Source organism: Cytophagales bacterium (assembly GCA_019456305.1).
Taxonomy (GTDB): domain Bacteria; phylum Bacteroidota; class Bacteroidia; order Cytophagales; family VRUD01; genus VRUD01.
This window is the reverse complement of sequence record VRUD01000019.1, coordinates 1-57,524: the sequence shown is the minus strand read 5'-3', so window position 1 is coordinate 57,524 and position 57,524 is coordinate 1. Positions and strand designations below refer to the sequence as shown.

Here is a 57,524-nt window from a genome sequence, read left to right as displayed (position 1 = left end):
CTGTCTCAGTACATAGATTACTATCTGTAACGGTAACAGTATAATTTCCACTGAACTGGCTGAAAGCAGTATCTGTTATTTGTATGGGCGAGGTGCTCCAGGAATAAGCATAAGTGCCTGGGCCTGTGCCTCCGGTTACGATGACAGAAGCTTGCCCGTCATCTTGCCCGCAATTGGCGTCAATCGTTGAGGTTGTCAATACCAATGAATCCGGTTCGCTGATTGAGATGCTATCAATCGTAGTACAGCCATTAGCGTCAGTAACGATCACAATATGTGTATCTGCACACAAATTAGCTGGATCCTCGATTGTGGAACCATTTGACCATGAGTAAAAATAAGGCGATGTGCCTCCGGTAACGGTCAGGTCTGCAATGCCATCACAAGCACCGTTGCATTTGACATCAGTACCTGCTATTGTCGTTGCAAGGACAGCCGGCTCAAAAATGGAATCACAATCGTTAGCCGTACAGCCATTGGAATCAGTTACAACAACGCAATATGTTCCGCCTGCCAATCCTGTTGCTGTTGAAGAGTCCTGTGCCAGGATATCATCCCACAGATAAGTATAAGGAGCGGTGCCGCCTGAAACCGAAACTATAATCGTACCATTACTGTCTCCGTTACAAGTTACAGCGCTGCTTGCTGTAATGGAAGCAAAAAGTATCGCAGGTTCGCTGATGGTAACCAAAGCAGAATCTATGCAGCCATTGCTATCAGTAACTGTAACTGTATAGGTTCCTGTAGTTAAGCCTGTTGCAGTATCATTGGTTTGTACAGGAGTTGTGTTCCACTGGAAAGTAACAGGAGGCGTACCGCCTGATACCGAAGCAATAGCAATACCAAGACTATCTCCATTGCATATATTATTTGTACTGTTAGTAATGGTAACGGTTGGAGCTCCTGCATCACCTACCACTATGGAAGCTGAATCAACACAGCCCACCGAATCAGTCACAATAACAATAAAAGTATCAGGACTTAAGCCGGTAATTGTATCGGTATTTCCGCTGCCGGGCAGCCATAAATAGCTATACGGAGTTGTACCACCGGAAACGCTTACATAAGCTACACCATTTGCAAACCCACAGGTAGCAACCTGGCTGCCCGTGTCAAGTGATAATGCAGCAGGTTCAATGATGGTAACACTATCTGGTATGGTACAGTCGTTGGAATCCGTTACAACAACACTGTATGTTCCTGCACACAAGCTGTCTATATCCTGGATAGAATCCCCGGTTGACCATGAATAGGAATAAGGTGTGGTGCCTCCGATAACATTCAGATCAGCCAGCCCGTCACAAGAGAGATTGCAGGCGATATTCGTTCCGATTATGAGTGTTGAAAGCGCAACAGGTTCGGTAATGGTTACTGTAGCTGATACTGTACAGCCGTTAGAGTCGGTCACAGTTACATCATAAATGCCGGCACAAAGGGCTGTTGCGTCTTCGGTTGTTTGCACAGGGGTTGTATTCCACGAATAGGTATAAGGTAGTGTACCTCCTGAAACGGTCAGGTCGGCTGCTCCATCACATGCTCCGTTACAGTTGACGTTTGTGCCAACGATGTCTGCTGTGAACGTCAAAGGTTCCGTGATAATTACACTGTCTGATATGGTACAGTCATTGGCATCGGTAACGGTTACATTAAAGGTATCTGCACATAAGTTTACAGGATCTTCAACGGTCGCTCCGTTTGACCAGCTATAAGTATATACCGGGGTGCCACCGGTAACGGTCAGACCGACTGCACCGTCACAGATGCCATTACAACTGACATTGGCTGCTGTAATGGTTGTAGATAATGCAGGAGGTTCACTTATTATTACACTATCAGTTATTGAAATTCCATTGGAATCAGTAATTGTTACAACAAAAGTATCAGCACATAAACCGGATATATCTTCCGTAGTTTCACTGTTTGACCAGGAGAAAGTATAGGGCAAAACACCACCTGAAACGGTTAGGTCTGCTGCTCCAATGCAGATACCGTTACAGACCAGGTCTGTACCAACAATAGTAGAAACAAGCGCATTAGGTTCACCGACAAGCACACAAGGAATTATTGTACAACCATTGAGATCAGTAATGGTATCGCAATAAGTACCTGCGCATAATCCTGAAATATCTTCAGTAATATCTAAATTTGACCAGGAATGTGAATAAGGGAGGGTACCTCCTGATACCGTTACATCTACAGAACCATCACAGCATCCGTTACAGGTAGCATCTGTATCTGAAATCGTTGCTGTAAGTACCAAAGGTTCGGTAATGATAACTGTATCTGAAGCTGTACAATTATTGGCATCAGTAACTATAACAGAGAACGTATCAGCACACAACCCTGTAATATCTTCTATTCCAGGGCCATTTGACCAGTTAAAAGTATAAGAAGGAGTACCGCCAGAAACTGTCAGATCAGCCGATCCGTCACAGGCTCCGTTACAGCTTACATTAATTCCAACTATACTTGCAGTAAGTGCAACAGGTTCAGTGATAATCGCTGTATCTAATATGGTGCACAAATTGGAATCGGTAACGGTTACAACAAAGGTATCAGGACACAACCCGATAATATCCTGTGATACAGGCCCATTTGACCAGACATAAGTATAAGGTGTGGTTCCGCCTGCTACAGTGAGATCTGCAGCGCCATCACAGGCTAAATTACAACTGATATTGGTATTGGTTATGGCGGTGGCAAGGGCTGCCGGCTCAGTGATTGCAATGGTGGCAAGTACGGTACAGCCATTTGTATCGGTGATCGTATCAGTATAAGTGCCGGGACATAAAACGGAAATATCTTCAGTAGTGGCTGTGTTTGACCAGGAATGGGTGTAGGGCGTTGTACCACCTGTAACGGTTACATCAACAGCGCCATCACATACTCCATTACAGCTTACGTTGGTTCCAATTATTGTTGCAGTAAGTCCGGAAGGTTCACTAATAATTACAGTGTCAGAGATCACACAGTTGTTGACATCTGTAATATCAACTGTGTAAGTTCCTGCACATAAGCTGGACAAGTCTTCTGAAGTAGCGCTGTTTGACCAGGAGAATGTATAGGGCAATACTCCTCCTGATACGGTTAAGTCTGCTGTACCTACGCATGCTCCGCTACAGCTATCATCTGTACCAATTATTGCAGAAGTAAGCAATGACGGTTCACCGATAATGATAGTATCCGTAATAGTACAACCATTGGTATCAGTAACATCAACGATATAGGTTCCTGCACACATACTATCCAAATCTTCAGTGGTTTCACTGCCTGACCAGGAGTATGAATATGGAATTGTGCCACCGGAAACTGTCAGATCTGCTGCTCCTTCACAAATACCATTACAATTTAGATCCGTTCCGGCTATGGTAGTTGCAAGCGGGAATGGCTGTGTTATTATTATGGTATCAGAAATAGTACATCCATTGGTATCGGTAACATCAACAATGTAGGTTCCGGCACATATATTTGCCAGATCCTCTGTAGTTTCCCCACTGGACCAATCGTATGAATATGGAAGTGTGCCGCCTGCAACAGTCAGGTCTGCCGCACCATCACAGGCGCCATTACAAGTTAAATTTGTGCCGGTAATGGCTGCCGTGAGCGCAACCGGTTCGGTGATGATCACTGTATCTGATGCTGTACATCCATTGCCATCGGTCACAGTAACACCAAACGTATCAGGACACAATCCTGTAATATCTTCTGTCCCGAATCCGTTTGACCATAAAAATGTATAGGGAGAGGTACCACCCGCAACTGTCAGGTCGGCTGCACCGTCACAGGCTCCGTTACAACTAACATTCGTTCCAATAATCGATGCTGTTAGCGCTGCAGGTTCTGTAATGATCGCTGTATCTAATATGGTACACAAATTGGAATCGGTAACAGTTACAACAAAAGTATCAGGACATAAGCCGGTAATATCCTGTGATGTAGACCCGTTTGACCAATTGTATGTATAAGGTGTGGTTCCGCCAACAACAGTGAGATCGGCAGCGCCATCACAGGCTAAATAACAAGAGACGTTGGCTGCGGTTATGCCGGTGGCAAGCAGTGCAGGTTCACTGATCATAACACTTGAGAATATAGAACATCCATTGGAATCAGTTACTGTAACATCATAATTACCTGCACATAAACCTGACAGGTCTTCATTAATGGTATCTCCATTAGACCACGAATAAGTATAAGGCAGCGTGCCCCCGGTAACCGTTAGATCGGCTGCCCCATCGCAATCTCCAAAGCAGCTTACGTCCGTTCCTGCTATAGCTGCAGTAAGTCCGGAAGGTTCACTGATAATTACAGTGTCATAGCTCACGCAGTTGTTGACATCTGTAATATCAACTGTGTAAGCTCCTGCACATAAGCCCGATACGTCTTCAGAAGTAGGCCCATTTGACCATAAAAATGTATAGGGCGCCACGCCTCCTGATATGGTTAAGTCAGCAGAACCTACACATGCTCCGCTGCAACTGTCATCTGTGCTTGTTATTGAAGGAGCAAGTACAGGGGGTTCACTGATGATTATGCTGTCTGAAATGGTGCATCCATTACTATCGGTAACATCAACAATGTAGGTTCCGGCACATATATTTGCCAGATCCTCTGTAGTTTCCCCATTGGACCAATCGTATAAATATGGAAGTGTACCTCCTGAAACCGTCAGGTCGGTTGCTCCGTCACAAGCAAGGTAACAGCTTAGATCCGTTCCGGCTATGGTAGTTGCAAGCGGGAAGGGCTGTGTTATTATTATGGTATCAGAAATAGTACATCCATTGGTATCGGTAACGTCAACAATGTAGGTTCCGGCACATATATTTGCCAGATCCTCTGTAGTTTCCCCACTGGACCAATCGTATGAATATGGAAGTGTGCCGCCTGCAACAGTCAGGTCTGCCGCACCATCACAGGCGCCATTACAAGTTAAATTTGTGCCGGTAATGGCTGCCGTGAGCGCAACCGGTTCGGTGATGATCACTGTATCTGATGCTGTACATCCATTGCCATCGGTCACGGTAACACCAAACGTATCAGGACACAATCCTGTAATATCTTCTGTCCCGAATCCGTTTGACCATGTAAATGTATAGGGAGAGGTACCACCCGCAACGGTCAGGTCAGTTGCACCATCACAGCCACCGTTACAATTATCCTTTATCTGACCTTTGACTTTGACAACATACATTTGATATGGAATTAATAATTCAATTGCCAAACTACCCCAAAATATATTGTTCTTAATTGATAATAATCAAAAGTGTGTTTTGAATAATCTTTGCTGAATAAAACTTCACTCTGGTTTTTAGTACTCAATATGTTATTTATAGATGCAAAGCCGATTAATGCTGTTTTTTTAAATTGGTAATACTGGCTTATGCTAATGCTTATGTTGTTGTAACTATTGTATTGATTACCATTTATTACATCACTAAATACAGGTTCATAAAAATTTGTTCCATTATCAAAAGTTGAAGTGAGAACCGTGGTATAAAACTTTCCCGGACGGACAATGTAAGTTAGGGCAAGATTGAAAATTTTCGGATTGTTGTAACTTATTGTTGTTTTGATAAAATAATTCAAATCTATTGCCCCATTGTATTTCTTGTTATTGATTTTAATGGTTTGGTCTAAGAATGTGTTTGCAATTGAAAATTTAAAATATTTCTTAAAAAATTGTTCATAGTTTAATTCTATTCCGAAGGTTTCTGTATTATCAATAGTTATAAATTCGCTATTTATTTTCTCACCACTTTCATTTTTGTAAAAAGCCGCAACATTTACCAATGTGTTCTTATGAGTGTACGAATAATCTAATGCTGCCTGATAACTTTTTAACAAATTATAATTTTTTGAAAAAACTGCCGGAGATGAGTAATTATGATATTTACCTCCACTAAGCAAAAAAGAATGTTTTTGATTGATTTTATACTTGATACCTAATTGTGAGCTTAAATAAAATTTTTGTTTTTCTATTGGGATATTCGCCCTCATTCCTGACGAAAAAATAAGTTTATCATTTACATCCCAAGTCAGGTAATAATAGCTCTCTAAGTTTTGGTTTGAAATGGTAGTATCCGAATAGAAATTGGGTGATTCAGGTGATAAAGCATAGTAATAAAATGGGATACTGTCTTTAAACTTGTTGTTGCTATAATCATGACTTATTCCCATTTGTAGAGTTGTGTTATCTAATATAAACCATTTATAATCAAATGATGAATAAACTTGTTTGGTATTATTTTCTGAATTTATATTTCCAAATATAAAATTCGTTTTACTGAAATTTGTTCCATTATTGAGGTTGGCAATACCATTTTTTGTAATGTATTTGAAGTTTATAATGTTGAAATTTCGTCTCTTTTCGGCTATCGTTCGTCCTTTGTAAGTAAAAAATTCTGTATTTACGTTAACAGCTTCATTTATAAGGTAACTAAATATGTTTATTGAAGTCTTTTTGTTAATATTTGAATGGAAATTTAATCCAATATCTTTAGTGTTAAAATCATTTAATCTCGGGAAATTCTTTTTGTTTAAAGATATGAAGCCGTCAGAAAATTGATAATTTCCATACACTTGGACAAAAGTTTTTTTCTTTATTTTTTGGGAAAGAAAAACACCTGCATTTGCCAAACCTGCTGAAAGTTGTAATTGATTATGATATAACTCTTTAATAGTTTCAATCTCTACTAAACCTGCGCTGGTATTTCCATAAGTTAATGGTGGATTGCTTGCGTAAACATATTGCTTATGTATAATTTCTGTATTGAATAAGCTAAAATTTCCTATTCCATTTATTTGGCTGTTTCGCACAGGACGATACACAGGTACACCGTTTAAAATCACCCTTGTTCTGTCGGACGAACTTCCTCTAAGCGAAGGATTTGCAGATTCTTCTGTATTTGTAGATGCAGGCAAAGAAGTAATTGCTTTTAAAGGGTCTCCATTGGATACAGGATTAAGATAGACATCTAATTTTTCGAGTTTAGTAACAGAGAATTGCTCGGAAATCGGGTCTTGTGCTGTAATTATAACTTCCATTAGAGTTTGTTTGTTTTCTGATAAAACAATTTTTACGACCTCATTATGTGATATGAAGGATATAGGGATTTTTTTTGTTTCGTATCCGATAAATGATACGATTAATGTGTCTTTATTGCTTTTAGATGGAATAATCAACTCAAATCTTCCGTCAAAATTAGTTACTACACCTTTTTCGGGAAGGTTTTTAAGATAAACATTGGCTGCAAAAACAGAATTGTTTTGCTTGTCAATAACTATTCCTTTGATAATATTTTGAGAAAATATGTGAGAAGCTGTAATTAACAGGAGAAAAATGAATATAATATATTTCAACGTATCGGAATTTCAATGTTTTATTCTATTAATTTGGTGGCTAATTGATTAATTGTATAATTATCAGGATACAATTTGTTAGCTTTTTTAAAATATTTTTTAGCCAAATCCAATTTTTTATTTCGGATATAGAGTTTAATGAGCATTTCATAGGCCTCTTCTTTTCCCCATGAGGGTAAATATATATTTTTTATTTTTTGATCTGGCAAAGAAATAGCTTTCAATAAGTATTTTTCTGCCTCTTTTCCGCCACCGTATTTTTTTGGTGTATAAAAATCGTTGCTAGCGTACACATAGTAAGCCCTGAGATTTAAAGAATCTATTGCAATAGCAGTTTTAGCATTTTGTTTCACATCTTTTGAAATGAAGGCGGCTTTCATTCCTGATTTAAACTGAATGGAAAAACTTTTAAGCATCGTCAATAGTGCATAATCTTCTGAATTTTTTTTCTTCATTTCTTCCATCCAATCAACTCCTCTTTCAATTTCTTTTTTGGCATTCTCTTTTTCACTGCTTTTCAGATAGTAAATTGATTTGTAAAACTGTAAATAAGATCGCCAGTACAAAATAAGGTTTTTATTTTTCTGCTTGAATAACTTTTCTAATTCGTTGCTTAATTTTTCCATTTCTTCAATTTTTTTTGACATCAAGCTTTGTACAAAAGATTGAAGGATTTTATCTTGAATACCAACGAGCAGTGAATCTGATTGAATTGAGGCGGATTCTTTTTGATAATTAATAATTTGCGATTTGTCAATTTGTGTTGAATTTCCATTACAAGAAATAACTATCAGCGAAATAATAAATAAGCGTATCATATTATTTGTTTTTTGAGGTTAAAAAGTAATGTTATTAATAAAGTCCATAATACAAAATGAATATACCATTTAAAGCTGAATTGATATTTTAAAAATTGGTTTTTATAAAAGTCAGCATTTATATTTCTATTGTTTTTAAGGCGCTCAATGTTGTTTGATACAACGGCAATAGTAAAATCTGAGTAAAACGGATTGGTTTCTATGATAAATTGAATTGCAAAAGCATAATATAAAAATTTATGTTCAAAGAAATCATTAACAAAAGAAATAAAGAATAATGACAGTGTAATAAATGAACCTGAAAAGAGATAGATTAATTTTTCCGTTTTTTTATACGGCCATTTTATTGAAACAAAAACATGCGGATACGGTCGCAGGGAAAACCCTACTTTTTGTATATCCAGTCCTAAAATTTTTGCAAAAATAATATGCCCAAGTTCATGGAATGCCGTCAGTATAATAACAAAACATAATATTTCAGCAATTGTTATTATCATCTTTTAACTTGTACTTTATTAAAAAGGTAATAAAAAATAAATACAGGAATAATCAACCAAAAAACGATAGTTATATCAAAACCTTCACCTCTTAGTAAATTTAATATAGGATTAAGCGGTAATGTATTGCCTATTATTCCAACTGTTTCGTTAAATGCATAAGCAGGGTAAAAGGCATTACTTGTAAATAAGACAATAAAATAAAAAAAATTAATTATTCCTTTTCCTCCACCATATTTTATTCCTGAAAAAGAAATCGCTAATCCCATAAAAGCGAACATAAACAAGCCAATAAAAATCCCGACAATGAAATTGGCTATATTAAATATTGATACAGAATAATCAAAAACAATTTTTGAAGCGATGCAAAGTACTAGTACTATAAAAATAAGAGTAATTATTTTACTTATGATTAAGCCAATAAAATGATGCAATATATTAAATGGTAATTTCCGCAAATATTTAATTAAACCATTTGCATAGTATTCTTTCACTACTGGGCCAATTGCAAATAATCCATCACTTGCAATTGTCATTCCGATAACTCCAGACAACAGAAAAAAAACATATTCCGGATTATCAATTCCCCAAATACTGCCAAATATAATAAAGAGAAAAGCAGGGAAAACGAGAGTGAAAAATACTGCTTGTTTTACTCTTAAAAATATTAACAGTTGGTAGTATATGGAGTGGAATATTATTTTAAGCATTGTTATTGGTATATATATCAAACAAATAGGCATCTTTTAACCCTACATCTTTGACGGAAAAATTATTTGTATTTTGATTTACTTTAGACATTAAGTTTGATCCATTTGGAAAAAAAATATTAATAATTTCATCATGGACATAATATCTAAATTCACCTATTTGTTTCACAATGTTTTCCGAATAGTTAATAGCTATTTTTTTTTGAGCAGGTAGATTATTAATATAAAAAGATGGTGAATTAGGTTGTGACAACATACGACCGTAGTATAGAAATCCTATTTTATCAGACAATTCTTCTACTTCTTTCCAATTATGAGTTGTAAAAAAAATAGTTCTATTATTACTTTTTAGAACTTTCCAAATAGATTCTATAATAGTCGGATCTAAATTAGCAAAGGGTTCATCTAAAACAAGTAATATCGGGTTGTGAATAATAGATAACATGATTGAAAGTCTTTTTTTCTCTCCTTGCGATAATTCTCTAATAAGAGATTTAAGTATTTTAACAATGCCAAATATTTCAAAATATTTTGTTGCAATATCATTATAATGGAGTTTATGAATAGTACAAAAATACTTAACAACTTCTTTTGTTCTTAATAAAGGGAATAAAGGTAAATGGTCATAAACTATTCCAATTTTATCAAATGAGTATTTGGGTTGTTCAAAAAAACTGACTTTTCCTTCTGAAGGTTTGATATCATTCAGAATAATATCTATTAATGTAGATTTCCCTGAACCATTTTGCCCTATTAATGCAAAAACTTCTCCTTTATTTACAGATAAACTGACTTTATTTAAAATCTCCTTATCATTGACTTTATATGATATGTTTGAAATAATTATGTCTTTCATGAGTTATAAAAACTTTTATTCATTTTTTTTTGCTCCAATCACTAATATATTGTTGACTGTCTCAAAAACTCCATCTATACCTAAAAACTCATTTACCTTATCGTCATTATATCCACCTACCATACATGATCCTAAATCAATTGACTCTGCAAGCAAGCTTATCATTTGTCCTACAAAACCTGATTCCTGCATTAAGAAGCGATATCCTCTTTCACCGTATTTTATTAACAAGCGTTCAATAACGCCAGTTGTTATTATAAGTACGGAGGAATTTCTCATATTTACATAAGGTTCTGCCTGGATTATATTTATTAATTCATTCATAAATTCTCCCTCTTTTATTTTTTCAAGGATAATTTTATCCGGTTGAAAATGATACAAACCAGAGGGGATATGCGCGTTAAAGGTAACTATATAAATTTCAAGTGGGTATAAAGCTCCTGCTGATGGAATATTACGCATTCCAATATGTCCTTCTACATCAAGGCCTGTAATTTTGCTTTTATAGTTAACTCCATAAGAATTATAGAGCAAAATAAACAATTCAAAAAGAGATAATTTGTAGTTTTTATCGTAATCCCGAACACTTCTTCTTTTAGTTATTAAATCAAAAAAATTAACCTTTGAGTTTATCTCATTATAAATTGATAAATCAATGGTTTCTGCACCGGGATATGACTTAAAGGGTTGGCTTGATCTTTCAATAACATAGGGATTGTTAAAGGCAGCAATCTTCTCACCATCCATCCTAATTGTGTATCTGGTAAATTTTGAATTTTCGTGATATAGTAAAGCAATGGAGTTTTCAATGTTCTTCTTACCATACATTGAATTATCTTTGCTTTCATATTGTTCTTTTACCTTTTCTAATTTCATATTGATTTAATTATATTATGGGAAAGGATGGGGATATTTATTCAAATTAGCATAATTATTGCATTGGTAACCAAATTTTTCAGGAACTTTGTATAACCTCTCTCCTCCTGAAAAATATAAACGATATGTACCGCCTAACTGTATTAGCTGGGGAGCAAAAATTTTAATGCTGTAAAATCCTAATTGTCTTATATCAGGTGTTGTTAAGTCCTTAAATAGTATATTAATATTTTCCTTTTTAAGTAATCTTAAAATATGTTTAATTTCTTCTTTGTCGGTTGTGTTTCTTTTTTCGAATAGTTTTATTTCTTTCGTTTCTTCAGCATTTATCCATTTATCGAAAACATGCCATAGGTCTTGCCTCTTAAAATAAAAAATAGAATGATCTTCAAAATTCATAATTTTTGTATAATCATCCGAAGGTTCCCATTTCCTTTTTTCTCCCAATAAATATCTAAAATAAGGCACAGCTTGCCCAATTTCCATAATTACTTTCTTTAAAGAATCACCATATGTACTCCTTGTTGAAGAACCTACTGCTACAAATTTCCCATATTCTGCTTCCCCAAAACAAAACCCTAATATAGTTGGAACTTTAATGTCGAATGTAATATCAAAAAAATGCCACTCATAATGAGGCGGGTAATACTGATCTATGTATGCTCGGATTTCTTTAGTGATTTTTATTTTTTCGGGTACAATATTTTGCATCCATGTGATAACAAAACTATCTCTTTCTATCACTTCATACAATCCTATTAATATTGCTTTATAATAATTTGTGTGTGCTGCGAGCCCTGTTGATGTGTTAGCTGTAATCCATTGTTTGTCTTGATTGAAAGGCAAATAAATGAACTGACCGGGACACCAGGTTTCTTTTCCATTAGTTAAGTCAATAGTTGGAAACCAATTTAATTCAACATTTTCATCAAATCTATGCAACTGAAATTCTTCTTCATTGTATTGTTCATCATGAAATAAAGCAAATTCATCAAAGGGTATAACATTTTTGTTTAACTGTTTGTATGATGAACATATGCTTTCGTTTATATTGTAGAATGTGGGAGCGTACCTTTCTACTGTTTCTCCTATCGTTCCTAAAATTGCATTTTCCCAAGTATAACCACAACCACTGCTTCTGCCCCCAAATTTTTCACCACCGAGGAATGCAGTATTAGCGGGCCATACACCATAACTAATCATAAGTGGGTCTAAATTCATTCTTGGCAATTTAACAATATGATATAAAATACCTATTTCATTTGAAATGGTCATTATACCATTATTGAGTGAAGTTACGGACATATTAATCTATTTAAGTGTAATAGCTTCTAACCAGGGAGCAGGATTGTATTCTAAATTTGGTTTGCAGATTTCACAAAATGGCTTTTTCAACAAAGCATGTCTTGTAATTTCATAATTAATTACATTAAAACTGATATAAGTTCTCCATGTAACCGGCAAACTCCATTCTTCAAAAAATTTAACAACTTCTGTTAAAACAATATTAGCAACAATTCCGTGAAAGAGCTCGGAATGAGGTAATTCATCGGATTTTGAAGCTATTTTATTGTTTTTTAAATATATTTCATACGAATTTAAAAAGGTAGGATGACCATGATTGCTTTTTATCCTGCTTATAAGACAATTGTAACATCCTGTTTCCTTACCGTAAAACAAAGGGCCTATTTTTATTAAGATTTCTTCTAAACCACCAACATAAAGCCACGGCTTGTTATTCTTTAAGCATAATTCATTGATTAATTCTAAATGATACGGACTCCAATTGTTACCATCAACAATTAAGAAATCACTCTCATTTATTAATTGTTCACAAGATTCACTATCATTTAATTCATGATAGTTTTTCCTTACAATTTTATTTAAAGAGAGTATTGATGCACTTTCTAATATGTTTTTCGACAAGTCGCTATCTCCAACTACTGCTAAAATAACTTGGTCTAAATTTTTATTATCCGAAGTATATGATGATTTTACTGATGCAACACCCTTTTCATTTATTTCAACAGAAATACCTATAGGCAATAACCCGTATTCATTCAATGTATGAAATACGTCCATCACTTTTGAACTATTACTGTTTTTACCGAACTTAGATTTTAGTTGTTTTAGTGACTGGTCAGATTTCTTTTGAATAGAGGAAACAATTTTTAAAAAAATATTTTCCTTCTCCTTATCATCAAATTCAAGGGCGTATGAATTTGTTTTTGTTCTTAGTTGAAAACAGTTGTTTTCATTATCCTTAAATATGTCGAATTTTTCTATCATAATGTTATTATAAAAAAATCAGGAACTTCATTATCAAATGAACTAAAGTTCCTGATTAAAATGAAATGATTTAGGCAAACTAATGCTTAGTTTCCTTCTTTAGGAGGTTTGTTTGCAAATGCCTCCGCGCTACTATTGCAGTTACAACAGCAGCAACAACAGCAACAACCTACTACAACAGCTACTAAATCAAGTTCTTGTGATTTTGATAATTTTGTGATTTTCATAATACAAAGATTTTAGTTAAATAATATGGACTACATTTTATCGAGGTATCGTCCTTCTCTCGTTGTTAAAATTTTGAATAAAAATTTTGACGGTGCAAAGTAAACACATAACTCCGCCAAATTTTGGCTGTGCAGGTTTTTTTTACAAATCTGTTAAAATATATCTTCTTTGAACCCGACAGAATTTGATTTCCATACCTTGTAATCTCAAAGTTTCAATCATTCTTTCCACACTTCTTATGGAAATTTCAAGTTTCACTGACAAATCATTAGCAGTACCAGTATTCCTTTTTTCAATTAACCAAGTTAAATATTTCAGTTTTTCTGTGAATGATATGTAGTCCATTTTTAATCTGTTTTATTAATTTTTATCACTGTTGTCCGATTAAATTTATAAACTAATAAAATTAATCGGACAACAGTGAATTTAAATAAAACATTGAACTTGCAAATATATAACATTTTCTTTTAAAACAAATTATTTTAAAACTTTTTTTTAAAAATTAAATTATATATGGGCATCTCTAAAAACTACATATTTTTTAAAACACACCCCTTGCCCCTCTTGATAGAGGGGAATGTATGGTGTAGTTTTTAGAGATGCCCTTAAGCGCTTACTTATATCCAAATTTCCCCAACAACCCTACTTTTGACCTCCAGTTCGGCTCTATTTTTACAAATTGTTCAAGAAAAACTTTTTTTCCAAAAAATAATTCAATATCTTTTCTTGCAGCCATTCCAACTTTTTTAAGGGCAGCGCCTTGCTTACCGATGAGTATCCCTTTTTGGCTTTTCCTTTCCACAAATATTTCTGCCCTGATATATATTATATCTTTTTTTTCTTTAAAATCTGTGATCACCACTTCACTGCTGTAAGGCACTTCTTTTTTATAATTCAAAAAAATTTTCTCCCTGATAATTTCAGATGCAAAAAAACGTTCCGGCTTATCTGTGATCTCATCTTTGGGGTAAAAAGGAGGATGCGAAGGCAGGTTTTCCAATATCAGTTCAAAAACTTTATCGGTATTAAAACCGTGAAGCGCTGAGATTGGTATGACATCACGTGCATTTACAGAATCCTTCCAAAGACCTATTTTTTCCAATACATCATCTTCTTTTGCAAGGTCAACTTTATTTAGCAGTAAAAAAAGAGGTACTTTAAGCTGCTCTAATTTAGCTGCTAATTTTTTATCCTCTTGTTGGATTTGCAAGGGATTTTCATAAATATCTGTTACAAACAAAATAATATCAGCATCATCAAAAGATCTGTTAACAAACCTCATCATAGACCTGTGCAACTCATACTTTGGTTTAATGATGCCGGGTGTATCTGAATAAACGATTTGAAAATCTTCACCATTCAATATCCCCATGATCCTGTGGCGCGTGGTCTGGGCTTTGGAGGTAATAATGGCTACTTTTTCATTGACCAGCTTGTTCATCAAGGTGGACTTGCCTACATTGGGCTTGCCAATGATGTTTACAAAACCGGCTTTGTGAGGTTTGTTATGCATGGATTTTAGGCTCTTAAAATAGTCATTAATGACAACAAGTTAATGGTAATTCTTTTCTCGCAAAGCCCAGCACATAATTTATGTGCTGGACTTTGTGAGAAACATTACTTATTGTTTCTTCCTTATCCAAGTTAGGTAATATTTTACAAAAATAGTTGTTTTGTAAGAATAATTATCCTATATTTGCGCACTATTATATCGCGGGGTGGAGCAGTTGGTAGCTCGTTGGGCTCATAACCCAAAGGTCGCAGGTTCAAGTCCTGTCCCCGCTACTACATAAAACATTAACCCTTTGTAAAGCATTGTTTTACAAAGGGTTTGTTTTTAAGGGGATGATATAGGGGACAATTCGCCTGACTACCTTAGCATCTAACTATTCAAATAGTTTACATACGAAACAGATCGCACCTGAAGTGTTTGAAAAATATTTTGAGAGGATAAAGCAGATGAGGATTTTCTTTTAAATCAAACCACAACTTCATTTTATTTCAGGGCAGATTATCGGGATCGGACGAATATATCTTATGAATAAATAAATTGGCTCTTTTCTAAATATTGGATGATAGATTATCGGTTTTCGGTTCAGTAAATTCAATAATTATTTTTTTTCTTCTGTTTTATCTCAACAACCCCCATTAAATAATCCTTTACCTTATTATCAATCACTCTCTTAACTTCTTCCCATTTTGTATTATTTAATGTTTTTGGATTTTCTCCTTTTTCTGCATCTTCAAAATACGTTAATGATTTTATCAACGGAACCGCATTTGGCTGATCAAATCTTTTTTCATAATAACTTACCATCTCCCTTACCGATCTTGTTTTCAAAAACTCATAAACATCATAAAAATCTTTCTTATTTCCTCTACCAACAACTGCGTTCAACTTTGCAGCCATAGTATCCTGTAAAGAATACATCCTTATCCCACCAACATTTTCTACTCCACTTAACAACGGATAATTAAATCTTATAAACTCAGCTTTTCTTCCATTTATATAATACTGCCTCGTCTGATCGGCCTCATTTGTTATTCTCACATCTGAAAACTTCTTTTTTATTACTGAATCCAATTCTCTTTCATTAAATTTTTCTATCGAAAAAAAATCCATGTCCTCCGATATCCTGTGACCGAATCGCAGTGCAAGATTTGTTCCCCCCACTAATGCAAACTTTTCAATTTCCCGCATTGAACATAGCTCCTTTAATAGCTCCATTGCACCGGGTTCAACTGTTTCCGTATATAACATCTAAAATTCTCTTTTGGAATGTCTAAAATTCTCGACCAGAAATTCTCCGATCTTTCTGTCAATCCTGTTGCTTTCACTATGCACCTTTTTACCTCTTCCACCCCATACCTCTTAAATACTTCTCTTATTTCATCCAACGTACCGAAATTCAATACCCTGCCTATTACGAATATTCTTTTCTTATCATAATCTATTTTTTCATAATCTACATCCCAGAATAGCTGCTTTGGTAAATTCATTATTTTTTCTGAATCTTTCATTCTCCAAAATTAATACATTCTCACCACTTTTCCAACTAATCCCTATGTTTTTTTCTACAATAAATAAATATTCCGAAACCCGAAACTCGAAATCCGAAACTCGAAATTCGAAACTCGAACATTTTTTTGAAAAAATTCCAAAATTTGCGAGAAGATAAAGATATGCAGTAACTTTGTAACATGCATGTTTGGTTGGATGATTTGAAGACATATCTACCAGGATAACAAAAAAGTTTGGTATTGACATACATAAAGTTTATTATGAAAAAAGTTATTATGAAATTTCAAAACGTCAACTTAAATCAGCAAGGGAGCTTATTAAGAAGAAGAAATTTTATCCATTATTTAAGCAGCGCTGCATTTATTGGTTTTATATCCCCCCATTTCCCCTTAAAAGCTAACGGAAAAGAGGATTTAGTGCAAAAATTAACGCAAGCCGGAAGCGAAGAAGAATTTTGGAAGCTTGTTCGTAACCAATTTCCACTGACTAAAAAAAGAATTTATTTTAACACTGCTACTGTTGGTCCATCTCCTTACTCCGTTCTGGAAACTGTCAAGGAAGTATCAACCAGGATGGAAACCTGGGGTGAATATTATAGCACTGATGACGCCAGGGAAAGCCTGGCCGGATTTGTCAATGTTACAAAGGAAGAGATCTCGCTTACTCATAATACTACCGAAGGAATAAACCTTGTCGCCTGGGGATTGCCGCTAAAAAAAGGAGATGAGGTGATTATGACCACCCATGAGCATGTGGGTAATGCATTGCCATGGCTTAACAGGGCAAAGCTCCATGGTATCATTCTGAAGACGTTTACTCCAGCGATGACTGCCGATGAGAATCTGGATCTTATTAATGACCTGATCGGCAATAAAACAAGGGTAATTGCTGTTCCACACATAACCTGCACCACCGGCTTGGTGTTGCCTGTAAAACAAATAGCTGAATTGGGCCATGATAAAGGTTTATTTGTCTTTTTTGATGGAGCCCAGGCGCCAGGTTCCACTTTAGTGGACTTAGAAGACATGGGGGTTGATTTTTACGCAACCTGTACGCATAAATGGCTTTTAGGACCTAATGGAACAGGGTTTCTGTATGTAAAGAAAGCGTTATTGGATGTATTACAAGTATATGGAGTAGGAGCTTATTCTGATTCAGGATGGGAATTGTCGGAACATGAACAAACCCTGGAAGGGTATGTTCCAACGGCACATCGTTATGATTATGGAACCCAGAATGCAGCTATTTACCAGGGAGTTGTTGAAGCTGTAAATTTTATGAACGGTATAGGTATTAAAAAAGTAGAAGCCCGCGGAAAGGCTTTAGCAAAATATTTACAGGATAATTTATTGAAGTTAGAAGATAAAATTGAAATGCTTACGTCAACTGAAGATGTTTCCAGGGGATGTATTGTGGGGTTTCGATTGAAGAACATGGATTATCATGCGTTTGGTAAACTCGCTGGCAAAAATAACTTCAGAATAAGATTAGTACCAGAGGCCGGTCTTAATTCAATACGTATTTCAACGCATATTTTCAATAGTTATGAGGAAATTGACAGGTTCCTGGAGTTATTTAATAAAAGTCATTAAAAAATATGTATAATCCTTGACTATATCAATTGAAAGTATCAAATTTGCGCTCGAAAATTATTACCAATAAATACCATGTCTATACAGGTAGAGAACCTGACTAAAACTTACGGTTTACAAAAAGCCGTAGATAATATTTCTTTTGAGATCAATACAGGCGAAATTGTAGGCTTTCTCGGGCCAAATGCTGCTGGTAAAACAACAACAATGCGCATGATCACCTGCTACATGGCGCCAACTAATGGAACGATCAGGCTTGATGGATATACCACAGCCAAAAATTCCGAAGAGATAAAACGCAAGATCGGATATCTTCCGGAAAACAATCCCCTATACTTAGACATGGCTATTATTGACTACCTGAGGTTTGCAGCTGCAATACAGGGGGTTGATAGATCAAGTATTCCGGCTAGAATTAAACGGATGGTTGACATCTGTGACCTGTCATCCGAAATTCATAAAAAGATCGGAGCGTTATCCAAAGGTTTCAGGCAGCGGGTTGGTTTGGCACAGGCAATGATACACGACCCGGAAGTGCTCATACTTGACGAACCTACTTCAGGGCTTGACCCAAACCAGATCGTTGAGATAAGAAATCTCATTAAAGAGCTTGGAAAAGAAAAAACTGTTGTATTAAGCTCGCATATCCTCTCGGAAGTAGAAGCTACCTGTGACCGCATTCTGATCATAAACCGGGGTAGGATCGTAGCTGATGGTTCAGCAGCTATCCTGCGTCAGCAGGCAAAGGGCAAGGAAGTGCTGACAGTACAAATAGAAACACCGGCAAAAGCAAACGCGGCCAAAGCGCTGCTTAACCTTGCAAGTATAGAATCTGTACAACCCAACCAAGATAAAAAGGATTTTTACAGCGTTCAAAGCAAGCCTGATATGTCGTCTCGTAAAGCTATCTTTGAGATGTGTGTTAAAAATAAATGGTATTTGACTGAGATGACAGGTACAGAAACGAGGTTGGAGGATGTGTTTAGGGAGTTAACTAATTAATTTAATTATATCTGCAGTAATAATGGGAGAAAAATCCGAAACTCGAAAACCGAAACTCGAAATTCGAAATTCGAAAACCGAAATTCGAAATTCGAAATCCGAAACTCGAAATTCGAAAACCGAAACTCGAAATTCGAAAACCGAAACTCGATCCCGAATACTCGGGACGAAACTCGAAATTCGAAATTCGAAATTCGAAACTCGAATTAAATTCGAATGACCAAAATTCTAAACTTTCTGCTAATAAAAATAAACCTAAAATATATGATTTAGAAGATAGAACATTAAAGTTTGCTCAAAGAGTAAGGGCATTTGTTAAAAAGTTACCGAAAACAATAGCAAATATTGAAGATATCAGGCAACTTGTAAAAGCATCGGGGTCGATTGGTGCAAATTACATTGAAGCAAATGAATCATTTAGCGATAAAGATTATCTATATAGAACAAAAGTGTGTAGGAAAGAAGCTAAGGAAAGCAGATATTGGTTAAGATTGGCAGATACAAAAGAAGATACAGAATCAGAAAGAGGTAGAAAAGAGCTGATCCAGGAAGCTTTTGAATTGATGAATATACTTGGATCAATAATTCGTAAGGTTGAAAACAAATAAAATTGATTGAAGGGGTTAAAAATTTTTGAATTTATAATTTTGGATTTTTTTTGAATTTAATTCGGATTTCGGATTTCGAGTTTCGAATTTTAATAATTTATAATAATTTAGTATTCCATGAAATCAATCTGGATAATCACAAAAAGAGAATTGGCATCGTTTTTCGATTCACCAATAGCGTATGCTATTATCATAGTATTTTTGGGTCTAAGCGGCTTTTTTACATGGTTATATGGAAGCACTATTTTTCTTATCAACCAGGCAAGTTTGGAGGTCTTTTTTTCTATTGCATTTTGGATTTTTGTCTTATTCATTCCTGCAATTACTATGCGAACAATAGCAGAGGAAAATAAATCCGGAACAATTGAACTGCTTATAACCAGAGCAGTAACTGACTGGCAAATTGTATTCGGAAAATTTCTTTCTTGCTTAATATTAATCGTAATTGCTATACTGGCATCTGTTCCATACTATATTACTGTAAGTATATTGGGGCCAATAGATCATGGAGCTGTTTTAGGAGGTTATTTTGGTTTAATATTAATAAGCGCTGCATTTATAAGTATAGGTGTTTTTGTAAGCAGTGCATCCAACAATCAATTTGTTGCCTTTTTAGTGACTTTTATCATATGCCTGGTATTTCATATAATATTTGAAATATTGGCAAATTATTTCACCGGTGTTAGTGGAGATGTACTCAACTATTTAAGTATCCGGAACCATTTTGATTCAATTAAAAGAGGCGTTGTTGATTCAAGAGACCTTATTTACTTTTTATCCATTATCACATTAGGGCTTATTTTAGCACAAACAATGCTTTCTAAACGTAATTGGCAGGGGTAAGAACAGTAGGCAGTAAGCAGTAGGCAATAAAAAAAGATCAATATAAAATTAGATAAAAAAATGAAAAGAACTGAAATACTTACAAAACTTGCAATAATAATAGGTATCATTTTTATAATAAATTTTATATCCAGTAAATTATTCTTTCGTTGGGATTTTACTGCGGATAAAAGATATACCCTGAGCAAGGTTACTAAAGATGTTCTTCAAGGCCTCAATGATGTTGTTACTGTAAAAGCCTATTATTCTGAGGATCTTCCGACCCAGTTATCACAAACAAGAAAAGACTTCCAGGAACAGTTGATAGAATATGAGCATCTTTCAAAAGGAAAGGTCGTTTACGAGTTTATCAATCCTAATGAAAATGAAGAGTTAGAAATGCAAGCACAACAGGCAGGGATCGGGCCTATTATAGTAAACGTTACAAAACGTGATAAGGTAGAACAAATGCGTGCCTATATGGGCGCTATGATACAAATGGGGGAAAGGAAGGAAATTATTCCGGTAATTCAACCGGGCTTTGCCATGGAATATGCTTTAACTACAGCGATCAAAAAGCTGTCTATTCTCCAAAAACCCAAAATTGGATTCCTTCAGGGGCATGGTGAGCCGTCTAAAAATGCGTCCTTGCAGGTTGTTGAAAAATTATTAGTGCTGCATGATGTTGAAGATTACGCTATAAATGACACGCTGGATATTCCAACCGAATATAAAGCGATCGCTATTATTAATCCAACAGACACCTTTCCCCCTGATCACCTCAATAAGTTAGATAAGTACATCGGTTCAGGTGGAGGCCTGTATATTGCATTAAGCAGGGTAAAGGGAGACCTCAATACAACCATGCTCCGAAAAGGGGATTCCCTCGGTTTAGAAAACTGGTTAAGTAAAAAAGGTGTCACTATTGAAGAAGATTTTCTCACCGATATTAACTGTGGCGCTGTAACAGCAATGCAAAATTTAGGAGCTTTCACACTGCCGGTTCAAATCAAGTTTCCTTATTTCCCCATAATAGGGAATTTTGCAGACCATTTGATCACTGAAGGAATAGAATCATTATTCCTGCCTTTTGTGAGCTCTATAAGTTATTCATCAGGCGACACAAATATCCGTATAATCCCATTAGCTAAAACTTCAGAAAAATCCGGACAGGTAATACCTCCTGCCTATATAGATGTAAGAAAAAACTGGCAGGAAAGCGATTTTCCATTTTCTTCATTAACGGTAGCTGTAGCGGTAAAGGGTAAAATTATTGGAAACATTCAGTCAAAAATGGTGGTGATCACTAACGGCAGTTTTGCTGTAAATGGTGAAGGACGGCAACAGCAGCAAGTTCATCCTGATAATGTGAACTTTACAGTGAACTCTATTGACTGGCTTTCAGACGATACAGGGTTGATTGAGTTAAGAACCAAAGGCATTACATCAAGGCCGCTTGAAGCAATAGAAGATAGCAAGAAGACACTGTATAAATATGGAAATGTGCTGGCGCCCATACTTTTGATACTTATCTACGGACTATTGAGGTATCAAAGGCGTGTACGCAAGCAGCAGAACTGGATTCAGGGAAATTATTAAAAATGACGAAGTACGAATGACGAAGCACGAATTCGTCATTCTTAAATCGTACTTTAAAACATGTTCAAAAAATTTTCGATTCTACATCTGGCAGTTATATTGGTGATCCTGCTTGGAGTTTATTTTGCACTGGAATTTTGGGATAAAAAAGAACGAAGTAGTTCATATAGAGATGAATTGGTATCTATTGATACTATGAATATCTCTAAAATGATCGTAACAACAAAATCATATCCTGGAAAAGACATTGTATTAATAAAAAACAATGCTGGTTGGTATATCAGGCTCAAAGAAGGCAAAAATGTGCCTGCCGATAATGGTGAGGTAAAAAGAGCTATTGATGTGCTTATCCAGGTTAAAACCAGGCGGTTAGCTGCTAATGACCCTTCAAAATTCAATGAATTGCGGGTTGATACAAGCGGTACGCGAGTGCAGGTTTTTGAAGGAGATAAAAAGACGCTTGATCTGATTATCGGCAAGTTCTCGTTTCAGAACAAAAGAGACTTTTATACGTACGTACGTTTAGCTGATGAGAATGAAGTTTATACCACCGATGCTTTTTTGGGGCCATCGTTTGAAAAAGATTTTAGCAGATGGAGAGACCAAACCATCGTAAGATCAGCCCCTGATTCAATCACTGCTATTACATGGGCTTATCCTGCAGACAGCTCCTTTACTCTTGCTAAAACATTGATGAAGAAGGGGGTGACAAAATCCTCCCGAGTACTCGGGAGGGACTTAGGGGGGCTGTGGTCTGTTAATGGTGCACTCGCTGATTCCACTAAAGTTAAAAACTTCCTCAACAGCTTGCGGAATATATATTCCGATAAATTTGCCGATGATGTATCTAAAACAAATTTAAGTAACAAAGTATTTACGATGGTAATAGAGCTCAGTGGATCAGAAAAAATTGAAATAGGTGTTTACCAACATCCAACATATAAATGGATAATTAACTCATCAACAAATCCTGAATCTTATTTTGCAAGTGATGACCAGATAGTGGTTAAGAAATTGTTTATTTCTAAAGGAAGATTTCTGTTAGAAAATGAAAGTAACAAAAAAATTAGATAAAAGCGTCCTGTATGTTGACTTGATTTATGAGATCAGAAGAATAAAAGTGATGCTTGACAGGGATTTAGCAGAGCTATATGGTGTGGAAACCAAAAATTTAAACAAAGCGGTAAAAAGAAATATAAATAGATTCCCAGATGATTTTATGTTTCAACTTTCTAATGAAGAATTCGAAAACTTGAAGTTCCAATTTGGAACATCAAGATGGGGTGGTACACGAAAACTGCCTTATGTTTTTACCGAATATGGTGTAGCAATGCTTTCGTCTGTATTAAACAGTGAACAAGCTATAAAAGTTAACATTGCAATAATGAGAACGTTCGGAAAGATACGTGAATTTGCCTTAACAAACAAAGAGCTATTTCTAAAAATCAGAGAATTGGAAATAAGATACGATGGACAATTTAAGGAAGTGTTTGAAGTATTGAACAAATTAATCATTGAAAAATCTAAACCGAGAAAGCAAATAGGTTTTAAGATTGGAAAATGAAGTAACATTTGTATACAGAAACCATTGGCAATAATTAAAAACAAAAAAAATGAAAACACTTTTAATATTAGGACTGATACTTTCAATGCAGTTTTTCGCATTTGGAAGTAAAATTAAAGGGGATATTTCCCCAATTTTTGACGTATCTCCAGATGGAAAAAATATCGCTATATCTATCTCAAATGAGGGAACTTCGTTTATATATCTATATTCTTTAGAAGACAAAACACTTTTGCAATTGACTGATAATAAAGGAGAATATCATTCAAGACCAGTTTATTCACCCAAAGGCGATAAAATCATGTTTTTATCAAAATCTTTAGAAAAACAAGAAAGTGATATTTATCTAATTGATTTAATCAGTAAAGAGATCTCTAAAGTAAGTAACGGGGGCACTTATATTACAGAAGCTCTTTTTAATCCAACTGGCGATAAAATTCTCTTTTGTGGTGCTGAATACTTAGGTAGTTATTCTCCAATTGCACGTAAAGCACCTCACGATTTAGATATATTCTCAATTAATATCGATGGAACTGAAAAAAAGAAATTAACCAACTTTAGTGCTTACGCTTTATCTTCTATTTCTATAAGTCAGACTGGAGATTCTGTTCTTTGTAAATTGACTGAAAAAGGATTTGATGGAATTTATTTAATGTCTCTTTCTGATACTTCTTTAATTCAAAAAATTGAGGCAGTAAATAATCCAAGACCACAGATAGGTAATTCGTTTTACAGTAACCCTGTTTATTCAAAAGACTTTAAAAGCATCTCATTTACCGCCCCATATCAACTTTATACTTTAAATTTGGAAAGTAAGGAATGTGAAGAAGCTTGGTCAACTTTTGGGAAAGACAATCAAGCTATGGCTATTTTCTCTCGATTTTTTAACTCAAATGATAAATTGATATTCTCAATATTAAGGATTGAAAATAGACAATATTCTAGAAATGCGGAACTTATTATACTTGACCTAAATACAAAGAAGACAACCGAAATTAAAATAAAATAACTATTGCCAACATTGTGTATATTGCATACCCTGCGGGATACGCAACATACACTTACCGAATACCCGGAAGCCAGTTAAACTACCAAAAATTTAATATTGAATTGTAATATGGTGAAAAATTCTTTGATAATTATCAGATTTATTTTTGTTTCCTACTGCCTACTGCCTACTGCCAATTGCTTCGGGCAGCAGTTGCCGGTATACAGCCAGTACATTCTGAACGATTTTTTACTAAATCCTGCTATTGCCGGTAGTATTGAGGAATATTCCCCTATAAGAATAAGCCTCAGGAATCAATGGGTTGGATTTGATGGTGCTCCGCAAACTCAAACGCTCAGTTTCCATGGGTTACTGGGAAAAGGTGTAGGCTTGGGTGGATTTATTTTTCATGATATTACAGGCCCAATAAGACATAGCGCTATTCAATTTTCCGGAGCATATCATATCCCTTTTAAAAATCTGAATTCCAAGCTTTCATTTGGTTTATCAGCGGCTTTATCCGGGTATTCTTTAAAGAAAGAAGAATTGAAAGCTGATCCGGACGGGTTCGCTGATCCTACGATAGATAAAGGAATAAATAAAACAGTTGTACCGGATATGTCATTCGGAGTATATTATTCCGGTGAGGATTATTATGCAGGTTTGTCTGCAGTACAGCTTGTTCAAAGCAAGTTAAATTCCAAAAGTGATAGCCTGCGTGAAGTACGCCATTACTTTCTTTTTGCAGGTTATGACTTTTGGGTGAATGATGATTTTACAATAGAGCCCTCATTTTTGCTGAAAGGTACTGAAACGTCTCCTTTCCAGGTAGATGTTAATACAAAAGTCTTTTATAAGGAAGATTATTCATTGGGAATATCTTACAGGCACAAAGATGCTGTAGTTGTGATGCTGGGTGTGAAATATAAGCAGTTCTATCTGGGTTATGCCTATGATATTGTATTAAGCAATATACAAAAATATAGTGGTGGCTCGCACGAAATTATAGTAGGATTTAATATTGAACAATCAAGATCTCAGTGGAAATATCCGAGATATATGTAGCAACAATTTAGTTTTGCAACATTAATTTGTAATAAATAGATTCTTTCGTTATTAATCAACAAATGGTTATATGGCTATATGGTTAAATGGTTTGTGATTAGCTGAAGGAGTTACTAATCTCATAGGTTTAAACTCGCTGCTTAATTGCTGGCAATTTAGTTGCCATAAAGCCATATAACCATCTTAACAATTGAACAATGAAATAATATATTTTATGATTACAATATTGCGTAATTAAATTGTTGCTACATATATGTAGTCCTACGAATTACGAAGCATACTTTGAAAAAATTACTATTCATAATTCCGTTATTATTAAGTGGATTGGCTCATGCCCAAATCTGTGGAATTCAATCTGTTAGTTCCACTGATGAAGGTTGTTTTGGTGACAGCACAGGTTCGGCAGTGGTTACTATGGATACTACAGGGACGCCACCCTATAGCTATTCATGGAATACTACACCTGTGCAAACAGATTCATTTGCAACCGGGCTGGTCGCAGGAACTTATACAGTTACAGTAACAGATGATTCAGGCTGTGTAGATTCAGTTACGGTTATCATTACCGAACCTCCTTTACTTGTAATTATAATCGATTCAACAAAAAATGTAAGCTGCTTTGGCATATCGGACGGAGTTATCTATAGTTCTGCTACAGGGGGAACTTCTCCACTTCTATTTAGCATAGATACAGGAGCAACATTCCAGGCAAGCGGTACTTTTGATAGCCTTGCTGAGGGCGCTTATTCAATTATTGTTAGAGACTCAAACGGGTGTTCTGAAACGACTGCAGTAACTATTACTCAACCACCACTTACCTTAACTATCGAAATCACTGATACTACTTTTGCTGTATGTGGTGATAGTAATGGAACAGCAACAGGAACGCCATTAGGAGGAACCCCGCCTTTTACATATTTGTGGGATGATCCGCTTGCTCAAACCGATTCTACAGCTGATAGCTTAAAGGCAGGTAGGTATTCGCTTATAGTAATAGATTCCAACGGCTGTATAGCTGCCATAGCTGTAAATATCAATAATAATCCCGGTCCTATAGCCACCATCACGTCCTTCACCCCTGTTGCCTGTTTCGGTGATTCTTCCGGTTCAGCTACTGTAACACATACCGGGGGTACTCCTCCCTATACCTATTTGTGGGATGATCCGCCAGCTGGCGGACAAACCGACTCCATTGCCGACAGTTTGCCAACGGGAATATATACAGTAACTGTTACCGATTCTGATACCTGCAAGGGATTAGTCACTATTTTCATAAGCCAAGCGCTACTATTAATAGCAACTATTACCGACTCTTCTAATACATCTTGTAACGGAGATTCCAACGGTACGGCTACTGTAACTCCTTTCGGAGGTACATCACCTTACACCTATTTGTGGGATGATCTCCTGGTACAAACTGATTCGTCTGCTATTAACCTGCCCCCTGATACTTTTAAAGTCATTGTTACTGATACTAATTCTTGTAAAGATTCAGCTACCGTTACTATTATTGATCCGGCCGTGTTATCGGTAGCTATAACAGGTTCTACAAATGTTCTTTGTAATGGCGATTCCACTGCCTCTGCTACTGCTACTCCTGCCGGAGGCACCATCCCTTACTTCTATTTATGGGATGACCCCGGATCCCAAACAACTCCAACTGCAACCGGATTGCCTGACGGAACTTACCAGGTCGTTGTGAATGATGTTAACGGGTGTACAGATTCAGCTACAGTTACAGTAACCCAGCCAACTGCATTATCAGCTATCATCGCTGATTCTACAAATGTCTTGTGCAATGGAGATTCCAATGGCTCGGCTACGGTTACTACTACAGGCGGAACCATCCCCTACACCTGGTTGTGGGATGATCCGCTTGCTCAGATCGATTCTACCGCAGATAGCTTAGCTGCCGGTACCTACAGTGTCACTGTTACTGATTCGAATGGGTGTATAGCTATAGACACCGTGTACATTATAGAACCCGTTATTTTAACAATACAAATTTCGCTATCATGTGAAGGTTTTTGTGATGGTATAGCTATTGCAACACCGGTAGGCGGTAAAGAACCTTATACCTATTTGTGGGATGATTCATTAGCAACGACTGATTCTATAGCAAATAACTTATGTGCAGGCGTTTACAGCGTTATCGTAACCGATTCCAATGCCTGTATAGACACATCCTATATAACGGTAACTGCACCTTTAGCTTTGGTAACACATAGTGATGTGACTTGTAATGGTTCATGTGATGGAACAGGTACAGCAATTCCAAGCGGAGGTATTCCTCCTTATCTCTATCAATGGTTTGACAGCGCTCTCGACACACTTGCCGGGGAAACTGATTCAATTGCAGACAGCTTGTGTGCAGGAGCCTATTCAGTAAAAGTCAAGGATTCTATTGGTTGCCTGGCAACCAATATTCCGACAGTGATCATAAGGCCCGATACGATTGGAAGCTACGAGCCAAATACGGCTACTGATCCTCAAAACGCCTACGATAATGACTTGATCACTTCGGTTTCTATTAATGTAACACAGGATCTGGTGGTCAGGAGAACAGTCCCGGTAGACAGTATTGGCGTCATATGTTCTGTATGGTTAAATGTTCAGATATCCGGTACGGGTACTGGTACGCCTCTTGACATACACTGGATGAAAAGTTTGGCGGATCATGGTACTTCACACAATTTTGCAGCCCCCCAAGGCGTGAGTGAAGAACACCACTTTGATATTACAGCAGAAAGAACCTGGTTATGGTCAGACTTCACAGATATAGAGATCCATGGCACCAAAACTGCGCCACCCAGCCAAACAGAATGGCAGGAAGTATGGCTTGAAGTACATTTGTGTTACCCGGATACAATTCCCTTTCTCATTACAATTACAGAGCCCGATCCATTAGTAAAACTGGGACCGGATACTGGCATTTGCAAGGGCGATACCATAGCGTTGAATACAAGTAATTTTGGATTTGTAAGCTATTTATGGAATAACGGCATCACAGACTCTACCATTTTCACTGATACTGCCGGGGTGTTCAGTCTAACGGTAGCTGATACTACCGGATGTGTTAGTACTGATACGATTGAAGTATTTCAAACTGATATTAATTTAGGCGCTGACACTACTATTTGTCAGGGAGATACAGTGGCTTTAAATACCGGCAATTTTGGATTTGTCAGTTATTCCTGGAATAATGGCCAAACGGACTCTACCATTTTCACAGATACTATCGGGGTATTCATTCTGACCGTAACCGATAGCATTGGTTGTATTGATAGCGATACATACCAAGTCTTTAAATCTTTACCCGTTGTTAATTTAGGCTCTGACACTTCCGTTTGCCAGGGCGCCAAAGTAGATTTGAATACTAATAATTTTGGATACCTTTCTTATTTATGGAACAACGGGCTCACTGACTCTACCTTCAAGACTGACACATCGGGTGTTTTCATACTAACCGTTACCGATATAGTTGGATGTACAGCAACTGATACCATGGCAGTTGTTGTGAATCTTGCTCCTGCAATCAATCTTGGCGCTGATACTACAATCTGCCAGGGAGACACAATCCTGTTAAATACTTCTAACTTCGGGTATGCAACATATCTCTGGAACAATGGCATGACAGACTCTACCATCGCCACCGATACTGCCGGACTATTCAGCCTGACGGTTACAGATGCGATCGGATGTGCCAATAGCGATTTTGTGCAGGTATTTGTCTCTTTACCTGTTATTAATTTAGGTGCAGACATTGCTGTTTGCCAGGGTGATAGTGCAGCTTTAAATATTAGTAATTTTGGTTTTAGCGGTTACTCCTGGAACAACGGGCTCATTGACTCTACCATCACTACCGACACAACGGGGATTTTCATCCTCACGGTCACTAATAATTTTGGATGTACTGCCAGTGATACAATAGCGGTAGATGTAAACCCACTTCCATCTGTTAGTCTGAGCGCTGATACGACATTTTGTAAGGGAGGCAGCGTAATGTTACAGGCAAGTGGCGGAGTATCCTATCTATGGAATCCCGGTACAGGTTTAAGTGATTCAACAATCTTCAATCCTATTGCAAGCCCGGATCAGACAACTGCTTATTCTGTAGCTGTAACTGATTCGAATGGTTGTACCGCCAGTGGTAGTATTGTAGTAACCGTAAATCCAATACCGGCATTTAATCTTGGACCGGATTCTACGGTTTGTACAGGAGATACCTTTACATTAACAGCCCCTTCTGGTTACGTTTATCTTTGGAGCACCGGAGACACCATACAAACTATAATAGTAAATAACTCTAACGATTACTGGGTAAAAATAACCGATTCGCTGACCGGATGTTATAATTTAGATACAATTAATGTTCAATTAAATTCACCACCAATTGTAAATCTGGGGTTTGATACAACAGTATGCGGTAGTATGCAATTAGATGCGGGCAATCCTGGCAGTACTTATTTATGGAGCACCGGGGATACTATACAGGCCCTTACAGTCACTACCTCAGACACTTTCCGGGTAGATGTTACCAATTCAGCAGGTTGTACTTCAAGTGATACGGTGGTGATTGCAACCATAACATTAAGCGCCAGCATAAACTTTACACATGCCAGTTGTACCGGAATAGATGACGGTGCAGCAAATGTGATAACGGCAGGAGGCAGTGGCAGCTATTTTTATGGTTGGTCAACCGGTGATTCTTCACAAAATATTTCCGGACTCGCTTCCGGCACCTATATTGTTTCTGTAACAGATATTACATATAACTGTGCTGTTTATGACACAGTGAAAATTATAATCATAGATTCGGATTCGTGTCTGAACATACCCACAGTTTTCACCCCCAATGATGATGGTTTACATGATGAATGGATCATTAGAAATACTGCCACCGATCAACGAATCAAAGTGTTGTATCCGGATTGTACGGTTGAAATTTATAATCGCTGGGGAGCGTTGATCTTTAGCTCCAATGGCTATGATCTGCCCTGGGGTGGTAAGTTTAATAGTAAACCTATGCCAGTTGCGGCTTATTATTATATTATAAAATTAAATAATGGGGAGGATGATACTTTTACGGGGACTGTGACGATTATGCGGTGAAGTCTGAACCTTGATTTACTATCCAACCAATCTCTGATTGCCAAAACAGCTTTTCTTGGTTCTTTATTATGATGTTTTATAGTCATCATCAAAGGGGCAATTTTAAAATACATTATCATTAAAAGCCATAGGCTATTTCTTATTTGATGACTTTGAATCATTGAAGGATTTTACAACTTTTCTTGCCCAATTGAGCGTGCTTTTTTTAATCACTGGATTAATTTTAACACTTCTTTTTCTTTTCACCTTATTAGGCGCTGTTTCGGTTGATGTCATGATGAATTTATTTTTTAACAATTATTGATATACCTTGAATATCAAAATTACAAAGAATGTAATTTATTAACAAATTTAATACTATAAAAATTCTCACCGTGCAAAATTAATAACAAGTATCAAAATAAAAAAGGCTGCCGGTTATTAAAACCAGCAGCCTTGAGCATTACTTAGCTGTATTAATGTTCAGTTAACGATCAATTAATAAAGTTTAAATTCATTAAATTTTTTCTTTATTTTTGTACATTTGCAAATGCCGAAGATTGTTGAATATGGTAAATTTGTATATGGTATCTTTTCTGCAGATAAACGTAAAGTTCGTGGGAAATCTGAACCAAAACATGTTCACGTTTTAAGCAAAAAAAAGGGAAGAGTAAAGTTTGCAAAAATTTGGTTAGAGCCAGAAATAAAAGTTGATGATATTCATAAAGGGGATTTTACTGAACAAGAGCTCAACAAAATAATAAAAATTTTAGAAAAAGAAGATGTAAAGGAATTTATTGATGAAGGATTAGCTAATTTTTACAATGACCTGAAAGTAAAATTTAAAAAATTCAAATAATGGAAGGAATTATAGATACAAAACCAGTAATCAATACCATCAAATTTACTAAAAAGGGGAAGATGGATGTTTATTTGCAAGATGGAAGGATCATTACTGTACCTTTGAAATATTTTCCCAGCATACAAAAGCTTAATGCTAATCAAAGAAAACAATTACAAATAATAAATGATGTTGCATTTACATTCATTGATTCTCATGAATTATATCATATAGAAGATGTTATGGGTAATTATAATAATTATAAATACGATTTTTAAAAGAATAAATAAATTTCTGTATCTAAGTCGTTTTATATTTATTTACCCTCTGAAATTTTTACCCTATGAAATTTCTTCTTTATAGTTATTCATTGTTAATGGATTAAACAATTTTATTTCGGGAATATGTTCAAAGTCTTTTGTATTATTAGTGTATATTGTATAATCATTTATTTTAGAAGTTGCAGCAATAATAGAATCACAAACAGAAAGATTTTTACTTTGTCTTAATACAATTGCTTCTTCAATAATTTTAGAAGAAACATGTTTAGTATTAATAATATTAAATACTGCACCAAAATATTTTTTTTGTTTTGCTGTAATTTTATGATAACCCAACACCTCCAACTTTGTTATTTCAGAAATGAAAATATTTTGTTCCTTAAAAATCTTTCTTAGAAAACTGTATTTTTTCTCTGCTGAATAAATTAAAATATTGCTATCTAAAAGTTTCATTTTTTAAGGAAAATTTAATTTTCGGTCTTTTCTTACATCTCTCTGCCAGTTTGAAGGATTTCCATAAGATGAAACATCTGCTCCTTTATCAATTATTCTAAAGTATTTGGCAAGTTTTTTACCATTTTTTGTTTCATTTATTTCTGTTTCATCTCTAATAAAAGTTTTTTTTAGTCCAAGCTTTTCTGCAAGATCTAATAATAATGATAAATCTTTTTGTTTATCAATTTCAAATACTAACCTTTTCATAACAATATTTTTTTATTTACTATTTTAATATTACAGCTACAAATTTGTTTGCAATATTATTAAAATATTTCCTTATTTACAAAGAATTACTGAAAAAAAGACCTAAAAGGTTTTGAAACCTGTTAGGTCTTGTGGCTTTTTCCCAACCCAACCCTCCAGGAGTTTCAAAAACTATTGGAGGTTTTAAAGCGGGATTATTCTACTATTATCTTCTTGTTAATTATCCCTTCACCGCTTACCAATTGCAGGTTGTAAGTACCTTTGGCAAGCGCTCCAACATTGATCGCCTTTTGATATTCTTCAACATATTTATTCAGCTTTACCTGGTAAATTACCTGACCAATTATATCCAATAATTTAATTTGGAGTTCCTTCACTTCGTTCAGGACAAGCATTTCTATTATGAATTTGCCGGTGGTGGGGTTGGGGTGGATGGTGAGGTTGTTGATGAAATCAAGTTCTGTTATCGATAATAGGTAGGATTTTCTTCTATCCAAGCTACTACTAAAGCAAGATAATTTCGATAACTTAACTCTTTTTCATCCCAATTTTTTTGTTTGATGACTTTGAATCATTGAAGGATTTTACAACTTTTCTTGCCCAATTGAGCGTGCTTTTTTTAATCACTGGATTAATTTTAACACTTCTTTTTCTTTTCACCTTATTAGGCGCTGTTTCGGTTGATGTCATGATGAATTTATTTTTTAACAATTATTGATATACCTTGAATATCAAAATTACAAAAAATGTAATTTATTAACAAATTTAATCCAATTTAGTCTACAAACGTCTCTTTTATGATATTTTTAATTTTTTTCACTTCATTGCCCGATAGTGTTGCTACTTTTCTGTAAATTCTAACTTTGTCAATTGTTCTAATTTGGTCAATAAATACATCATCAATTAGCAATCCATCATCTCCATTTTTGTGCATTTCTTTGAAAGCATCACCCCAACCTGCTCTTGGTTTTTTTAGTGGTTTTAAAACTAAAAAACCTTTTTTAAGAATTAATTCAAGCTTATCCTTGATGTTATAACGCTCAAGCACTGTTTTATTCAGCCTGATACCTTTTGAATTTCCAATTTGAATTACTTGTATATGCATAATTTAAAGTTTAATAATGTTATTAAATATATTAGCTTTGAGCAATGGCATCGTTTGTTACTTTTGACTCAGTATACCAAGCAATTAATTAAATTTGTGTTTTATAAAAAATTCATTTTAGTTTTATCACCCAAAAATCACTTCTTCCCGCACCTTTTGATTCTGTAGTACCACACACCGCATACCCGCCATCGGTGGTTTGGATGATTGAATATGCCTCATCCCAACTACTTCCCCCAAAGGTTTTGTCCCATTGCTTTTCACCGTATTTGTTGAGCCTGAGCACACAAAAATCCTCGCCTCCCGCACCTTTTGAGCTTGTAGAACCACACACCGCATACCCGCCATCGGTGGTTTGGATGATTGAAGTTGCTTTGTCCCATTTACTTCCCCCAAAGGTAACGTCCCATTGCTTTTTACCGTATTTGTTGAGCATGATCACCCAAAAGTCACTTCTTCCTGCACCTTTTGATGATGTAGAACCACACACCGCATACCCGCCATTGGTGGTTTGGATGATTGAATTTGCACCGTCACTATAACTTCCCCCAAAGGTTTTTTCCCACTGCTTTTCACCGTACCGGTTGAGCCTGATCACCCAAAAATCACTACTTCCCGCACCTTTTGATTCTGTAGTACCACACACCGCATACCCGCCATTGGTGGTTTGGATGATTGAAGTTACAGGGAAATTTGTCTGTACGTTCATTTCACTTCCCCCAAAGGTAACATCCCATTGCTTTTCACCGTATTGGTTGAGCCTGATCACCCAAAAATCCTCGCCTCCCGCATCTTTTGAGCTTGTATAACCACACACCGCATACCCGCCATCGGTGGTTTGGATGATTGACTCCGCCTGGTCACTTTCACTTCCCCCAAAGGTAACGTCCCATTGCTTTTCACCGTACTGGTTGAGCCTGATCACCCAAAAATCATGGCTTCCCGCACCTTTTGATCTTGTAAAACCACACACCGCATACCCACCATCGGTGGTTTGGATGATTGAATTTGCCCTGTCCCAATCACTTCCCCCAAAGGTAACGTCCCATTGCTTTTCACCGTATTGGTTGAGCCTGATCACCCAAAAATCCTCGTCTCCCGCACCTTTTGAGCTTGTATAACCACACACCGCATACCCGCCATCGGTGGTTTGGATGATTGAATTTGCCACGTCATTACTACTTCCCCCAAAGGTTTTATCCCATTCAATAGCTGGTGGTTTCTGGGCGAAGGAGTGTAAAGCAGCCAAAACAGAGATTATTAGGGTAAACCCCTTTAGAAACCCTGTTGAATACTCACTTCGTGAATTCCACAAGATAAATCTGCGGGGATTTAATGCCAATGTTTTATCCGTTATTATTTCTAACAGGGTAAATAGATTGTTTTTCATTTATGTATAAACGATGCCATCGCTTTATTAGTTAGCGATCAATTAATTAATACTCATATTGTTTTTAAGAAATGATGTTTTAAAATATATTCGTTTTGAGCAATGGCATCGTTTGTCATTGAACATGAATATGCGGCTTTTCTCCAAATTGTCTATGAATTTGTAAACCTAAACTTATTGAAAGTTCATGTGAACCCGTAGTAGCATTATTTGTTAATTTAGAAATAGTATGATCATAACTATATAAAAATTTGAAACCTGATATCTGATAACCTATTAATATAACAAATGAATCAGAATTTGTAAAAACATACCTATGCCATAGACCCGCAATAAAAGTTTCATATCTAAAATAAAATCCATAATTAATTAGTTGAAAATCTCCCTGTTTTTGATATAAAATATTCGGATAAATATTTCTTTCTGAAATTGTTCCTTTTCTAAGTAAAAATCTTCCCGGTATTGGTATTTTTCCACTTGTATGTATAGTAAATTTCCTTTGTAATCTGCTAATTCCATAAAAACCATTTTGTGGCTTGGTGATATGATGAACAACAATACCTATATTGTAACCCCCTATAAATGTTAAAATATCGATAGCGGATTTTTTGAATATTTCTAATATCAGTGGTTTTGTAGTATCTATAGCGGGTTTTTGGGCTTTTATATGAAATAATAAACCTGTAGAAAAATCAGGATATATTTTATTTAAAGAAGCAGGTGGTAGTTCATTAGTTGGATTAACAAAACCAGACCTTTCATCAATCATATCATCAAACGTAAATTTATGCCAGTCTAAATGTTTCTGGTATATTGATGTTTGAAAGCCTGCATTCACATAAATATTTTTATTAAGCTGTAAAAAGTATGAATACATTGCAGAGAGTGATGTTTCAGATAAACCATATTGGCTTGACCTGTCATACATAGCTATGAATCCCAAACCGCCATCCATGATTTTCATATATTGATCATACGAAATAAGATTAGTGCTAAAATTACCTTTAATCTTTGGCCACCGGATTCTTGAATTCATTATTATACGTGGATTAGTTTTTGGTATTGTATAAAATAAATGCGGATCACTACCTGTTCCTGCATTGGCGGGATTAAGATAAACAGGATTGGAATAAAATTGCGATAAACCCGGATCCTGAGCTAATAAAGACAGGGAGATAGAATTAAAAAAGATTATCAATAAAAATGTATGAATAAAATTTTTCATATTTTTTATAAAATATTATCGAATTACTGTTACTGTACCGGCTTCGCTCTTTTTAATACCATCATAGAATTCTATCCATACTGAATATATGTATGTTTCAATTTCTGCTTCTTTTTCTTTATTACCTGTTTTACCATTCCATCCTTTTGTTAGGTTATTAGATTTAAATACTAAACCTCCCCACCTGTTATAAATTTGAAGCTTAAAATCTTTTACCCGTAAAGTTCTCACAAGAAATACATCATTCAAGCCATCGCCATTAGGTGTAAAGGCATTTGGAATATATATTTTTTTGCCTTCAGTGACTATAATTTCTGTAGTGTCTGATGCCGTGCAGCCATTTTTATCAGTAATTATGACTTTATAAGATTTGTTGTCCAATGGTGATGCATTCGGAACAGGACAGTTATAACAGCTTAATTCTGTAGGCGGCAGCCAATCAAAAGAAAGTGGAATACTATCCATATTGTAATCATATTTCAACCCAACACTGTCTCCGTAAATCATGTAATATTTGTCGTTTAAATCAATATACATTGTATCCGGTTCAATTATATATTTTGATATGTACTGTAAGCAATTATTGGTATCAGTTATTTGTACATCATAAAAACCAACTTTGAGGTTTTCTGTTTTAATTGTAGTATCACCATTGTTCCAATTGTATGAATAGGGCGGTAATCCACCGGCAACTTTTAAATTTATGTATCCATCATTGCCGCCATGACAGGTAACGTACTTAAATAAATCTATTTGAGCTTCCAGTTTTGCAGGTTGGTTTATCCGGATTGAATCTGATGTGATGCAATTATTAGCGTCCTGTGCACTGATAATATATTGTCCTGTATCTAATCCGGGAAAATTAGAAACACAAGCTAATGAACTGTTATTTATTGAATAATAATAATCACATTGAATGCCTTTTGTCCCACCAGAACAATTTAACATAATCACCCCATTTCTATTATTATAACAAATAACATCGGTTTTTGAAAGGAACAGACTTAGTGAATCGGGCTCATTTATTCTAACTGAATCTATTACAAAACAACCGTTATCATCTGTTACTTTGACATAATAGGTTCCTTTTGTTAAATTATAAACTGTTTTAGTTGTTTGCACAGGATTGGTAATCCATTGATATATATATCCTCCTACTCCTCCACTAACATTAACAGTAGCGCTATCGTTACTTCCACCATAACATTTAACATCATCTTTTTCAAACGATAAAATGATTTGATCAGGTTGGTTAATTATTTTTGTATAAAAGACAGTATCATTAACTGCATCAATTACAGTAATGGTGTATGTTCCCGCATTAAAATATTCAGTTATTGTATCACCACTACTACTACTGCCACTGCTGCCATCAGGATTCCATTGATAAAAATAAGGATCCGTTCCTCCATCCACTTTTAGCTTTAAAAAACCATCACTACCTCCATAGCAACTTACGTCTGAAGAATCAACTGGAATTATTGTTAATTGATTCTGAGAATATACGCTTGATTGCATAAATAATAAAAGCAATAAGAAAACTACCAAAGTAAGGTATTGATTTTTTACCATAACGAGCTAATAGATTGTTAGAAAATGAAGTTAATCCATTTTGACTATTTTCCAAATAATTTTTTCATTACGATCGAGAATGAACATTACATAAATTCCGCTCATATTATTGGTTAAATCAATTTTTTTCTTAAGTATACCTGTTATGTTTGCTGATATTTCATTATGAATTAATTTGCCAAGTGGGTTATAGACATTTAAAATTATTTCGTTTTTACCTGGTGTATAGTATTCAATAGTAAAATAATCATAAGTAGGATTAGGATAAATGCGTAATAAACAATTTTCACATACTTTTTCAAAGATGCCGGTTGGTGAGACCGTAATAGTATCAATCAATGTATCAGTGCTGCAATTATTGGTTACTATTAGCTGAACTATATAGAAGGTTTTTACATTTGTTTGATAGGTATGAACAGGATTTGCAGCAGTGCTTGTATATCCATCGCCAAAGCTCCAGAAAGATGTAGAATTATTAATTGATCCATTTAGAAAACTGACGGTAAAAGCATTTACAGAATATGAAAACCAGGCAACAGGATTATCAAGTATGGTGATATTAACAGTATCGGTAGTAGAACATCCCGTATTAGCGTCTGTAACTGTTACATAATAAACTCCTGTAGAATTTGGTATAATTGTTTGTGTTGTTTCACCGGTTGACCAAATATATTGATAATTGGTTCCTGAACCTGCATCCAATACAGATCCTGAGCATACAGATGCATTGGGGCCTAACTCAACTACAGGGCTTGCTATTGTAACATTGATAGTATCATAATTAATACAATCGAAGTTATTGATGATTCTTACCCAATAATTACCTGAAGAAATTACTGTGATAGCAGATGTGGTATCACCCGTAGACCACAAAACAGAGGCATCAGGCATTTGAGAATCAAGTAATACGTTATCGCAAGCTATTGTATCTGTTCCTAAATTTATTTCAGGTATAGGATAATGGTATATATTAATTGTATCAGAAGAAACACAATTATAATAATCAGTAGCAGTAATAAAATGAGAGCCTGCTGAATCTACAATAGTAGTTGGTGTGGTGTCGCCTGTTGACCATAAATATTCATTTGCAGGTGAAGATATACTTAATTCTATTGATGTGCAAAAGCCAGTATCAGGTCCTAAATCTATTTGTTTCACTACATGAATGGTCATTGTGGCGCTTGTAGTATCCCAAACATTATCAAATATGGTTAATGTCACATCAAAACTTTCAACGCCAGTTCCATGTGGCGCATTAAACACGTGATATGGATTTTGATTTGGATCATCCCCCGTTCCATCATTATCAAAATCCCAGCTGTATGTTATAATTGCATCACCAGTAGAAGTATTGGTAAACCACATTGTATCTCCTGAACATATCGTATCGTTAAATGTAAAGCTCGCTTCAAATAAAGTAAAATATGCATATTCTTTAACTACAGTATCAAAAGAAGGGTCATAATATTCTGCCCAAATTGTATCTCCTTTTGATACTTTAAGTGAATCACCACTACTGTTTAATGAAGTAAATTTAAAATCAGTAAAGAACTCTTTAGAATCAAACGTAGTTTCGTAAGCTATTACAGGAAATATCCCGGTAAAATCAGATTCTGAATATGCTCTCACCATAATACTATCAATTTCAAAGTTATCACCGGCAAAATCAGGATCGTTAACAAATACCATAGCATCATCATCATAATCGACAAATAGTGTTTTGTTAAATCCTACATTTGCCTGTGCCATATTATTATTTAATACCAATACCTGGTAGAATACTGAATCACATAGACCTGACGGATCACATACTTTAATATATATTTGATTATATGCAATTTGAGTGTCAGCAGGTATCCAGGTAATTAATCCACTACTATCGATAGACATATTAACAGGAGACCCCTGTGTGATGGTATATGTTAAAGCAGACCCATCAGGATCACTTGCTATCAATTGATAATTATAAATTGAATCAACATCAATATTGATAATTGTAAGAAATTCCTGAACCGGTATGTAAGGTGCATTATTTAAAGTACCGCTTATCCATGTAAGTTGTAAAATATTAGATGGCGAACTTTCATTAAATGCTATATCCATTGCTGTGAGCATAAACTCGTAATATAATCCGGGTGTAAAGTTTGTAAACTCAAAGGTGTTTGTTTCACCTATTCCGATTGAAGGAGAATTATAGCTTACAGAGTTGGGATCATTGGAGTAATATAATATAAAAGATATGGGAGATGGGTTGCTATTATTCCAGGATAATACAATAGAAGTGTCAGTTGTTTTAACAGTATCAAGACCTGTTGGTGCATTAAGACCATTGTTTTGTACTATTGTGATTGGTTCTTTCCAATACGAAACAAAAGTTTGATGTATTGAATCTTCTATAATCGCGTATATATAATATGTGCCAGTATTAATATCTACATAATTCCATGTAAATTCATCAATTGTTGTATCTTCTGTTAAAGTATCAACAAAAAGCACTCCATTAGCTCCGTAATTATCCATATCATATCCTAAGCTGATTATTGCATTACCATCAGGGTCTGAATCTATCCAGCTTATTTGAAGGACTTTATTTCCTGTGTTTTGTGTAACATTTTCTAATTTGATAAAAGGCGGATTATTTGCTCTGTAAATATTTAAAGTATCTGCATTTATTACATTGATGTAATAATCCCCGACTTTTGGATTTTTAATGTAATAAAATGAAAAATTGTTAGCAGAATCTACAAAATAACTGATATAGCTAAAATTATTTACATTCTGAGCATTGACTGAATCGCCATTGGTTAAGTATATTGTATATTCGGGGATAGCGCTTCCTGTACTGTCAGATGCTTCAATAATAAGTGCATTTGTTGATGAATCAAGGGCGAAGGAATAGACACTTGATTGTATTGCTGTTTTTAAGTTACCACCAAGAGCACCTTGGGCTTCTGAGTAAGTTATTATGTTAAAGTTTTTTCCAAAACTTGCTTGAAGTCCTGTACTATCTCCTTCTAAAAGGTAATAAAGTGTTGGAATGCTGGGGAACTTTACTCTCGCATAACCTGCAATATAGTCATTTGTTAAAAAGTTTTCGGAAGTAGCGAATACCGTCCCCGCACAACCAGATAAAGATAATACTAATTTTAACCAAGTCTTATCAACATCAGCCGGGTATGGACAACCAAAACTTGCTCCAAAATTCCCACGCAATTTAAGATCATTAGTAGTTGTTCTCGTTATACTTAATTCAGTATAAGCATTAACTAAACCAGATAAAAAATTGACTTCACCTCGAATATCCAATTGAGGATGTTTCCATTTAGTAAAACCTGCACCATAACCGGCACCAAATAAAACGAGATATCCATCCATGCTCATAGATGTTCCATCTACATAACGTCCCACTAGGTCAAAACTACCAAGTGCTCCTAAACGAGAACCCATAATTTTTACCCCTGCACCAAATGTTATTTCCAATGGTTTTGTGCTGTCAGCAAGATTTTCTAGGCTACCTAATACATGATACAAATATAAACCTGTTTGTGTTATGGGATCTATTAATAATGGAATACAACATAGACAACTAGGGTTATTACATGTTATATCCATACCTATTGAATTTAACTTTCCTCCGCTAATATCTCCGAAAGCCTCTATACCGATTAAAGGTGTTGAAATGCTTGTGCTACAAAAATAATCATTAGTGGAACTATTAAAATCCATACTAAAATAATTAAGTTGTAATAGCTTATATATTCTGATATTATTCAAATATATCAAACTGTTATAATTAACACCTGTATGTGAAACAATTACCCCCCCAGTTATTGGAGCTTCAATAGTATCATTTGAGTTATTTACTTCAGATAATATCGTTGGTAATCGTAAATGTCCATTAATTGTAACTTGATCACATTGAATATTTATATTATCAATACCAACATCAAGAACAGCCATTTCAAATGCATTTTTTGACCAAGAAAAAAAAGAAGTATTTGAAGTAAAAGTAGTGCCAGATACTTCTACTTCTATTGTATAAGGTATGCCTAAATTATATAGATATTTATCAATACTATTTACATTTTGCAGATAAATAGCTGAACTGCTGTTAATTGTATTACTACCAGATATAGTTATGTCCCCACTAAATTTTAATATCCCATTAGGACATCCTGCAGGAGCTATTGATACATTACCTGATGCAATATTAGAATTTATAGTATCTGCATAAACTGTTAGACCACCAACAGTCTGAGTATTTTGAGTAGTGGTAGTAGAAGTAACAGTAATATAATTAGCTTTTATTATTGTATCATAGTTCAATCCGTCAGAAACAACTAATTTAACATCATAGGTGTTTACTGTATCATAATATATTATAGGGTTTGTTGATGTTTGTGATGAAGGGTTTCCACCATAAAAAGTCCAATTTCTACTTGTAATATTTCCAGTAGAATTGTCATAAAAATTAACACTTCCTCCTTGTGATACAGTTTGAGTATTAGAGGAAAAATTTGCAGTAATCGATACAGGTATAGAATAAGTTATTTCTAATATTGGTTCAGGCGCAGGGCAACCCGAACAATCCCAGCCTTGGATTTTGCCAGTATTAATGTTTGGATTAATAGCATAAAATCCAACTGCCCACCAAGATGAACCCATAATTGTTGCATTTTTAAAATTATCACGAGCGTTTTGATTTAAGGTAATATTGGTATATTGATTAGCTATTGTCATTGCATTTGAAGGGAGGGAATAATCCTGTGGAGAGCCAATTTCATTCCATATAACTGTCCCTGTTGATGTTACCGGATCTATTGACATTCTACATGCAACTAATTCATGTCCAGAATTTGAAGATGCATTAGTAGTAAATACTATTAATGTCAAATCAGTTATTACTGCATTAGTCGGAATAGGAGGAGAAATAGTTGAAAGATCAAATTTTGTCCATCCTCTATATTCATAAAGAGCTATATCGGGTTCTCCAGCTTTAATTTTTCCAAGGTTTGATTTACAATAATCTGGACAAATACCCTGATTTCTTACATTACCTGTCCAATATTGTTGATTAATAGGCCTTACGGTAACAGTAGTTTGAGCAAAAGAATTAAATGACACTATCAAACTCAAAACCACCAAAAAAAATAATTTAGTTTTCATTTTTACTCCTTTATTATTTTTACATTTTTCAATATTACTCCATCTTTATCCAGGATTTCTAAAAAATATATCCCTTTTGATAATTCTGAAATATTAAGCATACTCTTGTATTTACTTTCATATACTTTTTCCCCAAGTATATTGTGAATTTCTATTTTATCCGCTTCTGTATTTTTATTCTCAATATGAACGATTTCATCTGATGGATTGGGAAATATTCTTATAATTGGATTATTGAAATATTCTTCGTCAATCCCGGTAGGAGGAATATCAGAAGCATAAAGAAATCCAATGGAAGTATTATAATTTCCACCCGATACAGATGATTCTACAAAAGTTTCACCAATTACTCCAAAATTGGAATAAATACCTCCCGAAGATTCTCCTCCACCGGCTGAAATCACCTCTGCCGGTTGGCTGTATGTCTGTGCTTTGCTATTCTCGAAAAATCCTATCAAAAACAGCAAAGAAATGATTTTTATATGTTTCATTTTAAATTCCTCCTTATTTAGTTTTATTTAATTTTTCAAGTATTTCAGGGTCATTTACTACTCTAATACTTTTTTCTATTGGCTGATTATACTCTTTGTAATGCAGGTAATGCCCTTTTTCTTTTTCAGATTTTTCAACTTCTAATGGAATTCTGTTTTTATTTGCATAAGGGTCTTGTCTGATACCTGTAACCTGCCATGATATTTTCATTCCCGGTGTGCCGCCTGAAATCTTAAAATTATTACTTGATACTTCCTGAGCTATATAAACAGGGGCATAACCACCGATACAGGTAAGCTGATAACGAAATTCCTTATTTAAAGCTTCAAAGTATTCAGGTAATTCAATGGTAGCCTCTCCGTTATTATCCAGTACAATATTTCCGTTATAAACATTCATCATATCAGGTGATTCCACAAATGAATGATACAGGTATTTGTTTTCCGGGTCAAGAGGGTGGTCTATTTTGAATGCGCCTGCGCCTTTTGAAAGGGTGCCAACGACTACTAAATTATCTTGCATATTAACATTACCTAAAAATTTACCAGCATATCCAGTGCCATCGGTATATGCATAAATTGCAGAATTAGGATTACTTACATTCTGTATTCTGAAATAACCACAATAGTTAGTACCATCTTGTATAACCATCAAAGCCCTACCTAAAGTATTATTATAGATCACAATACCTTTACTGTTTCCTCCAATATTATCATTATCTATTACAATCGTATGAGCACTAGCACTAGTATTTGTAATCATAAATACTGCTGGAATAGCACCTCCACTATAAGTACCAGAATAAGGTAAAGTAAGTCCACCCAATGAATCTGTTTGCGGTGTCCATTGTGTCCCATTCCACTTTAATACTTGTCCTGTAAAAGGTGCAGTTGTATCAACAGGTCTATTTTGTAAACCACTAACAACAGGGCTTGGATAAGTCCCTGATAAATCACCACCTGCTGTCCCTGTTGGAGAACCGCCTGATGCATCTGTTTGCGGCATCCATTGCGCCCCATTCCACTTTAACACCTGATTTGTAGCAGGTGCAGTTGTTGAAACAGTATTTCCTGCAATCTTTTCAGCATCAACAGATTTTTCTGCTTTATAAGCATAAGGAACGGAAAGAATGTCCGTCAGAGGTGAAAGAGGACTACCACCATCAATACTTATTTGCAAAGTAAGGGTTGAGCTATTATCAAAAATGCTTGTCGGGATAGGCGTTGTTTCACCCAGCGTTACAGCGTATAATCCATCGGTAACTACTACCCCAATATGCGACTCACTCCATGTATCAATGGTAAAAGTAATGTTTTTGGTTCCGTTTACAGGGCTGCCGCTTTCAAGCAATTTACCCTGATAAGATATTTTCTGCGGTATTTCCTGTGAAAACAACGCGCAAAAAATAAACATACCTGCAAATGTAAAAATTAACTTTTTCATGATTTCTAAATTTTATTGCCCCCCAGTTCCAAAGCAGCAGTTAATAGACAATAAAAAAGCGTGGAACTGCAGCTTATCTGACTAAGAGGTTCTGGAAAACCCAACTGAACAAATAAGTTTAGCCCACGCTGTCGCGTGAGCGTCTCACTTATTACACTTGTTCAGTTTGAAATTTTCCAGATTTCTTAGTCAAGAATAAAAGCTAACGCTTTTAAATCAATATGTTATTAATTTGTTTTTCTCTTATAATTATGTATTGTTTTAATTCAGCGCAAGTATAATGATAGTTTGTTTAATAACAAAAAAATTATCAATTATTTTTTTTCACCCTTTTAGCTCAAATCCAATACAAATGTAACTATTATTTGGTTTTTTTAGTCCAAATTCTTTAATCCTGCATCTCCATATGTTCTCAAATACCATGTTAACAAGTCTAAAGGTTCATCATAGGATATTATTTTTGCTTCTTCATCATCTTTAATTTCCGGAATGGTTTGTCTTAAAGAATTTTTTATGTTTTCTAAATTTTTATCCATTAAGTTGTCATATATAATACCAACAAATTTGCGTTGTTGATTGAAGTGCATATATTCTAAATTATTTTCTAATTTAGTTAAATATTAAATTTTTTGTTGTTAGAAACCTGTTATATCTAATGAAAAAAAAATTATAAAATAGTGAACTAAAAAATGCTACAATAGTTGGATAAATAAAATCATAATAGCTATTGACAAAATTGTAGATTGAATCCATTATATTGCAGATCATGAAATTGCATTTTTCATAAGATCAAGATTGGCATGAACAGTATTATTTTTTATTTCAAGTAAACCTCTTTCCTGAAAAAATTCCAATACCCTTATTACATCTTTTTTATTAAAATCAGTTTGTAGTTCAATAAAATTTACAGGTAAATCTTTTTTACCAGTATTGATAATCAGCCTCCCAATTAAGCTGTATTCATTAATATCATAATTATTCATGATTAAAATGTTTTGTTACTGTGATAAAACGTATTTTGATGACTTTTTGTTCTTTTTTCCAAATTTATTATTTCTAAAACAAGAATAAAAGCTAACGCTTTTAGATCAATATGTTATTATTTTTTTTCTCTTATAATTATGTATTATTTTACCTGCCTCATCGTGTATTATAAACGATTTTCTCGCCCATAATGCTGCAGCGCCAGAACCTATCAATATGAATATTACAAAATAATTTGCTATTTTCTTTCTTCAATATCTTCTTTAATGCTAATTATTAGCATTGTTGCAAATGCACCAATTAGCATTATTCCCACAAGAATAATCATTATTATTTTAAAAGTCATCATAATCTTCTAAGTATATTTATTTTTCACGCTTTTGCTTCAATTTTAGCCAATATTTTTGCTATTGTTTCAAGGCCTTTTACTGTTGCTTCACTGCTTTTTTGAATATTTATTGCTCAATTTTAACCCAACCACCCGTTTTCAACGATCTCACCGCTGCAAGCGCAGCATTAGTGGTATTTATTATTTCAGAAAAAGGTATGATAGGCTCACCCCCTGTTTTTAGGTAGTTGATGTAATTGTTAAACTGCTCTTTATGCCCTTTATCCTGCTTTGAGCTCTTTTTGGAGAATCCTGATAGACCAAAGCCTTGAAGTTTTCTGAAATTATCGAGGATCAAGGTCCTGCCTTGTGTGTATATTTCAATTCTTTCTTTGGCGTATGCTTTATGCCCGTTTGCGAAATAGTTTACGATTCCCTGTGAGCCATTTTTATATTTTAAAATAATAGAAACATTATCGGTATTTTCAGCATGATCAGTGCCGATAGCAGATGCAACCACCTCTTTTACCTCACTCGCGGTTAAAAAGCTGATCAAATCTATAAAATGGCATCCTTCACCGATGATCCTACCCCCGCCAACGCTGATGTCATGTATCCAGTGATCTGAAGGGATGAAACCGGCATTTACATTGATAATTATATTCATAATAGGGGACGGGGGACGCCTGCCTGCCGAAGCCCCAAAGGCGCAGGCAGGGGTACCAAGAGAAGACCCAAGTAACGATTTCGCTTTTGTGACCAAGGGTGCAAAACGTCTGTTAAAACCGACAGTTACAGATCTTTCACTTTTTTCAAGCGCTTTTATTACATTTTTCAATTCTGTTTCAGTGATGACTAATGGTTTTTCAACAAAAACATGTTTGCCTGCCTGGAGGGCTTTGATGGTCATTTCTGCATGCAAATTGTGCCTGGTAGTGATCATTACAGCATCAACTTCTTTATCTTTCAACACCTCGTCATAATTCGTTGAACTCATACTTACACTATACTTTTTTGCAAGGTGTGTTCCCGATACTCCTCCATCACTTACGATATATTTTATTTGAGCGCCTGTCTTGTATAATATGGGGAGCAAAGTCATCTTCGTAAAATTGCCAGCGCCAACTATTGCTAGTGATGGTTGTTTGCCGGTATTCATATTTCCTACTTCATGCTTCCTGTTTCGTACTTCGTACTTCGTACTTCGTACTTTGAAAGATGTTTTTAAAACCGCTTCATTTTTGTACCGAATAATGGCAGCAATAGATTTTGTATTGGAAAGATTGCTGTATATTTTATCATATTCTTCAAGATCAACAATTTCTGTGATCAATGACTTCACATTCAACTGTCCTTTTGAAATTGCATTTAGAATGGTTTGAAAATTCCTGTTTTCTGTCCACCTGACGTAAGGAAGGGGATAATCCAATCCTTTAATTTCATAATCATCTTCATACCTGCCGGGCCCATAGGAGCAGGAAACCTGGAAACTCAGCTCTTTTTCGTAAAAATCCGCCCTGTTGATGTCAAGGCCGACTACGCCTATAAGCACAATTCTTCCTCTTTTACGGCACATCTGAGCTGCCTGTGATATGATATCATTGCTTTTGGAAGATGCCGTAATGATCACAGCATCTGCACAAGCCTCCCTCCCCAGCCCTTTGGGGAGGGTTAGGGAGGAGCTGGAGTTAAACGCCTGGATACCATTTGACAAAGCCAGATCAACTTTATTTTGGTCAATATCAAAGCCAATCACCTGACAGCCGTTTGATGAGAGTAGTTGCGCAGTGATAAGGCCTATCAAACCCAAACCAAGTACAACTACGGTTTCTCCAAATTGTGGATCAACTAATCTTATTCCCTGCAATCCTATTGAACCTACCACTGTAAAACACGCCTCATCATAAGAAACGTTGTCCGGAATATGTGCAACGAGGTTTTTAGCAGCACATACTATTTCTGCGTGAGGGCCGTTGGAAACTACCCGGTCGCCTGGTACTAATTCTGATACATCTTCCCCCACTTCAATTACCTCACCTGCATTTGAATAGCCTAAAGGCAGCGGTTCTTCCAGTTTTTTGAAAACTGTTTCCAGCGTAGGCAGCAACCCGTCTGATTTGATCTTATCTAAGACCATTGCTACTTTTTCGGGTTGCTGGCGTGCTTTGGCAATAAGATTGGCTTTACCAAATTCCACAAGCATTTTTTCCGTGCCAAGTGAAACTAATGAGCGGTAGGTTTTTATCAGCACATGCCCTTTTTTTATTTGAGGACATGGTATTTCTTCCAGCGAGGTTTTGCCCGTTTTTAGGTTCTGGATTATTTGAAGCACAGATTATACGGTTTAAAGTACGAAATCCGAAATTCGAAATCCGAAATTCGTCATTCGTCATTCGTCATTCGTCATTCGTCATTCGTAATTACTTTTTCATCCTGTCCACCTTCTCCTTATCGTATATCACTTTTCCTTTGATATTCCATTCTTTCAGCACATAAGGTTTAAAGTTTTCAGCATCTTTTGGGATCTTGCCACGTACAAGTTTGGGATATTGGGTTATTTTTTTTCTAATTTTCCTATCTGATTCATAATATTCTATCCATTTTCCCACTTTAATACCATCTACATAGGCACCCTCTATTGCTACCATTGCATTTTCATAAAACAAAAAATATTTTCCATGCAAAACGTCATATACATAGGGCAGAACTTCTTTGATTTTAGTGCGTTCAGCGTCATAATAAGTGATCTTAGCATCTTTAGGCCATCCCCTGAAATATTTCATTTTCTTAACAAGCACAAAATCTTTATTGTATTTTACCCACCTGCCATGTTTGGTTCCAATATAATATATGCCTTCTTCTAATATTTTATCATCCATCGTTTTCTTGTAAGGTCCATGTAAGATTTTAATACTTTTAGGGTCTTTTTCCCAATATCTGAGAAACCTGGCTCTACTTGATTTTACGATCTTCCCTCTTTTGGTATTATACCAATAAATATTTTTAACATAGGGATCGGGTTCTTTATACTTTTTCAGGTAATAAAATATCTCTATCGTTTGCCGCTGGCTGGTACCCTTTTTGGTAAATCCTTTTTTACACTTTAAGCCGTAAAAAATTTTCTTTTTCTTTTTCTTCTTTTTCTTTTTTTTCTTCTCTTCCTCCGGCTCCTCTTCAGTTTCAAAGGTAATGGAAGGTGTCAGGTCGGTTTTGAGGTTGATAGACTCTTTGTCCTTATCTTGCTGGGCAAATGAACTAATAGACAGTACCGATAAAATTAAAACAAACAAGAAACAGGGTTTGCAAAAGAATCGGGATGTTGCTTTGCTCCATAGGCAGCAGGCAGTAGGCAATAAAAAAATTACAGTTAAAATTCTTTTAATAAAAATAAATGACAATTCTATTAATTCCATAATTCTTATGCCACGTAATTGAAAAATGAGATTTATAAGTAATATCTCAATTTTTAGGTTCTCTTGCTGCATCCAGAGCACAATATGCCAGAACAGTTGCACCCAATACCATCATTATTATAACTATCCATTCCATAATTCTTATGCCACGTAATTGAAAAATGAGATTTAATAATAAAATTTTATCTCTCAAGTTTTCTTATAGCATCAATAGCACAATATATTATTGTTGCAAAAAAAAGTCCTATTGCTAAAAAACCAATTAATTCAATCATAATTCTTTATTTTATTTATGTTTTTAGTAATTATAATATGGATAATAAAGCTTGAAATCGATAAAAAGGTAATAACAGTTATACTACCATATAACATCCATCTATCAACAGCTTTGTAATTGTTAATATACCAGCTAATTAAACCTATATCAGTAATTACAAGAATACCTAACCAAAGTTTATAATAATTTATCTTCTCCTTTATTTTATCATTCATTTATACAAAAAGAAACATTACTTAGAACAATACAAGTAAGAGTTATAATTTTAAACGCAAAAATTAGCCTATTATTTTGAGATCAATTCCACACTTCTTTCAATAAAGGTTGTAAGGTCAGCGCCAGAGAGCATATTTTGGGAAAGCAATGCCAGGTCGCAGGCTTGTTTTGCAATGGCAGTTTTTTTGTTTTCAGTTTTTGCGCTGATAATCTTTTGCATCAACGGATGATTTGCATTGATCACTGCATTAAACTGGTCTGGCAGATCCGTTATTTGTCCCATAGCATTCATGGCGGCCATATCTTTCATTCTGCGCATAAACTCTGGCAGCGTGATGGTAAGGGGCGCTTCGTCAGAAGCTAATGATTCTATGGTAATTGTTGCGTTTTTGTTATCAATTGCTTTTTCAAATAATTCTTTTAATTTCTTTTTTTCATCTTCAGATAATACACTTTCGCTCTTATCGCCTTTGTCTATGAGTTTATCAATGGTATCCGCATCGATTCTTTTTAGCAATAACTTACCTGCCTGCGCGGCAGGCAAGTCAGATTTTGATTCTAAAAATCCAATAAAATGCTTGTCTATAGAACCATCCATGTTCAAAACATCAAACGACCTTTTTCGTGCAGCCTGGATGTAAGCATCCTGCTTACCCTTATCAGTTGTATAAAGGCAGACTAAGTTCTTATCCTTATCCTTCTGATTGGCTTCAATATGCTTTTTGTACTCTTCAATTGTAAAATACTTATTGTCAATATTTTTTAGCAGACAGAAGTCTTTGGCTTTTTCATAAAATTTTTCGTCACTGATCATTCCAAACTTTACAAAAATACTGATGTCGTCCCACTTCTTTTCAAAAACATCTACTTCATTTTTAAATAATTCAGAAAGTTTGTCAGCCACTTTTTTGGTTATATGTGCATTGATCTTTTTTACATTTGAATCTGATTGCAGAAAGCTGCGCGAAACGTTAAGCGGTATGTCAGGTGAATCCAGCACACCATGGAGCAGCATCAAAAATTCAGGCACAACGTCCTTTACTTCATCTGTAATAAATACCTGCCTGCAATAAAGATGTATTTTATTTTTATGTAATTCAAAGTCGTTCCTGATCTTAGGAAAAAACAAGACACCCGTAAGGTTAAAGGGATAATCAACATTGAGATGTATCCAGAACAAAGGGTCTTCGGAAAACGGGTAAAGTTCTTTATAGAAATCAAGATAATCTTTATCTTTCAGTTCATTGGGTTTTTTAGTCCACAGAGGAGCCGTATTATTGACCACTTTGCCGTCAAATTCAACTTCAACGGGCAGGAATTTACCATACTTTTGTAAAATACCTTCCACTCTTAATTTCTCCGAAAATTCTTCCGAATCTTTTGCAAGGTGCACTACCACTTCAGTGCCTCTCTCTTTTTTCACTACTTTGCTGATATTAAATTCAGTACTACCATCACAAGACCACTTTACGGCTTCAGCGCCTTTCTGATACGACTTTGTAATGATCTCGACTTTATCCGCTACCATAAATGAGGAATAAAATCCCAGGCCGAAATGACCTATGAGATCAGGGGTTTCAGATTGCGGATCTGGGATTGGGGATTTGCTATTGCCGATTGAATTGGATTTGGGTTTTTTATCAACCTGTTTTTTATATTTTTCCAAAAACTCAGTGACACCGGAAAAAGCTATTTCGTTGATATATTTTTTGATCTCTTCGGCAGTCATCCCGATGCCTCTGTCTGTGACTGTAATTGTTTTGGCTTTATCATTGACCGAGATTTTGATCTTCAGATCCCCGAGTTCTTCCTTATATTCACCGATTGAAGCCAGTTTTTTTATCTTCTGTGTGGCATCCACTGCATTGGAAACCAGTTCTCTTAAAAATATTTCATGGTCTGAGTAGAGATATTTTTTGATGATCGGAAAGATGTTTTCGGTCTTGATTGAAAGGGTGCCTTGTTGTTCCATGATTTAGAATCTTATCCCAATAAAAATAGCGTCATCTGTTTGCTTGTTATGCCCCATCCACTCATCAAAGGTTTTTTCAAAGACTTTGCCTATTTCAGGCATACCTTTATCTTTATTGTTGAGGATCACTTCACGAACACGGGTTGTCATAAGTTTTTTCTCATCGGGCCCGCCAAACTGGTCTGTAAATCCGTCAGAATAAAAGAAAATGGCATCGCCTTTTCTAATCTTGATAAGGTGGTTGGTAAATTTCATTTCTCTACCTTTTCTGGCATATTGCGTGCCTCCTATGGGGAGCCGGTCTCCTTTTATTTCATTGAGATCACCATTGGTTAAATGCAGTAACGGGCGGTGAGCGCCAGCATATTCAAGCTCCATTTTCTTAGTATTGATCTTGCAAAATGCAATGTCCATCCCATCTCTTGAATCGAGATTTATGTCCTGGTTTAATGTATTATTAACCCCATCGTGCAAATGGCTTAAAATAGTTGCAGGCTGCTGGATATTTTTACTGCTAATGATCTCAGTAAGCAAAAAATGACCAATCATTGACAGCATAGCGCCCGGCACTCCATGTCCGGTACAGTCCACTGCTGTAACATATACATCATCCTCCTTTTGCAATAGCCATGGAAAATCTCCGCTAACAACATCTTTGATCTTATATAGCACAAATGAATCAGGAAAGAATTTTTGCAGATGATCTGTATCAGGCAATATGGCGTCCTGTATGCGGTAAGCATAATTGATGCTGGCAGTAATATCCTTGTTTTTCTTGGCTATCACCACATTGGCTTGTGATAATTCTTTGGTTCTTTCGGTTACCTTTTCCTCCAGTATCCTTTTTTCTATTCTTAGTTTTCTTTCCCGTATCTTAATGTAGCTCATTACTACACCAAACCCTGTCAATCCGCACGTTAACCAAAACCACCATGTCAGCCAGAAAGGGGGTGTGATTTCAAAGCTAAAGGTAGCAGGCTGCTTATTCCAAACTCCGTCATTGTTGCAGGCTTTGACCAAAAAAGTGTATTTACCATGGGAAATGTTGGAGTAAGTAGCTTCATGTTTTGAAGTAATGGGTGACCATTTTTTGTCAAAGCCGTTTAATTTCCATTGATATCTTACTTTCTCAGGTATGGTTAAGCTAATGCCGACAAAATCAAAGGTCAAATGGTTTTGATCATAAGGCAATTGCAGACCAGCCGGGAAGCCTGTTTTAGGATAGATACTATCAGCAAAGCCAGACCAATCAACATCTTCGAAAAACAGGCGTAAGCCGGTGATATGTGTTAGGGGTTCAATTTTATTTTCCTTATCTAATGCCGGATTATACTTTGTTACTCCTTTTATCGTACCAAACCAAAGATTTCCTTCGCTGTCTTTGTAAGTGGCTTCTGAATTGGTCTCTATGCCAATGAAACCTTCAAGCTTTCCATAGTTTTTAACGGTGATCTTCCCATCTTCATAACGCACCCTGTCAATCCCCTTATTTGTACCGATCCATATATAACCATTATCATCCTTATTGATCAGGTAGATCATATCAGAGCTTAAACCCTCTTTAGAAGTAAAATTGTGGAACTTGTCAGCTTGCGGGTCATACACAGATACGCCTCCCTGACCACCCAACCAGATATTTTCCTTATCATCTTCAAGCGCTGAAATCATGTAATCAGTGATCAACCCTTCTTTTGTAGTATAGTTGGTAAATTTCATCCCGCCTTTGGCGGGACTCTTTTTATTTTTTTCTATGGTAAGCTTAGAAACACCTGACCGGGTTAAACACCATATATCCCCTTTACTGTCTTCCATCATAGCGGTGAATTGCTCTTCTATAAGCCCATCTTCTTTTGTTACCAGGGTGAAGTTATTATTACTATATTTAAATAATCCTCTGAACGTTGAAAACCACATATTGCCTTTACTATCCTTTAACATAGCATAAACTGTTCTATTAGCCAAGCTATCGTTTTTGCCAAATGGATTATAACTTGTAAGTCTTCCCCTCTTTTTATTGAGCGTTACTTTGGATACACCACTTTGTAATGTTGCTACCCAGATATTCCCTTCTCTGTCTTTCATCAATGATCTCACTACATCATTTTCTAAGCCTTCTTCTGTGGAATAAGATATGATCTGCTTATTCTCCCGGCTTTGTAAGGTAAGATTGTCTGTTTGTGCCTTTGGATCATATATAGATATACCTCCGATATGGGTCCTAAACCAGAAATTTCCTTTCTTATCTTCCAATATTTCCCAAACTACATTATGGGCAAGACCGTCTTCAGTAGTAAATGATTCAAACATCTTGCCGCTGTATCTTGAAACGCCACCACCATTAGTGCCTATCCATATATTGCCTTCTCTATCTTCACATAATGACCATATCTGATTTTCAGAAAGTCCGTTGTGCATAGTAAAATAATCTAATATTTTTAATTTTCTATGCTCTAAATCCAGGGTTACTTTATACAAACCATCCTCATCGGTACCAACCCAAATATTACCAGCCTTGTCTTCCATCATAGCGTAAATGCTACTATTGGCAAGTCCATCTTCATCCGTAAAATTTATTATTTCATAAGTAGTTGTATCCTGAGGGATTATAGCAGATTTGTTATTAGTTTTGGGCAGATATATTCTGATCCCTCTCATTGTCCCGCACCAAATATTTCCTTCTCTGTCAATTATTAGTTTATGTACATAATTATAAGATAGATTTTCCTCTTTTTTGAAATTTTCAAAAATAGTGTCAATACTTTTAATAAATTTTTTCTCATAACCCTTAGGAAGTTTAGACAATCCCGAAAAAGTCGCTGCCCAAATATTTCCATATTTATCTTCTTTTATGTCTGTGACAATACTGTCGGGCAATCCATTATTAACGCTATAATTTAGAAAAACAGCTTTCTTTTTTTTATTTTCTTGTCCTTCAGCTATGTATGAGAGTTTTGATAAACCATTTTCTCTTGTACCAAACCAGATATTTCCTTTACTATCTTCGAAAATTGATTCTATGTAATTACCTGCCAACCCATCTTTTATAGAGAAGTTACAAATGCACAAACTACTTTTAAGACTATCATTAGTGCACTTTTCATTATTATTAATAATAAGTTTTGATACTCCTTGTCTTGTTCCGAACCATATATTGCCCTGGCTGTCTAACATGGTTACCCTGATGTCGTTGTTAATAAGCCCGTCTGTTGTGTTGTAAGTCTGAAAAGTTTGTCCGTTAAATTTAGATACGCCACCCCCAAAAGTACCAATCCACATATTGCCGTCATTATCCTGGCAAATAGAAGGAATTTGTGATTGCACCAACCCCTCTTCGAGCGAATAGGTTCTGAAGTTGTATTTTTGTGCAAAAGCTTGTCCTGAGTGGAATAAAGGAACTAATATTGCCCCATTGCATAGACAAAGCGTAAAGATTAATATTGAAATATTTTTTTTCATTTCACAAAATTAAACTTTAATTTTATATTTTTTCAACAATATGAAAAAAAAAATCAATATAGCCATATTCGCTTCAGGCAGCGGCACGAATGCTGAGAGCATAATCCGGTCATTTAAAAAACATCCGTTTATAAAGATTGTTTACCTGTTCTCTAATAATCCGGCAGCGTATGTGCTTGAAAGAGCCAAAAAATTTAAAATACCTGCCTTCGTATTTGACAAAGATACATTTTATAATTCTGATAAAATAGTAACTAAGCTAAAAAATTATGATGTTTCATTGATCGCGCTTGCCGGTTTTCTATGGCTTATTCCCGGACAATTGATAAAAGCTTATCCAAATAAGATCATCAATATTCATCCGGCATTGCTGCCCCGGTATGGTGGCAAAGGGATGTACGGGCTTGGTGTACATAAGGCAGTAATAGAGTCAGGGGACAAACAGAGCGGTATCACTATTCATTATGTGGACAGTGAATATGACAAAGGAAAGATAATTTTCCAGGCAAAATGTCCTGTGAAAGCTGATGATACTCCTGAAATATTGGCAGAACGGGTTCATCAATTAGAGTACAAACATTATGCGGAAGTGATTGAAGGATTGGTGTGATTCATTTTACACCTAAAAATCTAAACCGAAAATGAAACCACGAATTACACTAATTTAATTTGTGTAATTCGTGTAATTCGTGGTTTCATCAGTTTTTGCAACATATTTTCTTAGATTTTTAGGTAAATAACTTTTTCCCTATCTTGCACCCATGAAACCGTTTTGCAAAAACTTGTCCCGACCCCCCGCATTGGAAAATAGAGATAAATACAAAAGAACAAATATGCAAAGCAAATTTAAAGACATACTACATTACCTTATTTCCTTTTCGTTATGCCAGCAAATTCATCGGATGACCCCAACGCATAACCCGGAGAGTCATCCGATGATAGCCAACCCTTATTTCCTTATTTCCTTCCTAACAGCCAAAGTTCTATTATCAAAGTTTCTGGCAATCGTTTTATGTGTTGCAATTTTTTTACCTTGTTTATGTGCGGGGCAAAGCGCCAAAGTTGATTCTTTGACAAAGGCGCTGAAAACCGCAAAACACGCCTGCCCCGAACCTTGCCCCGGGGACACCACCCGCATCAAACTCCTCAATGCCCTCGGCTGGCAGCTCATGTACCAAAACCCCGACACCGCCATTCTCCTCGGAAAACAAGCCCTGGCGTTAGCGGAGAGACTCCCGCGCGCAGGGTCTCCCTCTTCCCGGGTATCCGGGAGCCGGGGTGAGGTATTTATAGCTGCCTCCCACAACAACCTCGGTGTTTATTACTGGCTCAAAGACGACTACCCACGATCCCTGTCCCACCACTTCAAAGCCCTTGAAATAAGAAAGCAGCTCAGCAATTCACCTGACAAAGCCATAGCGCAGTCAGGCAAAAAAGGAATTGCCGCCTCTCTCTGCAATATAGGCATAGTTTACGATGATCAGGGCGATTACCCCAGCGCATTGAAACACTACTTTGAGGCATTGGAAATATTCAAGGAACTTGGATATGAAAGTAAGATTGCAGCAGTCCTCGGCAATATTGGCGTGGTTTACTGGAACCAGGGCGATTACCCCAGCGCATTGAAACACTACTTTGAGGCATTGGAAATTGACAAAGAACTCGGAAATAAAAACGG

General features: G+C 35.5%; 42 protein-coding genes and 1 tRNA gene. 15 read left to right on the top strand and 28 right to left on the bottom strand.

The window, feature by feature from the left end:
* From FVQ77_05995 to FVQ77_05945, 11 genes are all read right to left on the bottom strand, one after another.
* Nucleotides 1-5,188, bottom strand: a 5,188-nt coding sequence (locus FVQ77_05995) for a hypothetical protein (GenBank protein ID MBW8049882.1), incomplete at its 3' end; no start/stop codon positions are given.
* An 11-nt stretch (nt 5,189-5,199) separates the two neighbouring features.
* Nucleotides 5,200-7,356, bottom strand: a complete 2,157-nt coding sequence (locus FVQ77_05990) for a TonB-dependent receptor plug domain-containing protein (GenBank protein ID MBW8049881.1) — start codon at nt 7,354-7,356, stop codon at nt 5,200-5,202.
* Between the two features lie 20 nt (nt 7,357-7,376).
* Nucleotides 7,377-8,174, bottom strand: coding sequence for a hypothetical protein (locus tag FVQ77_05985; protein MBW8049880.1), 798 nt, complete (start codon nt 8,172-8,174; stop codon nt 7,377-7,379).
* A complete protein-coding gene (locus tag FVQ77_05980) occupies nt 8,171-8,671 on the bottom strand; it encodes a hypothetical protein (GenBank protein ID MBW8049879.1) in 501 nt (166 codons plus the stop codon). Before FVQ77_05980 ends, FVQ77_05985 begins: the two co-directional genes overlap by 4 nt.
* Nucleotides 8,668-9,414: an ABC transporter permease gene (locus FVQ77_05975; protein MBW8049878.1), complete on the bottom strand. Its 747-nt coding sequence runs from the start codon at nt 9,412-9,414 to the stop codon at nt 8,668-8,670. The genes FVQ77_05980 and FVQ77_05975 overlap by 4 nt, the downstream gene beginning before the upstream one ends.
* Nucleotides 9,374-10,237 carry an ABC transporter ATP-binding protein gene (locus FVQ77_05970; protein ID MBW8049877.1) on the bottom strand — a complete coding sequence of 288 codons (864 nt, stop codon included), beginning with the start codon at nt 10,235-10,237 and terminating at the stop codon, nt 9,374-9,376. The genes FVQ77_05975 and FVQ77_05970 overlap by 41 nt, the downstream gene beginning before the upstream one ends.
* A gap of 15 nt (nt 10,238-10,252) precedes the next feature.
* Nucleotides 10,253-11,113, bottom strand: a complete 861-nt coding sequence (locus FVQ77_05965) for a SagB/ThcOx family dehydrogenase (GenBank protein ID MBW8049876.1) — start codon at nt 11,111-11,113, stop codon at nt 10,253-10,255.
* 15 nt (nt 11,114-11,128) lie between these two features.
* Nucleotides 11,129-12,418, bottom strand: a complete 1,290-nt coding sequence (locus tag FVQ77_05960; protein MBW8049875.1) for a hypothetical protein — start codon at nt 12,416-12,418, stop codon at nt 11,129-11,131.
* 6 nt (nt 12,419-12,424) lie between these two features.
* Complete coding sequence (locus FVQ77_05955) at nt 12,425-13,402, bottom strand: TOMM precursor leader peptide-binding protein (GenBank protein ID MBW8049874.1); 978 nt, start codon at nt 13,400-13,402, stop codon at nt 12,425-12,427.
* Between the two features lie 369 nt (nt 13,403-13,771).
* Nucleotides 13,772-13,975 carry an HTH domain-containing protein gene (locus FVQ77_05950; GenBank protein ID MBW8049873.1) on the bottom strand — a complete coding sequence of 68 codons (204 nt, stop codon included), beginning with the start codon at nt 13,973-13,975 and terminating at the stop codon, nt 13,772-13,774.
* Nucleotides 13,976-14,243: 268 nt separating this feature from the next.
* Entirely contained in the window at nt 14,244-15,143 is a 900-nt protein-coding gene (locus FVQ77_05945) for a GTPase Era (protein MBW8049872.1), read from the bottom strand.
* A 199-nt stretch (nt 15,144-15,342) separates the two neighbouring features.
* Between FVQ77_05945 and FVQ77_05940 the strand changes: the two genes are divergently transcribed.
* A tRNA-Met gene (locus FVQ77_05940) sits at nt 15,343-15,415 on the top strand.
* A gap of 319 nt (nt 15,416-15,734) precedes the next feature.
* Here FVQ77_05940 and FVQ77_05935 read toward each other — a convergent pair.
* Both FVQ77_05935 and FVQ77_05930 read right to left on the bottom strand, forming a co-directional pair.
* Entirely contained in the window at nt 15,735-16,391 is a 657-nt protein-coding gene (locus FVQ77_05935; protein MBW8049871.1) for a nucleotidyl transferase AbiEii/AbiGii toxin family protein, read from the bottom strand.
* Nucleotides 16,346-16,651: a hypothetical protein gene (locus tag FVQ77_05930; protein ID MBW8049870.1), complete on the bottom strand. Its 306-nt coding sequence runs from the start codon at nt 16,649-16,651 to the stop codon at nt 16,346-16,348. The genes FVQ77_05935 and FVQ77_05930 overlap by 46 nt, the downstream gene beginning before the upstream one ends.
* 261 nt (nt 16,652-16,912) lie before the next feature.
* Between FVQ77_05930 and FVQ77_05925 the strand changes: the two genes are divergently transcribed.
* The 12 genes from FVQ77_05925 to FVQ77_05870 all read left to right on the top strand — a co-directional run bounded on the left by FVQ77_05925 (nt 16,913) and on the right by FVQ77_05870 (nt 32,102).
* On the top strand, nt 16,913-18,244 hold the full coding sequence (locus FVQ77_05925) for an aminotransferase class V-fold PLP-dependent enzyme (GenBank protein MBW8049869.1): 1,332 nt from the start codon (nt 16,913-16,915) through the stop codon (nt 18,242-18,244).
* A 75-nt stretch (nt 18,245-18,319) separates the two neighbouring features.
* On the top strand, nt 18,320-19,246 hold the full coding sequence (locus FVQ77_05920; GenBank protein MBW8049868.1) for an ATP-binding cassette domain-containing protein: 927 nt from the start codon (nt 18,320-18,322) through the stop codon (nt 19,244-19,246).
* A gap of 260 nt (nt 19,247-19,506) precedes the next feature.
* Complete coding sequence (locus FVQ77_05915) at nt 19,507-19,854, top strand: four helix bundle protein (protein MBW8049867.1); 348 nt, start codon at nt 19,507-19,509, stop codon at nt 19,852-19,854.
* Nucleotides 19,855-19,971: 117 nt separating this feature from the next.
* A complete protein-coding gene (locus tag FVQ77_05910) occupies nt 19,972-20,697 on the top strand; it encodes an ABC transporter permease subunit (protein MBW8049866.1) in 726 nt (241 codons plus the stop codon).
* A 60-nt stretch (nt 20,698-20,757) separates the two neighbouring features.
* On the top strand, nt 20,758-22,275 hold the full coding sequence (locus tag FVQ77_05905; GenBank protein MBW8049865.1) for a hypothetical protein: 1,518 nt from the start codon (nt 20,758-20,760) through the stop codon (nt 22,273-22,275).
* Nucleotides 22,276-22,335: 60 nt separating this feature from the next.
* Nucleotides 22,336-23,349: a DUF4340 domain-containing protein gene (locus FVQ77_05900; GenBank protein MBW8049864.1), complete on the top strand. Its 1,014-nt coding sequence runs from the start codon at nt 22,336-22,338 to the stop codon at nt 23,347-23,349.
* The gene (locus FVQ77_05895; protein MBW8049863.1) at nt 23,324-23,839 is read left to right on the top strand and encodes an ORF6N domain-containing protein; all 516 of its coding nucleotides are present in this window, start codon (nt 23,324-23,326) and stop codon (nt 23,837-23,839) included. Before FVQ77_05900 ends, FVQ77_05895 begins: the two co-directional genes overlap by 26 nt.
* Before the next feature lie 49 nt (nt 23,840-23,888).
* Nucleotides 23,889-24,848 carry a hypothetical protein gene (locus FVQ77_05890; protein MBW8049862.1) on the top strand — a complete coding sequence of 320 codons (960 nt, stop codon included), beginning with the start codon at nt 23,889-23,891 and terminating at the stop codon, nt 24,846-24,848.
* Nucleotides 24,849-24,956: 108 nt separating this feature from the next.
* Entirely contained in the window at nt 24,957-25,892 is a 936-nt protein-coding gene (locus FVQ77_05885) for a type IX secretion system membrane protein PorP/SprF (GenBank protein MBW8049861.1), read from the top strand.
* Between the two features lie 282 nt (nt 25,893-26,174).
* The gene (locus tag FVQ77_05880) at nt 26,175-31,004 is read left to right on the top strand and encodes a T9SS type B sorting domain-containing protein (GenBank protein MBW8049860.1); all 4,830 of its coding nucleotides are present in this window, start codon (nt 26,175-26,177) and stop codon (nt 31,002-31,004) included.
* Between the two features lie 529 nt (nt 31,005-31,533).
* Nucleotides 31,534-31,842, top strand: coding sequence for a hypothetical protein (locus FVQ77_05875; protein MBW8049859.1), 309 nt, complete (start codon nt 31,534-31,536; stop codon nt 31,840-31,842).
* Nucleotides 31,842-32,102: a DUF2442 domain-containing protein gene (locus FVQ77_05870; GenBank protein ID MBW8049858.1), complete on the top strand. Its 261-nt coding sequence runs from the start codon at nt 31,842-31,844 to the stop codon at nt 32,100-32,102. The genes FVQ77_05875 and FVQ77_05870 overlap by 1 nt, the downstream gene beginning before the upstream one ends.
* A gap of 63 nt (nt 32,103-32,165) precedes the next feature.
* On the opposite strand, the gene FVQ77_05865 is transcribed toward FVQ77_05870, so the two are convergent.
* From FVQ77_05865 to FVQ77_05795, 15 genes are all read right to left on the bottom strand, one after another.
* Nucleotides 32,166-32,558, bottom strand: a complete 393-nt coding sequence (locus FVQ77_05865) for a type II toxin-antitoxin system VapC family toxin (GenBank protein ID MBW8049857.1) — start codon at nt 32,556-32,558, stop codon at nt 32,166-32,168.
* Between the two features lie 3 nt (nt 32,559-32,561).
* Nucleotides 32,562-32,807: a hypothetical protein gene (locus FVQ77_05860; GenBank protein MBW8049856.1), complete on the bottom strand. Its 246-nt coding sequence runs from the start codon at nt 32,805-32,807 to the stop codon at nt 32,562-32,564.
* Nucleotides 32,808-33,001: 194 nt separating this feature from the next.
* Entirely contained in the window at nt 33,002-33,304 is a 303-nt protein-coding gene (locus FVQ77_05855; GenBank protein MBW8049855.1) for a T9SS type A sorting domain-containing protein, read from the bottom strand.
* Between the two features lie 278 nt (nt 33,305-33,582).
* Entirely contained in the window at nt 33,583-33,912 is a 330-nt protein-coding gene (locus tag FVQ77_05850; protein ID MBW8049854.1) for a hypothetical protein, read from the bottom strand.
* A 112-nt stretch (nt 33,913-34,024) separates the two neighbouring features.
* The gene (locus tag FVQ77_05845; GenBank protein ID MBW8049853.1) at nt 34,025-35,302 is read right to left on the bottom strand and encodes a hypothetical protein; all 1,278 of its coding nucleotides are present in this window, start codon (nt 35,300-35,302) and stop codon (nt 34,025-34,027) included.
* 115 nt (nt 35,303-35,417) lie between these two features.
* The gene (locus FVQ77_05840; GenBank protein MBW8049852.1) at nt 35,418-36,527 is read right to left on the bottom strand and encodes a type IX secretion system membrane protein PorP/SprF; all 1,110 of its coding nucleotides are present in this window, start codon (nt 36,525-36,527) and stop codon (nt 35,418-35,420) included.
* Nucleotides 36,528-36,542: 15 nt separating this feature from the next.
* Nucleotides 36,543-38,099 (bottom strand): T9SS type B sorting domain-containing protein, encoded by a 1,557-nt coding sequence (locus FVQ77_05835; protein ID MBW8049851.1) that lies wholly within the window; start codon nt 38,097-38,099, stop codon nt 36,543-36,545.
* 30 nt (nt 38,100-38,129) lie between these two features.
* Entirely contained in the window at nt 38,130-43,265 is a 5,136-nt protein-coding gene (locus tag FVQ77_05830) for a T9SS type A sorting domain-containing protein (protein ID MBW8049850.1), read from the bottom strand.
* A gap of 2 nt (nt 43,266-43,267) precedes the next feature.
* Entirely contained in the window at nt 43,268-43,756 is a 489-nt protein-coding gene (locus FVQ77_05825; protein MBW8049849.1) for a T9SS type A sorting domain-containing protein, read from the bottom strand.
* Between the two features lie 13 nt (nt 43,757-43,769).
* Nucleotides 43,770-45,200, bottom strand: a complete 1,431-nt coding sequence (locus tag FVQ77_05820) for a hypothetical protein (GenBank protein ID MBW8049848.1) — start codon at nt 45,198-45,200, stop codon at nt 43,770-43,772.
* 764 nt (nt 45,201-45,964) lie between these two features.
* Nucleotides 45,965-46,183, bottom strand: coding sequence for a hypothetical protein (locus tag FVQ77_05815; GenBank protein MBW8049847.1), 219 nt, complete (start codon nt 46,181-46,183; stop codon nt 45,965-45,967).
* A 456-nt stretch (nt 46,184-46,639) separates the two neighbouring features.
* A complete protein-coding gene (locus tag FVQ77_05810) occupies nt 46,640-48,844 on the bottom strand; it encodes a zinc-binding dehydrogenase (GenBank protein MBW8049846.1) in 2,205 nt (734 codons plus the stop codon).
* Between the two features lie 88 nt (nt 48,845-48,932).
* On the bottom strand, nt 48,933-49,925 hold the full coding sequence (locus FVQ77_05805; protein ID MBW8049845.1) for a hypothetical protein: 993 nt from the start codon (nt 49,923-49,925) through the stop codon (nt 48,933-48,935).
* 563 nt (nt 49,926-50,488) lie between these two features.
* Nucleotides 50,489-52,390: a molecular chaperone HtpG gene (htpG, locus tag FVQ77_05800; protein ID MBW8049844.1), complete on the bottom strand. Its 1,902-nt coding sequence runs from the start codon at nt 52,388-52,390 to the stop codon at nt 50,489-50,491.
* 3 nt (nt 52,391-52,393) lie between these two features.
* Nucleotides 52,394-55,846, bottom strand: a complete 3,453-nt coding sequence (locus FVQ77_05795; GenBank protein MBW8049843.1) for a SpoIIE family protein phosphatase — start codon at nt 55,844-55,846, stop codon at nt 52,394-52,396.
* A gap of 40 nt (nt 55,847-55,886) precedes the next feature.
* Here FVQ77_05795 and purN point away from each other — a divergent pair, with 40 nt between their 5' ends.
* Nucleotides 55,887-56,456 (top strand): phosphoribosylglycinamide formyltransferase, encoded by a 570-nt coding sequence (gene purN, locus FVQ77_05790; GenBank protein MBW8049842.1) that lies wholly within the window; start codon nt 55,887-55,889, stop codon nt 56,454-56,456.
* Between the two features lie 151 nt (nt 56,457-56,607).
* A partial coding sequence (locus tag FVQ77_05785; GenBank protein ID MBW8049841.1) for a tetratricopeptide repeat protein occupies nt 56,608-57,524 on the top strand: 917 nt, incomplete at its 3' end.

Bases quoted from the DNA above. Each gene is read 5' to 3' on its own strand.
- FVQ77_05835 (MBW8049851.1), bottom strand. From the start codon at position 38,099: ATGGTAAAAAATCAATACCTTACTTTGGTAGTTTTCTTATTGCTTTTA.
- FVQ77_05985 (MBW8049880.1), bottom strand. From the start codon at position 8,174: ATGATACGCTTATTTATTATTTCGCTGATAGTTATTTCTTGTAATGGA.
- FVQ77_05830 (MBW8049850.1), bottom strand. From the start codon at position 43,265: ATGAAAACTAAATTATTTTTTTTGGTGGTTTTGAGTTTGATAGTGTCA.
- FVQ77_05805 (MBW8049845.1), bottom strand. From the start codon at position 49,925: ATGGAATTAATAGAATTGTCATTTATTTTTATTAAAAGAATTTTAACT.
- FVQ77_05890 (MBW8049862.1), top strand. From the start codon at position 23,889: ATGAAAACACTTTTAATATTAGGACTGATACTTTCAATGCAGTTTTTC.
- FVQ77_05930 (MBW8049870.1), bottom strand. From the start codon at position 16,651: ATGAAAGATTCAGAAAAAATAATGAATTTACCAAAGCAGCTATTCTGG.
- FVQ77_05960 (MBW8049875.1), bottom strand. From the start codon at position 12,418: ATGTCCGTAACTTCACTCAATAATGGTATAATGACCATTTCAAATGAA.
- FVQ77_05865 (MBW8049857.1), bottom strand. From the start codon at position 32,558: ATGAAACTTTTAGATAGCAATATTTTAATTTATTCAGCAGAGAAAAAA.
- FVQ77_05945 (MBW8049872.1), bottom strand. From the start codon at position 15,143: ATGCATAACAAACCTCACAAAGCCGGTTTTGTAAACATCATTGGCAAG.
- FVQ77_05860 (MBW8049856.1), bottom strand. From the start codon at position 32,807: ATGAAAAGGTTAGTATTTGAAATTGATAAACAAAAAGATTTATCATTA.
- FVQ77_05935 (MBW8049871.1), bottom strand. From the start codon at position 16,391: ATGTTATATACGGAAACAGTTGAACCCGGTGCAATGGAGCTATTAAAG.
- FVQ77_05820 (MBW8049848.1), bottom strand. From the start codon at position 45,200: ATGAAAAAGTTAATTTTTACATTTGCAGGTATGTTTATTTTTTGCGCG.
- FVQ77_05795 (MBW8049843.1), bottom strand. From the start codon at position 55,846: ATGAAAAAAAATATTTCAATATTAATCTTTACGCTTTGTCTATGCAAT.
- FVQ77_05885 (MBW8049861.1), top strand. From the start codon at position 24,957: ATGGTGAAAAATTCTTTGATAATTATCAGATTTATTTTTGTTTCCTAC.
- FVQ77_05925 (MBW8049869.1), top strand. From the start codon at position 16,913: ATGAAAAAAGTTATTATGAAATTTCAAAACGTCAACTTAAATCAGCAA.
- FVQ77_05895 (MBW8049863.1), top strand. From the start codon at position 23,324: ATGAAAGTAACAAAAAAATTAGATAAAAGCGTCCTGTATGTTGACTTG.
- FVQ77_05975 (MBW8049878.1), bottom strand. From the start codon at position 9,414: ATGCCTATTTGTTTGATATATATACCAATAACAATGCTTAAAATAATA.
- FVQ77_05815 (MBW8049847.1), bottom strand. From the start codon at position 46,183: ATGAATAATTATGATATTAATGAATACAGCTTAATTGGGAGGCTGATT.
- FVQ77_05905 (MBW8049865.1), top strand. From the start codon at position 20,758: ATGAAAAGAACTGAAATACTTACAAAACTTGCAATAATAATAGGTATC.
- purN (MBW8049842.1), top strand. From the start codon at position 55,887: ATGAAAAAAAAAATCAATATAGCCATATTCGCTTCAGGCAGCGGCACG.
- FVQ77_05980 (MBW8049879.1), bottom strand. From the start codon at position 8,671: ATGATAATAACAATTGCTGAAATATTATGTTTTGTTATTATACTGACG.
- FVQ77_05965 (MBW8049876.1), bottom strand. From the start codon at position 11,113: ATGAAATTAGAAAAGGTAAAAGAACAATATGAAAGCAAAGATAATTCA.
- htpG (MBW8049844.1), bottom strand. From the start codon at position 52,390: ATGGAACAACAAGGCACCCTTTCAATCAAGACCGAAAACATCTTTCCG.
- FVQ77_05840 (MBW8049852.1), bottom strand. From the start codon at position 36,527: ATGAAAAATTTTATTCATACATTTTTATTGATAATCTTTTTTAATTCT.
- FVQ77_05845 (MBW8049853.1), bottom strand. From the start codon at position 35,302: ATGAAAAACAATCTATTTACCCTGTTAGAAATAATAACGGATAAAACA.
- FVQ77_05920 (MBW8049868.1), top strand. From the start codon at position 18,320: ATGTCTATACAGGTAGAGAACCTGACTAAAACTTACGGTTTACAAAAA.
- FVQ77_05955 (MBW8049874.1), bottom strand. From the start codon at position 13,402: ATGATAGAAAAATTCGACATATTTAAGGATAATGAAAACAACTGTTTT.
- FVQ77_05875 (MBW8049859.1), top strand. From the start codon at position 31,534: ATGCCGAAGATTGTTGAATATGGTAAATTTGTATATGGTATCTTTTCT.
- FVQ77_05825 (MBW8049849.1), bottom strand. From the start codon at position 43,756: ATGAAACATATAAAAATCATTTCTTTGCTGTTTTTGATAGGATTTTTC.
- FVQ77_05870 (MBW8049858.1), top strand. From the start codon at position 31,842: ATGGAAGGAATTATAGATACAAAACCAGTAATCAATACCATCAAATTT.
- FVQ77_05950 (MBW8049873.1), bottom strand. From the start codon at position 13,975: ATGGACTACATATCATTCACAGAAAAACTGAAATATTTAACTTGGTTA.
- FVQ77_05900 (MBW8049864.1), top strand. From the start codon at position 22,336: ATGTTCAAAAAATTTTCGATTCTACATCTGGCAGTTATATTGGTGATC.
- FVQ77_05970 (MBW8049877.1), bottom strand. From the start codon at position 10,237: ATGAAAGACATAATTATTTCAAACATATCATATAAAGTCAATGATAAG.
- FVQ77_05850 (MBW8049854.1), bottom strand. From the start codon at position 33,912: ATGCATATACAAGTAATTCAAATTGGAAATTCAAAAGGTATCAGGCTG.
- FVQ77_05910 (MBW8049866.1), top strand. From the start codon at position 19,972: ATGAAATCAATCTGGATAATCACAAAAAGAGAATTGGCATCGTTTTTC.